Source organism: Nitrospirota bacterium, assembly GCA_016180645.1.
GTDB lineage: Bacteria > JACPQY01 > JACPQY01 > JACPQY01 > JACPQY01 > JACPAV01.
The window spans coordinates 57,672-115,342 of the sequence record JACPAV010000002.1 but is presented as its reverse complement, the minus strand read 5'-3'; the positions used below and the strand labels follow the sequence as shown (position 1 = coordinate 115,342).

The 57,671-nt window shown below is 61.5% G+C and carries 44 protein-coding genes (2 of these 44 cut by a window edge); 23 read left to right on the top strand and 21 right to left on the bottom strand.

Annotated features, from left to right (window positions below):
* A protein-coding gene (locus tag HYT87_00490; GenBank protein MBI2058225.1) for a PIG-L family deacetylase crosses the window boundary here: on the bottom strand, positions 1 to 335 show its 5' portion. It extends 277 nt beyond the left edge of the window; 335 of the gene's 612 nt are visible here — the first part of the coding sequence; it begins with the start codon at positions 333 to 335; its stop codon lies beyond the left edge, outside the window.
* A 355-nt stretch (positions 336 to 690) separates the two neighbouring features.
* Between HYT87_00490 and HYT87_00485 the strand changes: the two genes are divergently transcribed.
* From HYT87_00485 to HYT87_00470, 4 genes are all read left to right on the top strand, one after another.
* Positions 691 to 1,446, top strand: a complete 756-nt coding sequence (locus HYT87_00485; protein MBI2058224.1) for an electron transfer flavoprotein subunit beta/FixA family protein — start codon at positions 691 to 693, stop codon at positions 1,444 to 1,446.
* A 2-nt stretch (positions 1,447 to 1,448) separates the two neighbouring features.
* Positions 1,449 to 2,432, top strand: a complete 984-nt coding sequence (locus tag HYT87_00480) for an electron transfer flavoprotein subunit alpha/FixB family protein (protein MBI2058223.1) — start codon at positions 1,449 to 1,451, stop codon at positions 2,430 to 2,432.
* A gap of 100 nt (positions 2,433 to 2,532) precedes the next feature.
* Positions 2,533 to 3,780, top strand: a complete 1,248-nt coding sequence (locus HYT87_00475; GenBank protein MBI2058222.1) for a redoxin domain-containing protein — start codon at positions 2,533 to 2,535, stop codon at positions 3,778 to 3,780.
* Positions 3,777 to 4,397 (top strand): DUF3943 domain-containing protein, encoded by a 621-nt coding sequence (locus HYT87_00470; protein ID MBI2058221.1) that lies wholly within the window; start codon positions 3,777 to 3,779, stop codon positions 4,395 to 4,397. The genes HYT87_00475 and HYT87_00470 overlap by 4 nt, the downstream gene beginning before the upstream one ends.
* 12 nt (positions 4,398 to 4,409) lie before the next feature.
* Here HYT87_00470 and HYT87_00465 read toward each other — a convergent pair whose 3' ends face one another.
* The 11 genes from HYT87_00465 to HYT87_00415 form a co-directional block, all read right to left on the bottom strand.
* Positions 4,410 to 5,300: a hypothetical protein gene (locus HYT87_00465; protein ID MBI2058220.1), complete on the bottom strand. Its 891-nt coding sequence runs from the start codon at positions 5,298 to 5,300 to the stop codon at positions 4,410 to 4,412.
* 31 nt (positions 5,301 to 5,331) lie between these two features.
* Positions 5,332 to 7,014 carry an energy-dependent translational throttle protein EttA gene (gene ettA / locus HYT87_00460; protein ID MBI2058219.1) on the bottom strand — a complete coding sequence of 561 codons (1,683 nt, stop codon included), beginning with the start codon at positions 7,012 to 7,014 and terminating at the stop codon, positions 5,332 to 5,334.
* A 34-nt stretch (positions 7,015 to 7,048) separates the two neighbouring features.
* Positions 7,049 to 7,909 (bottom strand): UTP--glucose-1-phosphate uridylyltransferase, encoded by an 861-nt coding sequence (locus tag HYT87_00455; GenBank protein MBI2058218.1) that lies wholly within the window; start codon positions 7,907 to 7,909, stop codon positions 7,049 to 7,051.
* 162 nt (positions 7,910 to 8,071) lie between these two features.
* Complete coding sequence (gene glpK, locus HYT87_00450; GenBank protein MBI2058217.1) at positions 8,072 to 9,550, bottom strand: glycerol kinase GlpK; 1,479 nt, start codon at positions 9,548 to 9,550, stop codon at positions 8,072 to 8,074.
* 15 nt (positions 9,551 to 9,565) lie between these two features.
* A complete protein-coding gene (gene pgsA, locus HYT87_00445) occupies positions 9,566 to 10,135 on the bottom strand; it encodes a CDP-diacylglycerol--glycerol-3-phosphate 3-phosphatidyltransferase (GenBank protein ID MBI2058216.1) in 570 nt (189 codons plus the stop codon).
* Between the two features lie 144 nt (positions 10,136 to 10,279).
* Positions 10,280 to 10,735: a S24/S26 family peptidase gene (locus HYT87_00440; GenBank protein MBI2058215.1), complete on the bottom strand. Its 456-nt coding sequence runs from the start codon at positions 10,733 to 10,735 to the stop codon at positions 10,280 to 10,282.
* Positions 10,732 to 10,914 (bottom strand): hypothetical protein, encoded by a 183-nt coding sequence (locus HYT87_00435; GenBank protein ID MBI2058214.1) that lies wholly within the window; start codon positions 10,912 to 10,914, stop codon positions 10,732 to 10,734. The genes HYT87_00440 and HYT87_00435 overlap by 4 nt, the downstream gene beginning before the upstream one ends.
* Before the next feature lie 13 nt (positions 10,915 to 10,927).
* On the bottom strand, positions 10,928 to 13,444 hold the full coding sequence (locus HYT87_00430) for a VCBS repeat-containing protein (protein MBI2058213.1): 2,517 nt from the start codon (positions 13,442 to 13,444) through the stop codon (positions 10,928 to 10,930).
* Between the two features lie 176 nt (positions 13,445 to 13,620).
* Complete coding sequence (locus tag HYT87_00425; GenBank protein ID MBI2058212.1) at positions 13,621 to 14,853, bottom strand: hypothetical protein; 1,233 nt, start codon at positions 14,851 to 14,853, stop codon at positions 13,621 to 13,623.
* The gene (locus tag HYT87_00420; GenBank protein MBI2058211.1) at positions 14,854 to 15,675 is read right to left on the bottom strand and encodes an AAA family ATPase; all 822 of its coding nucleotides are present in this window, start codon (positions 15,673 to 15,675) and stop codon (positions 14,854 to 14,856) included.
* 129 nt (positions 15,676 to 15,804) lie between these two features.
* Positions 15,805 to 16,083 (bottom strand): PqqD family protein, encoded by a 279-nt coding sequence (locus HYT87_00415; protein MBI2058210.1) that lies wholly within the window; start codon positions 16,081 to 16,083, stop codon positions 15,805 to 15,807.
* A gap of 119 nt (positions 16,084 to 16,202) precedes the next feature.
* Here HYT87_00415 and HYT87_00410 point away from each other — a divergent pair, with 119 nt between their 5' ends.
* Positions 16,203 to 16,970, top strand: a complete 768-nt coding sequence (locus tag HYT87_00410) for a ComF family protein (protein ID MBI2058209.1) — start codon at positions 16,203 to 16,205, stop codon at positions 16,968 to 16,970.
* Between the two features lie 17 nt (positions 16,971 to 16,987).
* Positions 16,988 to 19,597: a signal peptide peptidase SppA gene (gene sppA / locus HYT87_00405; GenBank protein ID MBI2058208.1), complete on the top strand. Its 2,610-nt coding sequence runs from the start codon at positions 16,988 to 16,990 to the stop codon at positions 19,595 to 19,597.
* Between the two features lie 155 nt (positions 19,598 to 19,752).
* Here the strand turns inward: sppA and HYT87_00400 are convergent, their stop codons facing one another.
* From HYT87_00400 to HYT87_00390, 3 genes are all read right to left on the bottom strand, one after another.
* Complete coding sequence (locus tag HYT87_00400; protein MBI2058207.1) at positions 19,753 to 20,589, bottom strand: hypothetical protein; 837 nt, start codon at positions 20,587 to 20,589, stop codon at positions 19,753 to 19,755.
* 13 nt (positions 20,590 to 20,602) lie between these two features.
* Positions 20,603 to 22,021, bottom strand: coding sequence for a tRNA uridine-5-carboxymethylaminomethyl(34) synthesis GTPase MnmE (gene mnmE, locus HYT87_00395; protein ID MBI2058206.1), 1,419 nt, complete (start codon positions 22,019 to 22,021; stop codon positions 20,603 to 20,605).
* Between the two features lie 93 nt (positions 22,022 to 22,114).
* Entirely contained in the window at positions 22,115 to 25,162 is a 3,048-nt protein-coding gene (locus HYT87_00390) for a hypothetical protein (GenBank protein MBI2058205.1), read from the bottom strand.
* 178 nt (positions 25,163 to 25,340) lie between these two features.
* On the opposite strand from HYT87_00390, the gene HYT87_00385 reads away from it, so the two are divergent.
* The 4 genes from HYT87_00385 (at position 25,341) to HYT87_00370 (ending at position 29,888) form a co-directional block, all read left to right on the top strand.
* Positions 25,341 to 27,827, top strand: coding sequence for a hypothetical protein (locus HYT87_00385; GenBank protein ID MBI2058204.1), 2,487 nt, complete (start codon positions 25,341 to 25,343; stop codon positions 27,825 to 27,827).
* 61 nt (positions 27,828 to 27,888) lie between these two features.
* Complete coding sequence (locus HYT87_00380) at positions 27,889 to 28,545, top strand: response regulator transcription factor (protein MBI2058203.1); 657 nt, start codon at positions 27,889 to 27,891, stop codon at positions 28,543 to 28,545.
* A 90-nt stretch (positions 28,546 to 28,635) separates the two neighbouring features.
* Positions 28,636 to 29,421: a peptidoglycan-associated lipoprotein Pal gene (pal, locus tag HYT87_00375; GenBank protein ID MBI2058202.1), complete on the top strand. Its 786-nt coding sequence runs from the start codon at positions 28,636 to 28,638 to the stop codon at positions 29,419 to 29,421.
* Positions 29,422 to 29,435: 14 nt separating this feature from the next.
* Positions 29,436 to 29,888: a hypothetical protein gene (locus HYT87_00370; protein ID MBI2058201.1), complete on the top strand. Its 453-nt coding sequence runs from the start codon at positions 29,436 to 29,438 to the stop codon at positions 29,886 to 29,888.
* A gap of 124 nt (positions 29,889 to 30,012) precedes the next feature.
* Here HYT87_00370 and HYT87_00365 read toward each other — a convergent pair whose 3' ends face one another.
* On the bottom strand, positions 30,013 to 36,855 hold the full coding sequence (locus HYT87_00365) for a hypothetical protein (protein ID MBI2058200.1): 6,843 nt from the start codon (positions 36,853 to 36,855) through the stop codon (positions 30,013 to 30,015).
* Between HYT87_00365 and HYT87_00360 the strand changes: the two genes are divergently transcribed.
* Genes HYT87_00360 through HYT87_00345 form a run of 4 tightly spaced genes read left to right on the top strand, consistent with a single transcriptional unit; the run spans position 36,854 to position 39,668 of the window.
* Positions 36,854 to 37,594, top strand: coding sequence for a nucleotidyltransferase domain-containing protein (locus HYT87_00360; protein ID MBI2058199.1), 741 nt, complete (start codon positions 36,854 to 36,856; stop codon positions 37,592 to 37,594). The genes HYT87_00365 and HYT87_00360 overlap by 2 nt on opposite strands.
* Positions 37,591 to 38,385, top strand: coding sequence for a TPM domain-containing protein (locus HYT87_00355; protein ID MBI2058198.1), 795 nt, complete (start codon positions 37,591 to 37,593; stop codon positions 38,383 to 38,385). Before HYT87_00360 ends, HYT87_00355 begins: the two co-directional genes overlap by 4 nt.
* A gap of 54 nt (positions 38,386 to 38,439) precedes the next feature.
* On the top strand, positions 38,440 to 39,018 hold the full coding sequence (locus HYT87_00350) for a LemA family protein (protein MBI2058197.1): 579 nt from the start codon (positions 38,440 to 38,442) through the stop codon (positions 39,016 to 39,018).
* A gap of 2 nt (positions 39,019 to 39,020) precedes the next feature.
* Positions 39,021 to 39,668: a type II secretion system protein GspG gene (locus tag HYT87_00345; protein ID MBI2058196.1), complete on the top strand. Its 648-nt coding sequence runs from the start codon at positions 39,021 to 39,023 to the stop codon at positions 39,666 to 39,668.
* 189 nt (positions 39,669 to 39,857) lie between these two features.
* Here the strand turns inward: HYT87_00345 and HYT87_00340 are convergent, their stop codons facing one another.
* Entirely contained in the window at positions 39,858 to 40,775 is a 918-nt protein-coding gene (locus HYT87_00340) for a GGDEF domain-containing response regulator (protein MBI2058195.1), read from the bottom strand.
* Positions 40,776 to 40,955: 180 nt separating this feature from the next.
* Here HYT87_00340 and HYT87_00335 point away from each other — a divergent pair, with 180 nt between their 5' ends.
* The 7 genes from HYT87_00335 to otsB all read left to right on the top strand — a co-directional run bounded on the left by HYT87_00335 (position 40,956) and on the right by otsB (position 47,578).
* Positions 40,956 to 41,684 carry a Crp/Fnr family transcriptional regulator gene (locus tag HYT87_00335; GenBank protein MBI2058194.1) on the top strand — a complete coding sequence of 243 codons (729 nt, stop codon included), beginning with the start codon at positions 40,956 to 40,958 and terminating at the stop codon, positions 41,682 to 41,684.
* A gap of 77 nt (positions 41,685 to 41,761) precedes the next feature.
* The gene (locus tag HYT87_00330; GenBank protein ID MBI2058193.1) at positions 41,762 to 42,064 is read left to right on the top strand and encodes a helix-turn-helix transcriptional regulator; all 303 of its coding nucleotides are present in this window, start codon (positions 41,762 to 41,764) and stop codon (positions 42,062 to 42,064) included.
* Between the two features lie 18 nt (positions 42,065 to 42,082).
* Positions 42,083 to 42,901 (top strand): OmpA family protein, encoded by an 819-nt coding sequence (locus HYT87_00325; protein ID MBI2058192.1) that lies wholly within the window; start codon positions 42,083 to 42,085, stop codon positions 42,899 to 42,901.
* Positions 42,902 to 42,905: 4 nt separating this feature from the next.
* Positions 42,906 to 43,949 (top strand): mechanosensitive ion channel family protein, encoded by a 1,044-nt coding sequence (locus HYT87_00320; protein ID MBI2058191.1) that lies wholly within the window; start codon positions 42,906 to 42,908, stop codon positions 43,947 to 43,949.
* Positions 43,950 to 43,996: 47 nt separating this feature from the next.
* Positions 43,997 to 45,265, top strand: coding sequence for a chloride channel protein (locus tag HYT87_00315; protein ID MBI2058190.1), 1,269 nt, complete (start codon positions 43,997 to 43,999; stop codon positions 45,263 to 45,265).
* 78 nt (positions 45,266 to 45,343) lie between these two features.
* Positions 45,344 to 46,753, top strand: a complete 1,410-nt coding sequence (locus HYT87_00310; protein ID MBI2058189.1) for a trehalose-6-phosphate synthase — start codon at positions 45,344 to 45,346, stop codon at positions 46,751 to 46,753.
* 3 nt (positions 46,754 to 46,756) lie between these two features.
* Complete coding sequence (gene otsB, locus HYT87_00305; protein ID MBI2058188.1) at positions 46,757 to 47,578, top strand: trehalose-phosphatase; 822 nt, start codon at positions 46,757 to 46,759, stop codon at positions 47,576 to 47,578.
* Here otsB and HYT87_00300 read toward each other — a convergent pair.
* Positions 47,546 to 49,687 (bottom strand): hypothetical protein, encoded by a 2,142-nt coding sequence (locus tag HYT87_00300; protein MBI2058187.1) that lies wholly within the window; start codon positions 49,685 to 49,687, stop codon positions 47,546 to 47,548. The genes otsB and HYT87_00300 overlap by 33 nt on opposite strands.
* Positions 49,688 to 49,724: 37 nt before the next feature.
* Complete coding sequence (locus HYT87_00295) at positions 49,725 to 51,722, bottom strand: tRNA uridine-5-carboxymethylaminomethyl(34) synthesis enzyme MnmG (protein MBI2058186.1); 1,998 nt, start codon at positions 51,720 to 51,722, stop codon at positions 49,725 to 49,727.
* A 139-nt stretch (positions 51,723 to 51,861) separates the two neighbouring features.
* Here HYT87_00295 and HYT87_00290 point away from each other — a divergent pair, with 139 nt between their 5' ends.
* Both HYT87_00290 and HYT87_00285 read left to right on the top strand, forming a co-directional pair.
* On the top strand, positions 51,862 to 53,646 hold the full coding sequence (locus tag HYT87_00290) for a hypothetical protein (GenBank protein ID MBI2058185.1): 1,785 nt from the start codon (positions 51,862 to 51,864) through the stop codon (positions 53,644 to 53,646).
* Between the two features lie 9 nt (positions 53,647 to 53,655).
* A complete protein-coding gene (locus HYT87_00285; GenBank protein MBI2058184.1) occupies positions 53,656 to 55,830 on the top strand; it encodes a hypothetical protein in 2,175 nt (724 codons plus the stop codon).
* Between the two features lie 112 nt (positions 55,831 to 55,942).
* Here the strand turns inward: HYT87_00285 and HYT87_00280 are convergent, their stop codons facing one another.
* Both HYT87_00280 and HYT87_00275 read right to left on the bottom strand, forming a co-directional pair.
* The gene (locus tag HYT87_00280; protein ID MBI2058183.1) at positions 55,943 to 57,004 is read right to left on the bottom strand and encodes a MoxR family ATPase; all 1,062 of its coding nucleotides are present in this window, start codon (positions 57,002 to 57,004) and stop codon (positions 55,943 to 55,945) included.
* 46 nt (positions 57,005 to 57,050) lie between these two features.
* On the bottom strand, positions 57,051 to 57,671 hold the end of the coding sequence (locus HYT87_00275; protein MBI2058182.1) for a tetratricopeptide repeat protein. Its footprint extends 1,080 nt past the window's final position; the window shows 621 of its 1,701 coding nt (coding positions 1,081-1,701); the start codon falls outside the window, past its right edge — the gene reads right to left on this strand; its stop codon occupies positions 57,051 to 57,053.

Genomic DNA, 57,671 nt, shown 5'->3' with positions numbered 1-57,671 from the left:
AGGTTTCGGTGATCTTGATGCGTATCGTTCGGATGGTTGGTGAAGACCCAATCGGGTTTCACCTCCCGGATGACGTTCTCGATCGTGCCGATGGCCTCGCGGCTGTTCGTGACCTCCGTGTCGTGAAAATCACCCCAGAAGACTTCTTTCGCGCCGATGATGCGGGCGGCTTCCATCTGCTCCTTCTTGCGGATATCCGCGTTGCCGCCCTTCTCTCCGGCCGTCATGATCATGAGGTAGACTTCGGCCTCCTGCTGCTTCCGGAACTTGATGAGGGCGCCGGCGCAGCCGAACTCGATGTCGTCCGGGTGTGCTCCGATGGCGAGGAGCTTCATCGGGCATGCCCCGCAGCGTGGGGGAGGATCTTGTGTCCCAAGGTTCTTGAACAGCCCATCCTCCGATGGAGTCTAGGGAGGTGTGAAAAAAAGTTCAAGCTCCAACTCGGGACCGACCGAGACCCGCCCTTGCAAGCTGCCGGGGGTTTTGGTAAAAGTCGGCCCGGCACCAAGGGAATGCACCAAGGGAATGCGTCATGGTGCCACGAAAGAAGAGCAGGCGGGCAGGGCCTGCGAGCAAGGTGGCAACGGCATCGCGCCGGGACGAAACCGCACGCTCGATGAGGGGGGTCTCGTAGAGCGGTGGAAGCCGGTTCGTACCAGGCGGCGAGTATGCTGAAAGGGTAGGTGCAATGTGAAGATACTCACAACGGTGAAGCGGGTCCCGGACCCCGAAACCAAGATCAAGGTCAAGCCGGACGGTTCGGGGATCGTCACGGAGAACGTCAAGTTCGTCATCAATCCATTCGACGAGATCGCCATCGAGGAATCCATCCGGATCAAGGAAAAGGTGTCGGGTTCGGAAATCGTTCTCGTCAGCGTCGGCCCGAAGGTCTCCACGGAGCAGATCCGCACGGGGCTCGCCATGGGGGCCGACCGCGGCATCCTGGTGGTGGAGGAATCGCCTCTCGATCCGGATAGTGTGGCCCAGATCCTCCAGAAGGTCGTTCAGAATGAGAAGCCGGACCTGATCGTCATGGGCAAGCAGGCGATTGACGACGACTCCAATCAGGTGGCGCAATCGCTGGCCGAGTACCTTGGCTATCCTCAGGCGTGTTTCGCGTCAAAGGTCGAGGTCGCGGCGGATGCGAAGTCGGCCACGGTCACGCGCGAGGTGGATGGCGGCTTGGAGGTCAAGGTGATCCAGCTCCCGGCCGTGATCACCGCGGACCTGCGACTGAATCAGCCGAGGTACGCTTCGCTTCCCGGTATCATGAAGGCGCGCAGCAAGCCGATCCAGGAGTTGAACATTTCAGGGTTGGGGATTTCCCTCGCCCCGAAAGTCAAGGTCCTCAAGATGGAAGCCCCTCCGAAACGGAAGGGGGGCGTGAAGCTGGAATCGGTGGATCAGCTCATCGACAAACTCAAGAACGAAGCGAGGGTGATTTAACCATGTCGTGCGTACTAGCCGTTGTAGGTCAGCAGGATGGAAAACTGAAGAAATCGACGCTCTCTGCGTTGGGGGCCGCTCAGATCCTGGCCAAGGAACTGGGCGTGCCGGCGGTGGGCGTGGTCATGGGCTCGAATATCTCGGGTGCCGCGGATGAGCTGGCCGGGTTCGGACCCTCCAAGGTTGTGGCTGTAGATGGCCCCTCATTGAAGGACTATCTTGGAGAGGCGTATGCCTCGGCGCTGGGCGAACTGGTCAAGAAGACCGGCGCTAAGGCGCTGATCGCGCCGGCCGATTCGTTTGGGAAGGATTGCCTGCCGCGAGTGGCGACGAAGCTAAAGGCCCCTCTGGCTACGGAAGTGATGGAAGTGGTGTCCGGCCAGTCGGGGAAGGTGTTCAAGCGACCGATGTACGCTGGAAATGTGATCGCTACCGTTCAGCTCGAGGGTCAACCCGTCCTCCTGACGGTTCGAACCACAGCCTTTGCCGCGCCGGGAAAAGCCGGATCGAAGGCCCCCGTGGAGAAGTCGGATCCGGGTTCCCCCGCGTCGAACGGGGCATCGTTCAAAGAGTTCCAGGCGATCAAGAGTGAGCGCCCCGAACTCGTGGATGCCGGTGTCGTGGTCTCCGGCGGACGGGGGCTCAAGACTCCGGAAGATTTCAAGAAGCTGATGGAACCGTTGGCCGACGTCCTCGGCGCCGCGATAGGTGCGACGCGCGCAGTGGTGGATGCAGGCTGGGTGCCGAACGATTGGCAGGTCGGCCAGACGGGCAAGACCGTGGCTCCAACGCTTTACATCGCGTTCGGCATTTCCGGAGCGATCCAGCATGTGGCCGGAATGAAGGACTCGAAGGTCATCGTGGCGGTCAATCGGGACGGCGATGCGCCGATCTTCGAGGTGGCCGACTACGGCATCGTCGGAGATGCCTTCAAGGTGATTCCGGAGCTGACGGAGAAGTTCAAGAGCCTGAAGGCGCAGCAGTAGGGAACAGCCATCGAGATAGCAGGTCGAGCGGGGCCGGGTGGCCCCGCTCCATTTTGAGGCGGCTTTTGGCTCAGCAGAGCCGATTTGATACCATTCTCTGATGGGTGTCAGTATGGTCGACGCGGGCTCGGCAGTTCTCATGGGCTTTCTGTCGTTTGTCTCCCCATGTTTCCTCCCGATCTTGCCGGGCTTTCTTTCATTCATCGCGGGCATGTCGGTGCTGGAGATCCATTCAGAGGGAGGCGAGGATCGTCGCGCCCTTGCGAATCTGGTCTTCAGGGTCGCGGTATTTGTCGTGGGGTTCTCCGCCATCTTTACGATCATGGGGGCCTCGGCGACGGCCGTCGGCCAGGCGCTGCGGAGCCACCAGGATCTCCTCCGGATCGTTGCCGGCGGGGTGCTGGGCCTGCTGGGCCTCCAGATGACCGGCCTGATCAAGATCCCCTTCCTCCTCACCGAACGCAAGTTTCAAGTGGGTCGGAAGCGGTCGGGGCTCGTTTGGATTTTGTTTGCGGGCGGCCTTTTTGGAATCGCGTGGTCGCCCTGCATCGGCCCCCTACTTGCCGGAGTGTTGGCCCTCGCTTCCCAGAAGGAAACCGTTCGCCAGGGGGTGATCTTGCTCCTTCTTTTCAGCGCCGGATTGGGTGTTCCTCTGCTCTTGTCGGCCGTCTTCTTCCGAAGGTTCCTGGGATTCTTCAGGAAGGCCAAGGGGTACCTGCGCGCCGTCGAGATCGGCTCGGGAATCTTGCTCCTGCTTTTTGGGGCTCTCCTCGTAACCAACCAGTTCGGACGGATTTCCTCGAAGCTGGAATTCCTGAATTCGGTGGTGGAGCGGTTCAACCCGGGGCTGGCCGCCGGGCCGGAGGGGGCGGACGGGACAGCGGCTGTGAGAAAAGAGAAGTTTGACTTGTCCCAAACATTTTACACCTTGGAGGGCCAAGCGGTGCGGGCGAGCGATTTGGCCGGACGGCTGACGTTGTTCAATTTCTTCGCCACGTGGTGTGGACCCTGCCGGTTGGAAACTCCGGAGCTTGTGAAGTTGTACGAGAAGTACCGGGAGAGAGGGTTCTCCGTGGTGGCGATTGCCGAAGACAGCGAGATGGAGGAAATCGAGAATTTCATCGAGGAGTTTGACATCAGCTATCCCGTAGTGGTCGACAAGGAAGGCAAGGTGGGAGACAAGCTCGGCCTGATCGGTCTTCCCGCGAGCTATCTTGTGGACGAGAAGGGAACGATCCTCAGATTGTGGCCAGGGCAGGTTCGTGAGAATGACCTTGAGCGTGCGATTGAGAAGGCGCTTCCAAGGGGTGAACCCCCGCCCGCCGGATTGATTCCCACCTCTCAGTGAGACATTGGTTTCCAGCCCTCCTATCGTTCACCCTCACGCTTGAAGCCGCGCCCGTAGCGTCGGCCGAGCCGGCCGATCCCATATCGGTAGAACCCCTCGTGGGGGAGGGAGGGAGGCGCACGGGGCGGGCGGTTGCCGAGCTCTCGGCCCTCATTGGAACAGGTACGGTGATTCACTATTCGAAACGCGAGAACAACCGAAGCAAGTTTGTCTACCCGCCCACTTGGGATGGCCTGAAGGGAAAGATCAGGGGAGGGTGGGAATTCGACACGAATACCTTCGTCGTGAATTCGTTGGGACACGTTTACGACGGGGTCCTGTACTACCAGATCGGCCGATCCAATGGTTTCGGGCCGCTCGGTTCGTTGGGCTTCTCGTTTGGCGGGAGTCTCCTTTGGGAGTACGTGGGAGAGTTCACCGACCGAGTGAGCGCGAATGACATGATCGTGACGGGTGTGGCCGGCGCGGTGCTCGGAGAAGGGTTCCACCAAACCAGTCTACTGGTCGAACGCAGCGGCCTGCCCCAGCCGGTCAAGCTTCCTCTGTCGATCCTGTTTGATCCGATCCGCAAGCTCAACGAATGGTGGGACGCCAAGCCCCGCCCGATAGACCGGTGACCCGAGAGGAAATCAGAATGAAGTGCCGAATGTGACGCCGAGCAGGTGAATATTCTGGGAAGGGGTCAACAGATTTCGCGAGGTGGCGCTTACAGAGAAGGGAAAGAGCTTCACGCCCAGATTGAGTTTCGGTTCATAAAGAAATCTCCCGCCGATTCGGCTGGATTCCAGCCCGGCCTCCAACGTCCATGGTGTGTAGGGCAGGGCGATCAGACGAAATAGGGCGCTCGGCCCGGTCCGGCTGTCTTTTCCCGACAGCGTCTTGCTGCCATTGTAGAACCCGGCGCCGACCAGGACCTCGACGAACCGGTGGGGTGATAGGGAAGCGAACGGATGTGCTCCCAGAAGGAGCAGCTCGCTTTGGGATCCCGGCCCCCGATCTGCCAAGCTGAACGATTCCGCCTCGATTCCGAACCCTCCGATCTTTCTGACTGCGGCGGAGACACCCACGCCCGAGATCCTTGAGGAAGAAAGGGCCTCGGCCCTCAGGTCTCTCCGCCAAGGATGGCGATAGGTCTTGTTGAACTTGAACACACCGGAGGATGATACTTTCTTCGAGGAGGGTTCTTCCCGGCCACCATGGCTTTCTTCCTCGGATTCCTTGGAATCGGTGACCTCCTCCAAGACTTTGCCTACAAGCTCAACCCAGCCTCCTGCATCGGAACCTTGGCCCGAGGTTCCAGGCTCCTTCTCCTTGGGGGCGGCAGGAAAGCTTCGGGGAGGCGGGTCCCTTCTCCCCGGTTTGACTCCGTATTCCGCCCCTATCTTCTCAAGCGGTGACTCCGAGGAGTCGGGCGCTTTTCTTTCGTCCGCGTTCTCTGAAATGCCGTACGAGGGTGCGTCCAGAAGCAGAAAAAGAGAAGTGAAGGCAGCGATCAACCCACGGCCGGTGGAAGGCCCCATGGCTGAATGCTACGCCCTCGGGAGGAGAGCGTCAACGCGTGAGCTTCTTGTACTTGATGCGGTGAGGGCGGTCGGCGGCGGGACCGAGGCGCTTGTGGAGATCTTCCATGTACTCGGTGTAGTTTCCGTCGAAGAAGACGACGCTGCTTTCGCCTTCGAAGGCCAGAATATGAGTGGACACTCGGTCCAGGAACCATCGGTCGTGGCTGATGACGAGGACGCAACCGGCGAAATTGGCGATCGCGTCTTCGAGGGCGCGGAGCGTGTTTACGTCCAGATCGTTCGCCGGTTCGTCGAGGAGCAGCACATTCGCCCCGCTCTTGAGCATTTTGGCCATGTGTACGCGATTGCGCTCGCCGCCGGAGAGGTCTCCCACGCGCTTCTGCTGGTCCTGTCCCGAGAAATTGAACCGGGCGACGTAGGCCCGCGAGTTGACGGTGCGCTTGCCGAGCTCGACCGCATCGTATCCTCCGGAGATCTCCTCCCAGACTGTTTTCTCGGCCACCAGCGCGTCCCGATCCTGGTCCACGTAGCCCAGTTTCACGGTTTCGCCGAGTGAGAACTGGCCGGAATCGGGTTTCTCCCTGCCCACGATCATCTTGAACAGTGTCGTCTTCCCAGCCCCATTGGCGCCGATGATGCCGACCACGCTTCCGGGCTGAAGTTTGAAGCTCAGGTTCTCAAGGAGGACGCGGTCCGCGAAGGCCTTTGACACCTGCCGGGCTTCTATGACGTGGTTTCCGAGGCGGGGGCCCGCGGGAATGTAGATTTCCAGATCTTCCTGCCGTCCCTCCTGCTCCTCGCTGAGGAGTTTTTCATAAGCTGAGATGCGCGCTTTGCTCTTGGCGTGCCGCGCCCTGGGTGCCATGCGAATCCATTCCAGTTCTCGTTCGAGGGTCTTTTGGCGTTGAGCCTCCGTCCTCTCCTGGAGAGCCAGCCGGCGTTGTTTCTGTTCGAGCCAGGAGGAGTAGTTGCCCTTCCAGGGGATCCCTTCACCGCGGTCCAGTTCGAGAATCCATTCGGCGACGTTATCGAGGAAATACCGGTCATGGGTGACGGCGACGACCGTGCCCTTGTATTGTCGGAGATGTTGCTCCAGCCACTGGACCGATTCGGCATCGAGGTGGTTCGTCGGCTCGTCCAGTAGAAGGATGTCGGGTTCCTGAAGGAGCAGCCGGCAGAGGGCGACGCGCCGCCGCTCGCCGCCGGAGAGTTGAGCCACGTTCACGTCCGGGGGGGGGCATCGCAGAGCATCCATGGCAAGGTCCAGCTTGCTGTCGAGCTCCCATCCGCCGGCGGCATCGATTTTCTCCTGAAGGGCGCCTTGCTTTTCAAGAAGCTTTTCCATCTCCTCCGGAGAGATGTCTTCTCCGAGCTTTGCGCTGACGGCTTCGTAGTCGCGGAGCAACTTGGTGGTATCGGCGACGCCTTCTTCGACGGCCCCACGGACGGACTTCGACTTGTCCAGTTTGGGTTCCTGTTCGAGGAGGCCGACGGAGTATCCTCTCGACAGGGCCACCTCACCGGTGTGCTCCGTGTCCACCCCGGCCATGATTCGGAGGAGGGTGCTCTTGCCCGAGCCGTTCAGGCCGAGGACGCCGATCTTCGCGCCGTAATAGAAGCCGAGCGAGATGTCTTTGAGGACGGGTTTCTTGAGAAAGACCCTCCCGACCTCGCGCATCGAGAAAATGACCTGTCCGCTGGCTTCCGGCATAGGCGGCTTGTATACCCTTTTTCGAGGGGCGGGGCTACTTTGAGGTGTTCAGGAGGCGTCGGACGGAGGCTTTGAGATCTTTGCGTTTGAGGGCGAAGTGGAGGATGGCTTCGACGACGCCGGCGCGGCTGCCCATGTCGAGCCGCCGACCGCTGAAGATGTGGCCGTAAAAGGGGCCTGTACGGGCGAGAAATCGGAGCCCGTCCGTGAGCTGGATCTCGCCACCCCAGCCGGGGCGTGTCTTCCGTAGGGCGTCGAAAATCGCTGGGGTAAGGATGTACCGGCCGATGACGGCCAGCCGCGATGGGGCATTCTTGGGTCCGGGTTTCTCGACCAAATCCTCCACGCGAATGAGCCTATTCGAAACGAGACGCCCGCGAACGATCCCATAGGATGCCGTTTTCAACGGATCCACCCGATCGAGGACCACGAGAGGCGCATGGACTTTCTTCCAGCGGCGGATCATCTGTTTCAGGCATGGGGGGGTAGAGTCGAAAATGTCGTCCGGCAGGAGAACCGCGAACGGCTCCCGTCCAATGAACCTTTCAGCGCAAAGGACGGCGTGGCCCAACCCCAGCGGTTCACGTTGAACGATCTTTGTGATCTTCACCATGCGGGAGATCTGCTCCAGTTCTCGTGCAAGGTCCGGCTTGCCCTTGTTTCGAAGCCACTTTTCCAGATGGGGAGAGGGGCGGAAGTAGTCGATGAGCGCCTCCTTCCCTGGGGAAACCACAAGAGCGATTTCGCGGATGCCGGAGTCCACGGCCTCCTGGATCACATACTGAATGGAGGGCCGATCGATGATGGGCAGGAGTTCTTTCGGGACGGCCTTGGTCACGGGGAGGAGACGGGTGCCGACGCCGGCGGCGGGGATGACAGCTTTGCGGATTTGCACGAATCCTCACCCCATCCCTTCGCGCTCGGCGAGAGGGAGGTGGGTAAGCGTGTAGGGGAGCAGCTTTAGCTGCTTCCATGAAGAGGGAGCATCTGAAGATGCTCCCCTACATGTTTGGGGGTGTTGGGATAGGCCCAAAGGATGGGAAAGGGGAGCGAGCGCTTATATCTTGGCGATGGCGTCGCGCCAACGTTTGAGGTGGACGACGCGCTCTTCGGGCTTCATCTTCGGCCGGAAGCGTCTTTCTTCCTTCCAGGCGTCCTTTACCGCTCCGATGCTCTTCCAAAAGTTCACGGCCAAGCCGGCGAGCAGGGCGGCGCCCAGCGCCGTCGTTTCGATCACCTTCGGCCGGATCACCTCTACCTCGAGGAGATCGGCCTGAAATTGGAGGAGAAGATCATTTCGGGCGGCGCCGCCGTCCACCTTGAGGGACGTGACGCGCACCCCGGAGTCTTCCTCCGTGGTCTTCATGATGTCGCACACCTGGAAGGCCATGGCCTCCAGAGTGGCGCGCGCGATGTGGCCGCGCGTCGTGCCGCGCGTCAGTCCGACCAGCGCGCCGCGGGCGCTTGACTTCCAATAGGGCGCGCCGAGTCCAACGAAGGCAGGGATGAACACCACACCGCCGCTGTCCTTCACGCTTTGCGCGAGAGGAGTGATTTCCTCGGATTTCTTGATGAAGCCCAGGCCGTCCCGCAGCCATTGCACGGCTGCGCCGGAAACGAAAACGCTTCCTTCGAGAGCGTAGGAGACGTCCATTCCCCGTTGCCACGCCACGGAGGAGAGAAGCCGGTGACGGGAAATCACGGGTTGAAGTCCGGTGTTCATCAACAGGAAAGCCCCGGTTCCGTAAGTGCACTTGGCCTCGCCCTGGTTTACGCACATCTGGCCGAAGAGCGCAGCCTGCTGATCGCCCACGAGCGCTCCGATCGGGATACCGTCCGGAAGGTAGGAAAGACCTTTTGTTGTTCCGTACACATCGGATGTGGGCCGGATGTCCGGAAGGATGTGCGAGGGAATGTTGAACAGCCCGAGCAGTTCGGGTTCCCAGCGCAACGTTCGCAGGTTCATGAGGCTGGTTCGGGAAGCGTTGCTCGGGTCGGTTGCGTGCACCTTGCCTCCGCTCAACTTCCAGAGGAGGAAGCTGTCGATCGTTCCCGCGAGCCACTGGCCGTCTGCGATCTTGTTTCGAACGACCTTCACGTTTTCGATCAGCCACTGGATCTTGGTGGCGGAGAAGTAGGGATCGATGACCAGCCCGGTGCGCTGTTGAATGAGGGGCTCCTTGCCGAGGGACTTCAGGCGCTCGCATCGTTCGGAGGTTCTTCGGCATTGCCAGACGATGGCATTGTGGGGCGTTCGACCGTCCTTTCGATCCCAGAACAGGCATGTCTCGCGCTGATTGGTGATGCCGATGGCCGCGATGTCCTTGCCTTTGGCTTTTGCATCGGCCAAGGCCTTTTGGACGGCCTGTCCAACCGAGGCCCAGATATCGGAAGGATTGTGCTCCACCCAACCCGGTTGGGGGTAGATCTGGCGGATTTCCTTGTAACCCCGTCCGTACACTTGGAGATCTTTGCCGATCAGGAGGACGGTGGTACCGGTGGTGCCCTGATCAATGGCCAGAACGTACTTGGACATAGTGCTCCTTTCGCTTCAGCGCGTTTCCCCCAGCGCGCTGCGCAGATATTTTCGGAAGTAGTCGAAACCCGACCAGACGGTGTAGACGAGCGCAATCCACATGAAGACCATACCCACGTCGTGCGCCCGAAGCCCGAAATAGGGCCGATCGAGAATCAGCAGGCCCGTAGCAATGTTCTGAAAAAGTGTTTTTCGCTTTCCGGTGCTTGAAGCCGCGATAACCACGCCTTGGGTGGTGGCCACACCGCGAAGAGTCGTCACGGCAAGTTCCCGTCCCACGATAACCATGGCCATCCAGGGATTCAGTCGGTCCTCCACGGACACCAGAAGGATAAGGCACGTCATGATGAGCAGCTTGTCCGCGAGCGGGTCGACGAGCTTCCCCATGGGGCTGACCTGTCCCAGACGACGCGCCAGCCATCCATCCAGGAGATCGGAGAACGAGGCGATGGTGAAGAGCAGGGCGCCCAGAAAGCAGGTGGAGGTGGTGTCGAGCCACGTCAGATAGAGGATCGCCGGGATGGACAGGATCCTGCAGAACGTGACGACGTTCGGCCAATTCAGAATCTTAGCACCATGTTGCATTGGCATTGGAGTCGATCAGGAGCGAGTGATGCTCCGGCAACAAGGTACATACGCCCCGCCTTTATTGAGTATCACGGGTTGAGAGCGGGGCTACCGTGCGGCGCGTAAGTCAGGGATCTCTTGCAGGACATATTCAACGCCGCACTAGGCTTGGGCAAGACGCTTGATTGTGCGCAGGATGGGAAACAGGCGGGGTCGAAGTGGAAAGAGGGCCGCCCACACGCGACCGATGGCCGGGTGGAGCGCCAGGTGGACCGTTCGACCGTTTCTCGTTACGCGTTTCACCCGGCCCAGGACCCGCTTCCACGCCGCCGGAGGATCGGCTCTCTTGAGGCGGTCGCCGGCCGTTCGAATCCCGTCCGTCCCGGCGTCAATGACGCGATGAACCCGAAGGATTCGCGCATCTTCCACCAGGGCCACGTCTCCCTTTTCGAGAACCGAATCGGGCTCGACTTCCACGATGTCTCCATCGTGGATCCAAGGCTCCATGCTGCCGCCCCGGACGCGGAACGACACGGGCCTCCCCGCCTTCAAAGTGGACACCAGATGGTCCCGGGCCAGCTCGTCGTGGAGGGCCGAGCGCGTGGCACCCGTATTCATGAATCCGATTTCTTCGGCAGGAGAGACGCGGCGATCGAGTAGAGGAAGCAGAGCCCGGCCAAGGCGGCGAATGACTTGGGCCCAACACCGTGGATATGCGCCTCCCCCACCCTCAGGATTCCGCCGGCGAGGGTGCTCACGATTCCGAGGTAAAGAACGAAAGGGCTCAGTCTCTGCATCCGGGCTCTCCTCTCACTGCTTCTGAAGGGCGTTGATCTGGGTCACCAAGTTCAAGGGAAGCAAGACGCTTCCCGCCAACTGAGTGTACGCGGCCACCCATTGGTTGATCGTGTAGATGGCGTGTCGGGGCACGTAGATGATGTCGCGGTTTTGAATCGGAATATTCTGGGTGCTGTCTCCCTTCTTGACCAATCGTTCAAGGTTGACGGTGAGAATTTCAGGTCGCTCCAGGCCGGGCCTGAGGATTCCCACGCCGCTGATTTTGGCTTGGAGGGAGTAGCCCCCTGCATCCGCGATCACATCCAGAATGGTGGCCCCGTCGCGAAGAGGAAAGGCGCCGGGTTGCAGGACTTCGCCGAATACGTAGATGCGGTTGACCGACTGCTGCAGGGAGGGGACGAAGACGACCTCTCCGGGCGACACGTAGATGTTCTGGGATTGGTCGCCTTCGAAGAGAACCCGGAACATGTTGATGTACTGCGTCTGCCCCTGCGGATTGGCGATGGAGACGTTTTTCAGATCCGCATCGATGTTCGGCCCCCCGGCGGCGGCGATTACCTCCACGATGCGGGTGGGCTTGGAGAGCGGCACGACGCGTGATCCCGCGGCAGCAGTCGTTCCTCCGATGGCGCCGATCACGAGAACCCGCTGGCTGTTGAACTCTTTGACGACGACATCGACCAGCGGCTCCTTGTAGTATCGCTTCAATTCGTTTTCGAGGGCGGCGATGGCGTCCTTCACACTATTGCCTGCGATCATGACATCCCGAAGAAAAAGGAAGGAGATGGTTCCATCGGACCGGACATTCACGACATAGGCTTCGGGTTTGCCTCTCTGCCAAAGTGTGATCGCCAGAACGTCCCCCGGCCCGATGACATACGGCCTTTCTTCGACAAACCGCGGTGGCGGCGGGATCTCGGTTCCGGCGGCTGCCTGAGACGCCGACTGTGGCAGCTCGGCTTCGGGCAGCTTGATGACCACTTCCACAGCTCGATTGGCCTCTGGGACGGGGGAGAGGGGAGCGGTTTCGCCCAGCGCGCTGAAGGTGATGAGGCTCTTGTTCACCCCCAGCTCGGACAGATAATCTCCAACGGACTCGGCGCGGATCCGCGAGAGTTTCTCCAAGTTCTCAATCGCGGGTGGGAGTTGCGCGTCCGGCTCGGCGTGGCCCACCAATTCGACCGTGGCGCCCGGATGTTTCTTGATGAAGGCCACGACGTATTCGAGCGCGGATTTGGCCTGGGCCGAAAGGGCGATTTGGGAATGGTCGAAGTAGATGACGATGGTCGTCTCGAGGGGCGCCCGGCGATAATTGCCGGTTTCCGACGTCGAATCCAATTCCAGAGGGGTCGTGCCCACCGGGAGTATTCCGGTTTTCGCGCTACCGAAAAGCTTTCCGGCGTTCCCCGTGGACCAGAGGCGGATACCTTCGCCGTAGGAAGCGGCGACGATCTCAGGTGTTCCATCGCCGTTGAGATCGCCGACCCGGAAGCCGTAATAATCACCTCGAATGGGAAGCCCGACATCCTGAATCTGCCACGATCCATCCTGTTGCCACCATTGCATGCCGGCTCCGGTGTGCGAGGCCCCCACCAAGTCCAGCTGGCCGTTGCCATTGAGGTCGCCGACCCAGATCTTCCAGAAATTGCCCCGTTTGAAGATCGGCTTGGGTTTCTCCCAGCCGTCCTCCCCTTTGTTGCGGATCACGGAGACGCCCCTGTTGGGATACAGCGCCACGAGGAGATCCTTAAGTCCGTCCTTGTCCACGTCGGCCACCCCAACACTCCAGATGCCTTGCTTCATTTGGGGGGACATGGGGTAGGCCCACCAGCCCCCTCGACCGTCTCCTCGCCAGATTCGCACGGAGCTTGTGGGGCCCCAGAAGGCGGCGACGATGTCCGGCTTGTTGTCTCCATCGAAGTCGGTGACGATGACATCTCGGCACTGGCCTTCCGAGCGAGGGCCCGTGTCCGTATCGAACTTGCCCTTGCCGGTATTCAACCACACCTGGATCCCGGCGATTTGGTCGCGATATTGGAAGTTGCATCCCACAAGGTCCACCGCGCCGTCGCCATTCAGGTCCGTCATTCGAAGGGTGGAATACGAACCGCCTTGGGCCAGCATCCCGGCGGAATACCAGGTTCCGTCCCGACCGTTGAGGAGGACCTCGATCCCTCGGCCGCTGGGGGAGGCGACGATGTCGTTCCAACCATCGCTATTCACATCGCCGATCTCAATCGTGTCCACGAGCAGATTCTTCCGAATCAGCATGGAGAGGTCCAGGCGGGATCCCTCCGCCGAGCTCAGCCAAACGTTGATGCCTCCCACCTTGGAGTTGCCTCCGATGACGTCCAGATACCCATCGTTGTTGACGTCGCCGACGGCCACATCGCGGAAGAAACCGTTCGTCTCGAAAATGCCCCGCACGAGGGACCATCCGGGGGCGTCTTTTTTGATCAGCGGTTGTTTCGCGCACGCCGCAAAAAGGAGCGCGGCGAGCATCATGCGCAATCGGGGATATTCAGTCATTTCCCACCTCCTTGCATGGACGAAGAGTGCATCCTTGCTGAAACATCAGGGCGCCGTCCCACTCCGCTTCGCTTCGGGGACGGCGAGATGAATCAACATGAGATCCTGGCGCCGCCCCACTCCGCTTCGCTTCGGGGACGGCGAGATGAATCAACATGAGATCCTGGCGCCGCCCCCTACGCAATGCTCCGGGGACGGCGAGATGAATCGACATCAGATCCTGGCGCCGCGGTAGCGGCGGGTTTGGCGGCCGGCAGGGGTTCTCCCGGCTTGAACGATTTGACGACGTAGAGCAACGGGGATTTCTTGAGATCGATTCCGGCGTCACCGCGCTTGGTTCCTCCGATGTGAATGACGGGTCTGAGCGGATTGTCGCGGTTCACCCGGATGACGTGGCCGAACTCTCCGGTGTTGAGTTGGACGAGGGTTCCCGGTGGGAAGGGCGTGATCCGCTGCAGGAACCGCTTGAGAATCTTGGGATCGAACAACTTCCTTCCCTCGGCCAGCAGGATTTTCACCATGTCATAGGGCGTGTGCGCATCGCGCCAACTGCGGGGATGTGTAAGGCTTTCGACCATATCGCACAGACCGATGATCTTGGCGAACGGATGGATTTGCGCCGACGTGAGGCGGTTGGGATACCCGCTTCCATCTTCCCGCTCGTGAATTTGAAGGACCACGAGATCCAGAAAATGGAAGCGCCCCTTGACGGGTTTCAAGAGCTTGAAGCTGGCGATGGGATGTTCATGCAGTCTGGACAGGTCCTCTTCGGTCAGGGTTTCAGTTTTGGACCAGAGATCCTTGCACGTAATCAACATGCCCACATCCGCCAGAATTGCGCTCAGGGCGATTTCGAGCATCTGGGCGGCGGAGGCAAAACCCAGGCTAGAGGCCAGAACTGCCGAGAGGAGACTCACGTCAATCGAGTGATACAGCAGGGGGTCGGCCTCGTAGTCCCCCTTGGAGACGGAGAAGACCCTGTATACATAGAAGTCCTCGTGATCTTGGAGGTGAGCCATAATTTCCGTGAGCGGAGCGATGATGCCATCCATGTCCACGATTGCGCCCTTCTCCTCCACTTCCTGGAAGAATCGGTGGAGCTGCTTGCGGAGAGACTGGTACTGCTTGGCGACCGTAATCTGCGCGATCTTCATCTCCGCCGCCTCGTCCCCCTTGGCTTTTTCGTCTTTTTCGGGTTTCGCCTCCGCCACCTCCTCGAAGGGGAGGACCTTGGAGTCCCGTCGGGGGGGGGGAGCATGACGAAGGTCGGCGGGGGGGGCCGGCTTGGGCGGCATCTCCTTCATCTGCGCGAAGGGATCTTCGAAAAACTCGCTGAAGCGAAGGCCCTCGCCGGGAGCGGAGGGCCGTTCTTCCAAGTCGGCGTCCAAGGGGATGTCCTTCGAGACCATCTACTTCCTGAACCCCTGGTCGAATGCGATCTTGTCCACCACCTCGGGGGCCACGCTTTTCGCCTTCACCCCCGCGGCGACCAGCAACGAGAGGTCGCACAGCGTATTGATGACGCGCGGGAGACCCTGGGAGTACTGGAAGATCAGGTCATAACAAGGCTTGTCCAGAATTTCTTCCTTGCCACCGGCCTTCTCAATGCGGTGGAGGACGTAGCGAAGCGTTTCGCCGTGACTGAGCGGCGTGAGATGGTAGTTAATGGCGACGCGCTGCTGGAAATTGGGCATGCTCTCGAGCTTTTTGAGAACCTGGGGCTGTCCGACGAGAATCTGCGTGACGAGGTTCCGGCCGTTCGAGACCAAGTTGGAGAGCAGCCGAATCTCTTCGAAGACGCCTTCGTCCTCCACGAGCTGAATCTCATCGATGAAGACGACGGATCCCGCGCCGTTGCGGACTTGGCGCAGGAGGATATCCCGCAGTTGCTCGATGATGGCCACCTGGCTGACGTTTCCGCCGGCCGCCACCGGGACCGCCGCCCCGAATTGATTGACGACCTCCTTGTAGAATTCCCATCGTCTGAAGAGGGGTGCCTCAAAATTGATGATCTGGTACCCGTAGCGGGCGATCAGGGCGCACACGTAGCTGATAATCGTGGTCTTGCCGCTCCCCACCTCGCCGGAAAGGACTCCGATGCCTTTGTTGTTCTTGATGGCATACATGATCCGGATGAGGGCTTCTTGATGCACGCTGGACCGGAAGAACAGTTTCGGGTCCACCACGTTCTCAAAGGGGTAGAACTTGAAACCCCAGTAGTCTTTGTACATGGGGCCTAGCCCTGCTCCCGATTGCGGCGAGGATCCGCCGCCTGTCGTCGACCCATCTGCGCCCTCAATCGTCCTTTCCGCATCGCTCCAAGGGCGAGGAAAGGAATCGATACGCACACGATTGCCTCGTCACTCCACCAGCACCAATCCTTTCGACATCAACTCCGCGACGAAGCCATCGACATCCTTCCTCGCCGCAGCGGGGGTGACTTCGTACGCCTCGACAAGTGAGTCCACGAGATCATTCCTTGTCGGTTTCTTTTCCAGCATCTTCCAGAGCGCGGTGCCTACGTGGTTGAGTGTGTGCATCACACCATCTTTCGGAGTGATGACAACCGCCTCGCCGTCGATGATTCTGAACGCAATCTCTGGATGATAGGAGATTTTTCCGAGCTTAGAGCCCTTCACATTTTCTAAGTTTACTTCCTTTTGTTCAACGTGTCAACAAAAAAGGCTGTGTGCCGTCACATCGGACGGCGGGCAGAGAGCCGTTTGCCAGCCATTCCTCCATTTGGTAACACTGCGGCATGGAACTTGGGGTTGTGGTCCCCCGCGCCGGAGTCTGGGGAGGCGTCGATCGATCGGTGCGGAGCCTGATTGCCCTGTTTTTCCCACCGCGTTGCGGTGTCTGCGTGATGCTGCTCGAAGCGGACTCCGGCGGCGGGATCTGTCCGACCTGCACCGCGGCCATGCGGCACGTGCCGGAGCCAAGGTGTATCCAGTGCGGGCAGCCTTTTCCGGACAGCGCATCGGCCGAACATCGGTGCATGAGATGCCTGAAGGATCCACCGCACTTTGACCGGGTCCGATCTGTTTTCGTCTACGAAGAACCGGTGCAGTCCGCCATACTTGATTTCAAGTTCCACGGCAGGAGCGGGCTGCGATTCTTCTTTTCCGAGACGCTGTTGACGGAGAGCGACATTCTCTCGGAGGCTCCGCGCCGCCTCGACGCGATCGTGCCGGTTCCCCTGCATCGATTCAAGCTGATCGAGCGGGGGTACAACCAGACGGCCCTCCTGGCCGAAGAACTTTCCCGAGCCGTTGGAGTCCGGGTGGAGCGAACCGGGTTGAGAAAGGTCCGACGAACCCCGCCGCAATCCTCCCTCCCTCGCGAAGAACGGGAGCGCAGCCTGCGCGGGGCCTTCCAAGCGGAGCGTGGTCGTTTCGACGGTCGGCGGATATTGATGGTGGACGACGTGATGACGACGGGCGCCACGCTCTCGGAGTGCGCGAGGACGTTGAAGGCTGCCGGGGCGGCTCGCGTGGAGGCCGTCACCGTGGCGAGGGCGCTGTAGGTTGTGAGGAGTGATGGGTGAAGAGTGAAGTGAAACCCCGGCGAGAATTGCGGATCCTGATTTTTCTCATCACACTTCACTGTTCACTCATCACGGTGCCCGTGCGGGCAGCTCCGCTGGATCCCCGGAGTGAGGGCGCGATGTTTTTCCCCGCGTCGGTGGCCTATCCGGAGGCGTCGAATCTCCTCGAAATGAACCCGGCGGGCCTGGGCGTGGGGCCGGGATGGAATACATCCTTCTTCTATAATCGGCCACCCGCGGAGGGCGGAGGGAATCGGTTCGGTCTCCTGATGCACAGCGGTCCCCTGGGAGTTTCCGCGCAGAGGATGGACAGATCGACGGCGGATCTGCCTGGCGGTGGAACTGAAGTTTCTCAGCCGGAGGAGGGGGGGGCGCCCGAAACCGGATCCTCGGGGGACTTGCCCAACTCATTGATCAAAGGTTCAATCGGTCTTGGCTTCGGAGCCAATCGGTTTCACTATGGCTTGTCGTTCCATGCCGTGGACGGCGGGACCGGCCATGGCCTTGATCGATTGGGGTTGGTGGACTTGGGTGTCCTCTACCGCGCGCCTCGTGTGTCCGTCGGCCTCGCGCTTTATAACCTCGGCAGTCAGAACGGCCGGGGGTTGGTCCCGATCGATCGCGCCGATTCAAACTTCAGGCTTGCCAACACGAAAGACGAGTACCCGAAACAACCGATCGAGGTCAGCCCTAGGATCGGCGTGGGGGTCCGGCCCTTCAAGAGCCTCACCACGGTGACGGCGGATTGGCAACAGATGTTCACCGGCGTGAAGGGTGCACGGTCGTCGATCGGGGTCCTCGACCTCGGCTGGGACCAGGTTCTCAAGCCCGGAGTGCATCTCCAATCCGGATTCCGAACGGACGACGGTCTTGAACGCAAGACCATGTTGTTGGGTTTTCTTCTGAAGACCCGTCATGCGCGTGTCGGCTACCAGGCGATGGCGACGGCCGCCTCGGGTCCGGGAGGTTCCGAGACGGCGATCACTCCCGCGTTGGCGATGCTCCATCTGCACGGCGCGGCCCATGAGGATTCCCTCTTTGAGAAGAATGCGGTGGCGGAGATTCTCGTCCCCTCCGAACTGCCCGACCAGCGCGCGGTCTCGTTTCTCTTCGATGAACGGGACCATTTTCTCGAGTTCGCGGCGCGGATCAGGCGCTTGGCGGAGAATGAGGAAGTCCACACTGTACTTCTCCGAATTCGCTCCCTCAACGTGGACCTGGGGCGGCTACAGGAAATCCGCTCGCTCATGGGAGCGCTGAGGAAGAAAGGGAAGACCGTCGTGGCGTATCTCGAAGCGTTCGCCTTGAAGGAGTACTACCTGGCGACGGCGGCGGACCGAATCCTCCTCTATCCCCACGGGCACTTGGAGCTACTGGGATTGAAAATCGAAGGGATGTTTTTCAAGGGCACGTTGGACTGGCTGGGCGTGGTGCCCCAGTTCGTGCGCGCGGGCGAATACAAAGGGGCGCCGGAACAGTTCACCGAAAAGGAGTTTTCACCCAAGCATAGGGAGAACCTCGACTCCATGCTGGGGGACCTGTTCGACCAGATGGTGGAGGGAATTGCCGAGGGGCGAAGGCTGTCCCGCGAAAAAGTCGCAGCGTTGGTGGACCGGGGTTTTCTGAGCGCGCAGGAGGCCGTGGACGAAGGTCTTGTCGACGGGACGTCCACATGGGAGGAGGCCCAGCAGCAGGTGCGGCAGGGTGTCGGAAGCCGATCGCGCGTTTGGGATGAAGCCCGGGTGAAGGCGGAGTACGAATCGGGCGAAAGTTGGGCCGCCCCGGAAACCATCGCCGTGGTTTATGTCTCAGGAGTCTTGGCCCGAGGCGAAGGAGGGAGATTCCCGTTCTTCACATCGGCGGCGACCTTCGCGGATTCGATGGTGGCGGTGCTCCGGAGATTGGAAGGCGCGAGGAGCGTGCGGGCGGTGGTGCTCCGCGTGAACAGTCCCGGAGGGGATGTTTTCGCCTCCGATCAGATCTGGGCGGCGGTTCGGCGGCTTTCGCAGAAAAAGCCGGTGGTCGTCTCCATGGGGAGCGTTGGTGCGTCCGGTGCGTACTATTTGTCGATGGGCGCCCGGCCGGTCCTCGCGGACGGCGCGACGATCACCGGATCCATCGGAGTGTTCTACGGGAAGTTCGTGCTCAAGGGATTGTATGAGAAATTGGGCATCACAAAGCAGATTCTCAAGCGGGGGCGTCATGCCGATGTCGAGTCGGATGTGACGCTTCTCACGCCGGAGCAGGTGAAGGAGGTTCAGAAGGGCGTGGATGCGTGGTACGGGGTATTTCTGGACAAAGTTCGGGAGGGCCGCGGCCTCGAAGCCGGGGCGCTGGAAGGTTTGGCCGGGGGCCGGGTGTGGACGGGGCGGCAGGCCCGCGAGCGCGGGCTCGTGGACCGGGAGGGGGGACTGCTCGAAAGCCTGGATCTGGCGCGTGAAAAGGCCGGAATCCCGGAGGATGCGGATCTTCGCGTGGTGGAGTGGCCGCGTCCGAAGGCGTTGCGCAGCTTCCTCAAGACTCTGGTGGCCGCTCCGGCCTCTCTATTGAATCTTGACTTTGAGGCAGGGCCGTTTTTCTTCCTAGGACCGGTAGGGCTGGAATAGCTTTCAGCCATCAGCAATCAGCTTTCAGCCTGGGCGTGTAGGGGAGCAGAAGGGAGGACCTAAAGGTCCTCCCCTACGGAGCATTCGGCGGCAACCCGTAGGGGAGCAGCTTTAGCTGCTCCCAAGCTGATTGCTGAAGGCAGAGTGCTGACCGCTCAGTTCAGGATGATCGAACCCTTCTCGTCGTATGCCTTGATTTCGATTTGCAGGTTTTTCACCCGCGGCTCGGGCGGGTAGGAGAGCTTGAGATCTTCCCGGTAGCCCACGAGGGCGGTCAGGAAGGATTCTGCCTTGATCGTGTCCTCGGAAACAACCTGCCGGTCTTCCGTCATGGCCCGGAGGGTCACCTTGGGAAAGCATTTCTGGCTGTCCCCGGATTTTTCGATGGTGAGCGTGACGGTTCCTTCCGGGGTGGCCTGATGCTGGGCGATCCGGAAGTACTTTTGTGCCGTGACGTAGTACACGACTTCCGAGCTTGGAGGCGCGGGCTTGGGCGCGGGCGGCGGGATATCGGGTTTGGCCGCGGCCGAGCCTTTGCTCCTTAGGAAGACGACCATGTCGTAAGGCCCTCCCCAGGGCATGGAGTCGATGGCCATGGCGCCCTTGGTGCGGGCCATGAGTCGACCGGCATCGTCTTTCGAATCGGGCTTGAAGTACAGGAGCGTCCGATCCGACAGGCTGGAGGACTTGATCTCTTCAATTTGGAGGCCTTGGATCGATTTCAAGGAAGCCAGGACTGCCTCACGTTCCCGGGGGTCGGCTTCGAAATCGACCACGAGGGCGCGCCGGGGAGCGGCCGGCTCGGGGCTGGATTCCGCGGCAGGCCCTGAGCCATCGCGGGTACTCTTCCTCGACCAGGCGCAGGAGGAAGTGAACAGTGAACAGTGAACAGTGAACAGTAGGATGCACGTGAGCCCGTGAGCCCGTGAGCCTGTGAGACCGAAAGACCTGGAACGCGCCATCGCATGATCGTGCGATCCCGTCCGGTTCACGGGTTCACGCTCCTCACTTGCCCACGCAGAAATCGGAGAATACACGGTCCAGAAGATCTTCGGTGGAGATCGTGCCGGTGATTTCGTCGAGGTGTGCCACCGCTTCGCGCAGGTCGATGGCGAGGAGGTCCGGCGCGGTTTCGCCGAGAGGCCGGTTCCGGCATTCCTGGATGGAGGCACGGGCCATCTCCAGGGACTGGACATGCCGGGGTCGCAGAAGGAGCATCTCGGAGTTGGACTGAATTCCGGAGGCCAGCTTCTCCCCCAAGGCCCTCCGCAGGTTTCCGACACCTTCGCCGGTGAGTGCGGAAACGCGGACGACGTCTGTGGACGGCGAGGGGAGCCATGAGAGATCGACGGTGCTGCCCAGATCCGACTTATTCAATACGAAAATGCTTCGGGCGAGCGAGCCGTTGGCCTGGTTCATCCATTGGGCGAATTCCTCGACGGAACGAACGCCTCTTGGCGCACTGGCGTCCAGCACCCAGACGATGAGGTCGGCCTGATCGAAGAGGTCTTTCGTCCTGGCGATCCCTTGGGATTCGATCTCGTCGTGAGAGGTGAGAGGCGAGAGGTGGGAGGTGGGGCGGAGGCCGGCGGTGTCGTGGAGTTCGACGGGGAAGCCGTCCATCTCAATCCATTCTCGCACCACATCACGGGTGGTCCCGGGAGTCGGATGGACGATGGAGACGTCGCGACCCGTGAGGCGGTTCATGAGGCTGGATTTCCCCACGTTGGGTTCTCCGGCCAGGAGGGCGATGGATCCCTCCCTGAGTCGTCGCGCCTTTCCGTGGAGCGCGAGGAGTCCAGTAATCATCGATTCGCACTTCTTCAGTCGAGTTTCGATATCGACCCGTGCGTGTTCCTGCACGTCCGGTTCCTCGGCGAAATCGATCACGGCTTCGGTATATCCGAGCGCGGCGATGATCTCTTCCCTCAAGTTGGCGACCTCGCGGGAGAGATCCCCCTGTTTCACGCGTCGCGCCGCCCGCAGGGCTGCTTCGCTGGACGCCCCGATGATATCGGCCACGGCCTCAGACTGCGCCAGATCGATCTTGCCGTTCAAGAAGGCCCGACGGGTGAATTCACCGGGTGAGGCGGATCGGGCACCGAGTCGGCAGAGGAGACCGACGGCCTTTTCGAGAATGAGGGGATTTCCGTGGAGAGACATTTCCACGACGTCTTCCCCCGTGTAGGAGTTGGGGGCGGGGAACCAGGTTAGAATGCCCTCGTCGACGGTTTCACCCGTGTCATGATCGACGAGGCGGCCGAAGTGGGCGTGGCGGGGCTGTAGGGGCGAGGCATGCCTCGCCCCAACGGGATCGAAGGATCTTGCTGCGATATCCAATGCCTCCGGTCCGCTGAGACGCACGATGCCGAGGGCGCCGATTCCGGGGGGAGTTGAGATGGCCACGATCGTGTCGTTTCGCACGGGCCGAAGCTTAGTACAGACAGGGGTGAAAAAAAACCCCCCGATCCGACCGAAGCCGAATCGAGGGATTTGTGATTCTCTCAGAGGCAGCGTCTAGGCGCGGCGCCGGGCGGAGGCCTTCGCGAAGTCGCCGGGATTCAGTTGGATCACATCGCCGACGGCCATCCCGGAATCACCCGGTGCCTTGATCGTGAGGGTGCCGGTGCCGTCTTTCTTGATATTGACCTCAAGCTCCAGGCTTCCCTGGGTCACCGTGCCTCTGGTATTGCCTTGGGGGTCGACCGAGAGCTTGTAGGTGGCGGAATCGGAACCACTGGCCGATTTCCAGGTGCCTTCAAGTTCTGAGGTCTTGTCCGCTTTCTTCGTCTCCTTGAAGCTGTAGGTGCTGCCGTCCGTGTCTTTGCCGCTGCCTTCGTTCAGAACGGTGCAGCTCTTGGCTCCCGGAGGCGGATTGCGTTTCTCCTTGCAGGTCTTGTCCTCTTTCGGGTCGGAGCAGGCGCAGGCGCTGGTGAACGTGCCTTTGTCCTTCTCCACACCGCCTTTGGTGAGGTTGGAGTACGAGACCTCCGCGGCGGGGCGCTTCTTGCCCTCGATGGTGACCTCGGTGGCCTTCAGGGCGGAGGAGTTGCCTTCGAGGATGTCGCCTGGGGCGACGGTGACGGTGCACTTGTCGAGGTCGACCTCTCCCTTTGAATACTGCTTGGAGGAGTAGGAGCTCTCCTTCTTTGCGGGTTGGTCAGAGTAGGACTCCTCCTCGACGGCGCCGTTGGCATACTTGTCCGCGCCTTTGACGGAGCCTTCGCCCTTCTCCTCGTCCCACGAGTAGACCGAGCATTCCTTGTCCTCAAGGCCCTTCGCGTCCTTGTGAGATTCGGAGGAGCTGCCGGACCCTTTGGTGATCTCCCGGAACTTCACTTTCTTGATCAGCTCCCAGGACTGGGTTTGCTTTTCGCTGCTGGAGCTGCCGTCCGCATACTTGAGGGATTCCACCCAGGTATCGGACCCATTCTTGCCGGTAGAGTCTTGGGTGTACGAAATGGTTTCGACGCTCTCCGTCAGCCCGCTGGGATCGTTCGCGGGGAACTTGATCGTCTCGGATTGCTTTCCGCCGACCGTGTCGCAGGACGCCGCTGAGGCCGGATCGTCCGCGCACGGTTTTTCCGGATCCCATTCCTCGAGAATGTCGGTTCCGTCCGCGTACAAGGTGTGCTCGTCCGTGCCGAGCACGAGGTCTTCGCCGTCCCCTTTCCACGCGGTGCAGAAATCATTCGTATCGGAAAGCGTAGAGACCGCGCAGTAGGCGTCGATCAAGCCGTCCACGTAGCTCATGATGGCATCATCCGGTACGGTGTCGATGGCCGAGAGGGCCGTGCAGGCCTTGGAGACGACGCTCTTGAGAGTCGCCAGATCGGGATCGTAGCAGACGGCCAGGATTCGGCCCATGACCTCATCCACGGCCTGCTCGAACAGGAAGTCCATCGTGCCAACGACCTTAATGTCGATGCCGGCGTCGTCTTCCTTCACGAAGTCGCCTGTGGCTGTTGGATCGGTGTACTCGGTATCGAGGGAGTATGTCCCCGCGCCCGCGCCGTCCTTCTTGAAGATGAATTCTTCCGATTCCCCGCCTGCGTAGGTGGTCTTGGTGCTGTGGCTCTGAACCTTGAGGAAGTCATCGTGTTCATCGTCGGACGTGTCGACTTCGGGTTGGCAATTGCAGGAGGAACTGGCCATGAGCGGATCGCAGACGTCGCCGTAGACGCCGGTGCCTCCGTCGCCCAAGGGATCGCAGGCCTCGGCTTCGTAGCATCCTTCCGGAAGCACGGATGACTCTCCCGCCGAACAATCGGAGGAGCAGCTTTTCGAGGATTCGTCGATTTCGCAGACGTCGTCGCCGCAGGTCGTATTGTCGCAGTCGCTGGGGCAGTTCACGTCGTCCTCGATCTCGTCGCAGTACTGATCACCGCAGGTTAGGTACGTTGCATCGGAGGTGTCGATACCGAGGTCCGTCGTGAGGTCCCCAAGGGATCCGGTGTCGATGGTTCCACCGGAACAGGCGGCCGTCAAACTGTCCGTTGTTGGGCCGATGATGGTGTCATCGCAGCCGGCGCCGCTGAGACAGAAAACATAGTCATCTGCGGCGTCGCATGCACAGGTAAGAGGATCGGTCGATGTGGCACAGGCCGTTGCGGCATCCGAGTAGCTGCCCGCGCAGGTTGTGACTCCGTTGATGCACGCTTCGGACTGCCGGCGCAGTGCCGCCGCTTTCCGGGCGCCCCGGACGGGCGCTTCGCCGTAGCACACCACCCCGCCGCCCGTATCGAATCCTTGGACGGTGAACATGGGCTGGCATTCCGGTGTCGTGCCCGAGTAGACGGCCGCAACATCGTCGTCGTCCGCCACGCAGGTCAGGCTGTCCGGATTGGTCTCATAATTCCGATTGAGCTCGCAATCCGCGCCCTTGCCGGCCACGCCGTACACGGTTGTCGTTTCCTCGGTCAGGTCGGTGTCGGTGTACTTATAGGTTTCCTTCACCGTATTGGCCGCGTCGTCGTGAACGCAGGAGGTTTGTTCGGAATAGAGGATCGTGCCGCTGTCGTCCGTTTCGTTATACTTGTAGTCGAAAATGGTGGCATGCCGCTTGGGGGCTCCCCAGACGGTTGCCAATCGGGGCGCGGCGTTCTTGGCCCGGGCGATCGCGCCTCGGACTCCGCCTCTCACGCCGCCTCGCACGCCGCCCTGTTCCGCGCCGCGGACGCCGCCGCGCACGCCGGAGGCTTCAGCACCCCGGACACCGCCCGCTTGTGCGCCGGCATCGCCGAGGTTCGTGGTCACTTTGCTGACGTTGGAAACGGACTTCGCCGCGTCTGCGCCGCCCGTTCCGGCCACTTTGGCCTGCGGGCTGTCTGCGTTCAGTTCGCATTTGCCTTCGGCATTGCGGATCTGCCCGGCTGTGCAGGCTTCCGCGCCGGCCGCAACCGACAGGCATGTGCCGCCGACGCTCAGTTCCTGTCCCGCAGGGCATTTCCCGCCGACGGGGGTTCCGCCGACCTTGGCGGTTTCTTCCTTCTTCGCACAGGCCGCGATAAGCAGCGCCGTGGCGAGGGTCACGAACAATTTTCCGAACATTTTCTTGTGATCCATGTGGATCCTCCTTTGGCATGAAAGGGCTGCGTTTTGGGTAGAGGCATAGCTTTCCCGTAGAGGGATTCTCTTGATCGAAATCATTGCGAAATTCTCAGCCTCCGACAAAACTGGGCGATTCTGAAGAACCCCCCCGTATTTGTCAAGTGGGAGGTCGGTCGATAACATCCAACCCGCGATGTCAGAGAGCTTGTTCCAGGATCCTCCGTCCGGCAAGAAAGGCATGACCGCCGGTCTGCGGTTCGCCGCCTGGACCGCCATTTTCGCCTTGTCGGCCATCCTCGGGCTGACCCTTCACCGGACGTCCTACACGCTCGGGGCCTCATTCACGCTTGTCGAGGCGCCGGGAAGGAGGGCTGCCTTCTGGGTTCTCGATTCCGTGGAGTCGCGCTCGCCGGCGCAGTTGGCAGGTCTGCGCAGCGGCGACACCCTCAAGGAAGTGGATGGCAGATCGGCAGGCGAGCTCTCGTTCCCGTTCGGCGGCCAATTGGTGCATTTCCTGTCCGGCTCCGAGCTTGACCGCTGGTTGGATGAACAGGCGGCCACGTACCGCCAGGCGCGGCAAAAAGGGACGGTTGAGGTGAGAATCGACCGTATGGGTGAGACCCTTACGATGCAGGTTTCTCCCCGCCATCTGGAGTGGGGCGAGATCCTGCACCCCGGCTATTTCGCGCGAATTTTTCTTGCCGCGGTTTTTTTTGTGGTGGGGCTGCTTGTTCTCCGGCGTGAACCGGCGCAGGAGGAGCGACGCGCGTTCCAAGGGTTCATGGGATCGGCCGCGATCCTCACGATGACGTGGTGGCCGACGTTCGCGGATGATGTTCTGCCCGAGCCGAGATTGTTCCACCTTGTTTTCGGGGTGGGCAATCTGGCCGCGGCGGGGACCATCGCCTGGATGGTCCACTTCTTCAGCGTTTTTCCTCGACGAAGGTTTTACGCCGAACGGTTTCCCCACTTCCATCTCGGACTGAAGGCGTTGGCTGTGCTTTCGGCGCTCTCCATCGGGATGGGCACGGCGCCCCTGCCCATGTGGGGGTTGTGGACGCTGGGTCTTCCGGCGGCGGGTCTTCTCCTTGCGGACGGTTATCTTCGCGCCCGCCTTGCGGTCAACCGGAGCCGGATGCAGTGGATCTTTGTCGGGATCATTGCGTCCCTGACCCTGGGCTTATTCCTGTACGTGCCCCTCTCCCTGCTGGATCGTTCGCAGTACCTTCACAACGGATTGATCCTCGCGTGTGTGGTTCCGATTCCCGTGGCCATGGCCCTGGCCGTGGAATCGTGGAGGCTGGCCGACGTGAGCCGGTTCCTTGAATCGGCCGTCGCTTTTTCAGTCGCCCTGCTGCTTGTTGCGGGCATGTACGTGGCCCTGTTCTTCGTACTCTCCCACATTCCGGTCGTGCTTTATAGGAAGTCCGTCCTCGCTTCGGGGTTGGTTTCGAGCGGTGTGGTGGTGGCCCTCCTGTTCACGCAGCGGGAACAGTTGCGGTCGGCGGTGAGGCGGCTGCTGCGCGGGGCGGGCCAGAACCTCGGTGAGGCGGTTGAGCAGGCACGGCTGAGGCTTTTTTCGGCCAAGCATTCCGGAGACGTCTTGCACATCATCGGGGAGGCACTGGAGGAATTGTTCCAGCCCGCCTGGTTGGCGCTCAGTTGGAAAGGCGTGGCCGGCCCGCCGGAGATTACCCTTCGGGCGTCCGACGTGGAACAGGATTCCGTTGAGGGGTTTATCACCGGCAACCGGGGGATCTTTGAAAAGACGCTTGGCGCGGGCGGGCGCCCCGTCCTGTTGGCGGAGATCGCCGGGCTTCGCCGTGTACCCGACCGGAAGTTCCTCGATGGAGTGTTGGCGCCGATCCTGGATGGCCGGGGCTACCCCACGGGGATGGTCTGTCTCGGACCCAGGCCCGAGAGGCGGCTATACGATCAGGAATGCATGTCTTATCTCGGGCTCCTCGTCACGAAGGCGGGACTCCTGCTCGAACTCTTCGCGGCGAGGGAGCGATACGAGCAAGGCCTGCTGTTGGAGCAGCAGGAGCGGGAACGGATGGGGCGGGAGATCCACGACAACGTCGGGGCGGAACTGACCAATGTGATCCTTCTTTCGCAGACGCTGAGGAAGGGCCAAGGGGAGGATGGCGCGGTGGAATCCGGCCGGTTGCTTGAACAGCTTGAGACGCGGGCGCGGTCGGCCTTGCAGGAGGTTCGAACCGCCGCATGGGCACTCCGGGCATCCGAGAAGGAGGAGGATTTCCTCGGCCGGCTCAGGAGGTATGCCACGGACGTAGTCGGGCCACTCGGCTCGAGCATGGAATTCAGTATTGAAAGGCCCTCGTTGCCCGGCGACTTCATGATCCCGCCGGAACAGCAATTGCACTTCTTCCGGATGTTTCAGGAGATTCTTTCGAATGTCGTCCGCCATTCGAAGGCATCAAGGGTGTCCATCCAGTGGAGACATGACGCTGGAGGCATTCTCATGGCTGTCGAGGACAACGGGAAGGGATTCAATCCGCAGGGGGCCGGTGGGGAGTCCACGGGACTGGTCAACCTTCGACGAAGGGCGCAGATTCTCGGCGCCGGTTGCGAGATTCGGTCCGGGATCGGGACGGGTGTGCGGATCGAAATCTTTCTGCCCCATTCGCCTGGATTGGCTCCGGCGGTGCGAACTTGAGGACATGCCTCCCATGGATGCGGGATTGCCTCTTCCGATCCCTTGACGATACGCTTCCTCCATGACGGATCCGGATTCCTTGTGCCGGGTATTGATTGTGGAGGACCAGAAGGTTGCCCGCGATTCGCTCGCCCGGATGATCGGCCGGCACTCTTGCTACTCGGTGGTGGGTGCGGCCGGTACGGCGGAGGACGCGATGCCCATGGTGTCCCAACTCAAACCGAATGTGGTTCTGCTGGACCTTGGACTGCCCGGAATGAGCGGCATCGAGGCGATCCGCAAGTTCAGAGACCAATCCCCCCAGGTGGAGATTCTCATCCTCACCATTTTCGACACGGACGACGCGGTGTTCCAATCCATCAAGGCAGGCGCCTCGGGGTATTTGTTGAAGGATTCAACGCCGGAGGAGATCCTGGAGGCGCTGGACCTCCTCGTTTCTCAGAAAGGGGCCCCGATGTCGCCCACGATCGCCCGGCGTGTTCTTCAGGAACTCCAGAAAGACCGTGGGACCAGAGAGGCGACCGAGGGACTGACCGTGCGCGAGAGGGAGATTCTCGATCTTCTGGCCAAAGGCTATGCCTACAAGGAAGTGGCTGAAGGACTCGGCATCGCCTTCGGCACGGTCCAGACCCACATCAAGAATATCTACCAGAAGTTGCAAGTGACGACGAAAATCGAGGCCGTTACCAAGGTTTTCGGGCTCGCCCATCGGCAGTAGCCGATCCCCCCGCGATCCAGGGTTTTTCGCTCGAATACCGCAAACATGGGATTGTCAGCCTGCCGTGGCGATGTGTAGTCTGATTTCGCAATGGGAACCCGGTGGACATTTCTTGCCGTTCCAAGCAGGAGCGCCGGTCTCGCTACCCTCCTTCTCCTCAACGGCCTGCTCGTGGAGACCACCCTTTCGGGTTGCGCGGCGAAGGCGCCGACGCAGGAACTGGCGGATGCCCAGTCGGCTCTGAGAGCGGCCCGCGAGGCCGGCGCCGATACTTCCTCCCCGGAGTATCGGGCAGCGGAGGACCTTCTCGCTGAAGCTCTCAAGAATCTGAGGGACAAGAAATATCCGGAATCCAGAACCCTTGCGGCCGATGCGAAGCGGAAGGCGGAAGATCTCCTCGCGAAACTGATGGCCACGAGGTGGAGGTCGGACGCGACCCCTTCGGGCGAGGGAGATCTTGCGCTGGATCCGGGCTCCCTCGGTGATGCCGGTGAGATTCTTGGACCCGGAAATTCATACGTGCCCGACGAACGTCTGGCGCTCAAACGAATTTACTTCCGATTTGACGAGTACAGCTTGACCGATGAGGCCGTCGAGGTCGCGCGGAAGAACGCCGAGTGGTTGTCGAGACATCCCGATCTGACCATCCTGATCGAAGGGCATTGCGATGAGCGCGGAACGAATGAGTACAACCTGGCCCTGGGGGAGAGGAGGGCTGAACGCACGAGAGACTACTTGGTGGCCTTGGGGATCGCGCCAGCCAGGCTGCGGATCGTTTCCTATGGGGAAGAGATCCCCCTTGATGAGGGCCACACCGAGGAGGCGTGGGCCAGGAACCGTAGGGTCCAGTTTGTGCGATGGACCGATCAACTTTGACAGGAGGATTGTAGATGACGAAGGTGTCAGGCAACCGTCCGATGGACCGGCTGTGCCGCGCAGCAGTCTTTGTTCTTGTGGCGGCCATGGCCGCCGCTTGCGCGAAACGGCAGACCACCGCTTCGGACGGGGGAACGAACGGCTCCGCCTCACCGCGAATGGGTGTGGCCGAACTCGAAACCCTGATGATGCGGGCGGATGACTCCATAGCCGAAGCGTCGAAAAAAGGGGCCGAGCAATACGCGCCCGCCTTGCTGAAAGAGGCGAGAGAATCCCGGCGGCAATGCGCCGCGTTCAAGGAGATGGAGGACTTCCGGAATGCTCAATCGCGGTGCGAACAGGCCGTCGCGATCGCGAAGGATGCAACGGAGAGATCCCTTCGAGCCGAACCGGCTCAGAGCCCGAAGAAACAGCCGGATCCCCCCAAGAAGGCGCAGGAATCGAAGCCCAAGCCGAAGAAGAAGTAGCGGCAACCCGAGGGGACGGTGGGGCACGGAGGCCCGGCCGGCCCTGCAAAATTCATGTGGCCCTTCGTAAAGGGTAGGCGCCCCGTGCTCAGTGATGGGCCGGGGCGCCGTCAATTCCAGCTCGCTACGATCGAGACGAATCCCTATTCGCTGCCGACTTCTTGCCGTTTCGGGGTTTCGAGGTACGCCGCCTCCTGACCCGACAAATCAGGTAGACGGCGACCAACCCCCCCAGGCTCGTGGCCAGCCGCGACGTGGCATCGGGAGTTGGCCGGCCGATCGTCGCGCAGGCGCACCCGCCTTGGGGGTCTCGCATGGAGGGAGACGGCTCACTCGCCGGGATCAGAAGGTCCATGGCGGGATCGCCGAAGAGGACGAACATCTGGGGCACGAATTGGAGCGGGCCTGCCGGGTAGGCGGCCGCGACCTCCAGGAACGCTTTTTGGATCGCGGCTCCAATGGGGTTGATGCGGTCTTGCAGGATTGCCTTGTACAAGGCCTGACTTACGGCAGCCTGCACGGGTGGGGCCGACTGACCCGTGGGGGCAAAGAACGCCACGGCTCCCTTTCCCGGGGCACGAACGAACTCTTCAGCCATCGATTCGAATTCCGCCTCCGGCGGGAAGACGAAGTACCCGTTAATGCAAGTCAGGGCCGTGATGAAGGGGTATCGTCCGGAATTCTCGATGCGCGACAGCGAGGAGGTTCCGAGCAGCTTTTCCGCGGCCCACGCTTGGACCGAGCCATGGCCGACATAATTCACGACGGACGCGCCCTCGTTCAGCTCGGATTCAAGCGCCCCGGAGAGGCCGGCGGCCGAAGGAAAAAGCGCGAGATAGGCCCGGGTCAGGAACAGGCTGGATGGCGCGAGAGCGAAGACATCCTCGGAGATGCCTTCGAATTCCGGCTGAATATTGTCCGCGACCAGGAGGACGTTTCGGCGCCAGTCCGCTTCGGGCGAGTCGTCTGCGTAGTGCAGGATTTTGTCCACCATGGCGCGAAGCTCGTCGGGCGTCCGCGCGGGCAGGCGTCCAATCGCCATGTCGGGGAAGAGGTCCATCGTGGTTCCCGTCGCCTCCGTCTCGTTCGGTCCCCGCGGACCGTCGAAGGAAACGAACCAGCCGTCGGACGGGATCGCACCGCCCTCATTGGAGTAGAAGAAGTACGTCGGGATCCGGCCGGCCGGCCTCGGCGAATCCGGAGATTCGACGAAGCCCTTGGGGTCGTAGGACGCATCACCCACGAGGAGGACGTAGGTCGGTCGCGGGGCCTCCCAGGCCGTTAAGGCGTAGCGAAGGAATGACTTGACGGCGTAGGGTGTCTCGAGGCCGGCGCCGAATTCATCGTAGATCCGGTCGAGGGTGACGACTTTCACGGCCAGCCCGCGGCCTTCGTGATGGGATCTGAGCGGTTCAAGGGCCGCCGAGAAGTCGTCGCACGGCTCACCTTGTTCCCCGCAGGATGCCGCGGGAAGGATCATGATGTAGTCCGCGCGATTCCGTGGGTCGGACAATTCCGTGGGCGCGGGTACGTCCACCGAAGCGGGTTCGACCAAGGTCAGGCTTGGAGCCCCCGTCTCGAGGTACGTCAACTCAAGGGAGTCGAGCAGAAGTTGGTCGAAGGGCATCCCTTCCGGCAGCAACGGCGCGAGTGTGACGGTGTTGATTCCCGGGTGGAGAAGCGAGGAGGCGAACGTGAGATTTATCGTGTGGATTCCCGCGCCTCCCCAGGCGGCCTCTCCCAGGCTATCCCCATTTGCGGAGAAGCCCACCCGGTGATCGAGGCGGGGACCGAGGTCGATCAAGCCGGCAAACCGGATTCGCAGTCTAGCCTCTCCCATTCCGCGGTCGATCTCGCCCAGATGGACTTCCACGTCCTTCGTGTCCCCGTCGCGCAGGATCGGAGCGAAGTACCAGCGTTCCATGTCGTTCGGCCCCGGCACCTCGGCAAAATAGATCTCATTCCGCTCCACCCGAATGGTTTTCATCCGAGGTTCGGCGGGCGCCTGCAATTCCTCCGAAAGATCGGTTCTGAGTCCCGGTTCGGAACTCGGGGTCAGCCAGTAGGTCTCATACGGGGAATACTTCCTTGGTCGCGGAGAGGCGGGGAGGAGGATCGTGTCGTCCTTATCGAACCGTCCATCCGCCTCTCCAGCGACCTGTAGAGGGACTTCCCTTAATCGCACACCGAAACTTGTGGACCGGCCGGGCGAGAAAGCCCGCCACAACGCCGGATTGAAGGCCGATGGGTCCAGGCCTCCTTCAAGGATCGTTTCGAAGCCGAGGCGGACGACTCCGGTTTCCGCCGCGGCGACTTTGATCCCATGGCCCGGGATTGTGGAGGGGAAAGCCCGCCGAACGCCTCGATGGTTGCTTGCAAAGCGAGATCCGTTGAGGGCAACCCAATCCAGGAGGCGGTTCACGAGCCCGGAGGAGTCGGAGGGCGCTCCACCGAGGCCGGGAGGCGCCGGCCGCATTCTGCGACGAGCCGGGAGGCCGGAGGGAAAATCGATTCGCGCCTGCAATCGGTCGTGGAATTTCCCGTCGTAGAACGGGTCACCCGTTATTCTGGCGAGGTGCTCTTCGCGATAAACCCAGCCGTCGCCCGTTTTCCATGTGATCGCCGGCGCTTCGCGGTCGGATGGTCGATCACCCCGCTCTGCCCCTGCGGGCGGTTCAGAATGGATGGAGAATTGTCCCTGGCTCGGAACGACCAGGATGGCGCTCTTTTTCTTCCACGCGCTGGAAGAGGGCGTGAAGAGCTCCAAGTCAACCCCTGTTGCGTCCTCCTTCAGCACCCTCCAGCCGGGGGGGGGGAATCCGGTGGAGAGACGCGGGTCCGGCGGAGGCACCCTTCCCCGATCTCTCAGCCGGCCCGGATCGGTCAACCAGACGCCTGCCTCGACCGCATTGGGCATTGTTCCGTTCAGGTACTCCACGAGGTTCGAGAGGCCGTCGGCATCGGCGTCGCCATCGCCGTCAGCCACGTTCGGGTCCAGGCACTTGGGGTCGTGATCCCGTGATCCCGTGATTCCGTGATCCGGCAGGTCATTCTGGTTCACGGGTTCACGATTGACGGGGTCACGCGTGCACCACGCCCGTTCCCAATCGTCGGTCATACCATCGCCGTCGGTGTCGAGGCCGACGTGGGCGATCACTGGGCCGTGCAGGGTTCGGCGGCCGGTGAATTCGACATTCTCAAGCCAGTATGAAAGGGTGCACGCCTCTTTTCGTAGGGGAGCATCTTTAGATGCTCCCTCTGGGCGGGTCTGAAGACCCGCCCCTACGCAGATCGAAAGATCGGAGTCTACGACGACATATTTCTTGCCGCGGGCGCTCGTTCCCAATCCCCGGATCATCTTCGCATTGACTTGCGTCCTGCGTCCGGCGTCCTGCGACTCGCTGCGATAGAGATTGAATCCCGCATTGGACCGTTCCGCGGCTGTGTCCCATTCGAGGGCAACGCGGTCCGCGAGGCCGATGGCCCGGAATGAGATCAGCTTCACCAAGGTTGGGTCCTTGCGGGTCCACACGAAGGCCGCCGCTTGAGAGTCGAAATCGGAGGGGCTGGTTTCGACCAGGGTGGTGGCCGGCTCCGCCCACGTCCCGCCGTTCCAAAGCACCATGCGAATGTCGCCCGGAGCGGCGAGGCCGGATTCGGGACCGATCCCCAAAAGCAAGATCTGGCTCCCGTTCGGGCTGGGATGGAGAGACAGGTGGTACACGTCATCCGGCCACGAATTGGCGGCGAGGGTCGTATTGGAATCGATGCTGGACACGCTGAACGTATCGGTGGGACGGTCGTACGTGAAATACTCCACGTTGGGCGAGTTGGCCTCCGTGTAGACGAACACGGCCTTTCCCGTGCTGAGTTCCCAGGCCACATCAAAGGGCCGGGATCCGAGCGCCACCCCGGACTCGATTCCCACTTCCGGAGAAGGTCCGTTTCCCTGCCAGGCCGTCCCGTTCCAAATATCCACGCAAAGGTCAGAGGGTGCCGCGCCATACATCACGGCCACGGCCAAATCATTCGAAGTCGGGTCTGCCGCCATCTGGACCCGCTGGACGGTGCCGCCCCCCACGGTGTTGTTGCACGGGGCGGCCGCAGTTTCGCCTCCCCATCCCGTGCTGAATACGAACTCCCTCCAGGCGATGTCCGTGCCGTTGTCATACACCATGACTCCGCCGCTGTTGGGGCCCCCGGAGAGCCTCTCCCAGGCGAAATCAAAACACTCGCGGATGGCGCCGCTGCACGACGTCGTATCCACGAGCGCCACGCAGTTGTCCCACGAACTGCCGTTCCAGTGCGCCGCGTAGAGGGCTTCCGCGGCCCCTTCCGCCGATTCGAACATCAGGATCATTTCCTCCGATTGGGATTTCGGGCGCAATTTCATCCAACGAATATCTCCGGAAGCCGGAGTCCCCCCGCAGGTCAGCACTTGAGGGCTGGCTCCGCAACCGGAGGCTGAGCCGGCGGCGGTATAGTCCACGTCGGTCGTGGACCAGCTTGTTCCGTCCCAAATCGAATACGTGAAACATTGGTCCGTGGCATTGTTTTCGTGCACAACCATCGCGTCACCGGTGTTCGGCTCGTAACCGAGGTCGAAGGCCCGGGCCGCGTCGGCATTGGCGGTGGGCACGATGCTGGCGATGCCGGGTGTCCAATTGTTCCATGTGGTTCCATCCCATCGCTGCACGAGGAGAGAACCGTCCAGATGCTGTGTGCCGGCGAGAACCTCACCCGAGTTGCGACCGGCCGGCTGGAGAGCCCCCCCATCGGTGTCCTGCTGGAGGGACTTTGCAACGATGAACTGAATGTTGGAGGCGTTACCGGCGTTGGCAAGGTTTCCGGCGCCGCCGAAGTCCTGTGTGCCCGTGCTCCAAAGTCGCCGGATGGGCTGTCCATCCGCCGTATTGTCATCGTAAAGGACCATGCCTCCGGCGGTACCGGCGGTCGGAGTGATCTCCGGATACTGGGAGTACGTGTTGAAGGTGCTTCCATCCGTGCGGGCCATCCGGAAGCAGTACGTTTGGCCGGGTCCCGCATTGTAGTTCTCCACGACGAAATCCCACTCCCCGATGGCGCCCGCGGAAATTGTGGCGTTGAGGGCGGAGATGGCGGCGTCCTCCTCGTAGGTTTCCAGAATGGTGGCCGCGGGAGACTCCGTCAGGAGGTTGGCGGTAATCGCCGCGCCGTCGGCCGGCGAGTTGCCGTATCCACGCCACGCCACGGCGACGGCGGAAGGTGAGCCGACATCGGTCCATCCGGAAGCGGAGGCGCACGTTGAAGAAGTCTCACCGTATTGTAGCTTGTACGTCCCACTGGTCAGATTGTCTCCGATGGCCTTCACGCCGATGCGAATGCGAACGACGCCTTCCCAGTCGGTTCCCGTTCGTGCCGTGTCCCGAGCGTCGCAGGTCGAGGGTTGAACGGCGTCGGTGTTGTCGCACACTTTGTAACCGATTTGTTCCAGACGCGGGAGCGGCGCGCTCCAGGCGAACATGGCCGTTTCGAAATTGTCGTCGGACGGCGACGTTTCGAGGGGGGAGTTCACCGGGACGCTCCACGAAGAGCCGTTCCAGAGTCGCGCCTCCAATTGATTGCCGCCTGTGGGCAGGCTGGTTCCCAGGAGCATGATCTCATCCGAGTTGGGATTGGGCGTGAGCTGCACCATTTCGACGTCGTCCGGCCATGCCGAGCCTGTGTTGGCGGTATTGGTCGCGATGCTCGTGACGCTCCAGCCGGATCCACGGATGTAGGTGAAATACTCCGGGTTGAGCCCGTTTGCGTCCACGTAGACGAAAAGGGCGGTGGCGTTCGATTTCCCCCACGCGACGTCAACGGTGCGGCTGGGGAGAGTGGTGGAGGGTCGCTCCATGGCGGCGTCTTCGGTCGGATTGCCTGCCTCCCACGCGGTGCCGTCCCAGACAAACGCGTTGCAGTCGGCCCCGGCATCCCTCTGAATGTAGGCGATGGTGTCCGAGCTCGGGTCGGAAGCCATCTGGATTTCGTCCACCGCCGCACCGCCATTGAACGGGGAATTCGTCGTTGGGCCGGCCCAGGTGGACGCGACATACGTCCAGTGTTCCAGAGTAGTCCCGGTTCCGTACGCGGCGAGACCGTCTCCGGAAGAACCTTCATAGGCGAAGCCGAACGGCTTGCCCGGCGCGTTCGTGATACCGGCATTGGTGAGTTCCTGAACGCTTCCCCATCCCGTTCCGTTCCACTCGGCCGCCCGGACCACACCGCCATTGCTCATGGCGATCAGCATGATGGTGTCGAACCCCGGGCGAGGAACGAGTTGGACCCAGCGCGTGATGGTCGCACCCGCCCAGAGCGTGAGCCCGCCAACATTATCGGTGAAAGTCGTTCCGTCCCAGGTGGCAAAGGAAACCGTCGTATTGGTCGTGGAGGTGTTCTCGTAGATGATCAGCGCATCGCTGCTCGAATCCTCATAGGCAATGTCCAAAGCGCGGTAGTTGTCGTTCGTGCCGCCGGAGAGACACGTGGTGCACGTTCGTCGCGTCGTCCACGTGGAGGACGTGCCATTGAATTCCTGGAGAATCAGCGTTCCGTCCGACGACAGCGTCCCGAGCATTTTCTCGTTGCGCAGCGGAGCGTCCCGCAGGACGACCCACTGGAGATTGGTGGCCGTGGAGTTCGCGCTGTTCGCCGCCGTCGCTCCAAAGGTGGAGCTGGAACCTGTGTAGGCTTTCCTCTGGGGCACGGCGCTCCCGCTCTGGCCGTACAACGCGGCTCCATCGAGGGCCCATGCAGAACCACCTCCGAGGGACACGATGGCCTCGATCCACCCGACGGCCGCGGCGGCTGCCGTGGCCCATCGACGCCGGGACGGAGAGTGACGGACGATGCACTCCTCCACGTCATGAAGGTGCTTCCTTTCCGCCGTTCCGTCTTTGCGCTGGCGCAAGTTGTGGCCTGGTTGCGTTTGGTATAGGTCCATCATGGTGATCGGGCGACTTCCTTCCAAATTGGAGCAAGGGCTGAACGGCTTCGTCCTCCAAGTTCGGAGCTTGCTGGAGAAGGACCTGAAGAGCATCGTCCTCTACGGCAGCGCCGCGCGAGGAGAGTTCGATACGAAACGATCGCTTCTGGACACACTGATTGTCTTGGATCAGGTGGAATACCGGCAGTTGGGACGGCTGGCCCCCCACGTTTCGAAATGGAGGCGACACAGGATAGCTACGCCGCTCGTTATGAGTCCCGAATACATTGAAACCTCCCTGGATGTCTACCCGATTGAGATTCTCGAGATGCAAGCCCATCGGAGGGTTCTGTACGGCATGGATGTGTTGGCGGAGGTGAAGCCATCGAAGGCCGCCGTCCGTGCCCAGTGCGAGCGGGAGGCCCGGGGAAAACTTCTGCACCTGCGGCAAATTCTGCTCGAAACGGCCCTGAGGCCCCGGAAGCTTCGGCAAGCCATGATCCTGTCCGTCCCCTCCTTCCTCCGTATCGCCCGATACCTTCTCTTTCTCCGGGGAACCGGCGCGCCGCCTCAAGGACGCGAACTGATGGCTGCGTTGCAGGAGTCGGAGCATTTGGGGTTCACCGCCATTGAAAAGGTCAGGGCCATGCGTGGCGGCGAGTACGATCCGGAACGCGGGGATATTCCGATGTTGTTCGAGGCCTATCTCGCGGAGGTGATGACGCTCGTCAAGCACCTGGATCGCCTGGTGGTGGAGTGAGCGGAAGACGGAAAAGAGCGCCGTTGCCCGCGTTCGGGTTGTCCGTCGGGATTCTCCTTTCAGCCCTGTGCGTCACCTCCGGTCCATCCCGGGCGGATGTCGTGCCGTTCAAGAACTATGTGAGCGATTACACGGGCGTCGTGCCCGAGTCGGTCCGACGGCAACTCGATTCCCTGTTGCAGGGCCTCGAGCAGAAGACGGGAGCCCAAGTGGCCGTCGTCGTCATCGATTCCACAGACGGCGTCCCGGCCGCGGATTATGCCGTCGAGTTCGGGCAGAAGTGGGGCGTGGGGAAAAAGGGGAAAGACAATGGGATCGTTTTCCTGGCGGCGCTGAAGGACCGTGAGATGTTCATTGCCACGGGATACGGCGTGGAGGAGATTCTTCCGGACGGCAAAGTGGGCCGCATACGCGATCAGGAGATCCTGCCGTATTTTCGACGGGGCGACTTCGCGGCCGGGATCGTAAACGGGACCCTTCTACTGGCCGGGGAGATCGCCGGGGCCAGGGGTATCTCGCTCGAGAGTCTTGCGTCGACGCGGGATCTCCAGTCTCAAAGACGGCCACGACGGAGAGGATTCGGCCTCATGGGGGGGCTGCCGCTTCTCCTTTTCGTCTTGTTGCCCCTACTGCTTGGCCGGGGGCGATTCGGTCTCCTCCCATTTTTCATGATGGGATCCCTGACGCGCGGTGGATTCGGTGGAGGATTCGGGAGCGGCGGATTTGGGGGCGGATTCGGAGGGGGTCTTGGAGGAGGCTTCGGAGGCGGAGGAGCCGGTGGACGCTGGTAATAAGATCGATGGGTGGTTTCTCATTCGAGAGGTTACAGTAGGAAGGAGGAAGTGATGAAAAAAGGGTGGATTGTCGCGGGGATCACATTGGGGCTCCTGGCCGTCATGGGCATCGGGAGTTGCAGTTATGTCATATCGACTCGCAATCGGTTCGTCACCATGGAAGAGGGCGTGAAGGGCCAGTGGGCGCAGGTCGAGAACGTGCTTCAACGGCGAAGCGATCTGATCCCCAATCTGGTCAATACCGTGAAGGGATACGCCACGCACGAGAAAGAGATCTTTACCGGCATTGCCGAGTCGCGCGCCAAGCTGGGCGGCGCGGGAACCATCGACCGGAAAATCAAGGCCGCGAACGAGATGTCTTCCTTTCTGTCGCGTCTCCTCGTCGTGGTTGAGCGTTACCCTGACCTCAAGGCGAACCAGAACTTCATGGCCTTACAGGACGAATTGGCGGGAACCGAGAACCGAATCGCCGTCGAGCGCAAGCGATACAACGACGGCGTCAGAGAGTATAACGCCGGCCTTCGCCGCTTCCCGGGGAACGTGATCGCCTCTTCCATCGGGCTGGGTCCATACCCGTATTACGAAGTTCCGGAGGCGAAGAAGGAAGTCCCCGAAGTCAAATTCCAGTAGCCGTGAAAGATCCTACTCTTGCCGCGATTCTCTCGGCCCTCATTCCAGGTCTCGGCCAACTCTACTGTCGCCGATGGGGAAGAGGCCTTTCGTTCATGGCCGGCGCCCTGCTCTCCGCGCTTCTTTTCCCACCCTTGGGAACTCTCATCTCGTTAGGGGTGTGGATCTGGAGTGCGGTGGACGCTTACCGGATCGCCAAACATACCGAGATAGGCTTCGCACCTCCCGGTGGACGGGTAATCGACGCCTCTCGGTTCAAGCTCCCACACGTGGACCTCCGCGCGGTGCTGCCCTATGTCGCCATCCCGGCGGGCATCGCCCTGTTCGTCGCCGTAACGGCGGGCGCTTTTCTCGTTCAGAGAGGATTCAAATCCCAGCCGGGGTCCGACAAGAACCCGGAAGGGGTGGTCGAAATGATCCGCAACTACCATCAGGAAAAGGGTGCCTATCCGAAATCCATCGAGGCGCTCATCAACCCGTCGGACCCGATGGAAATGAAGAAGATACTCGATTCGTGGGGTCGGCCGTTTCTTTATCAGGCGTGGGCGGATGGATTCCGGCTGTCCAGCGCGGGGAAGGACGGGCAGCCCGGGACCGAGGATGATATTGCCTATCGTCCCGGCGGCGAAAAGGGCCGCATGGCGCGCTGATCCCCGTAACCCGCACCGGTAGCGGACCTCATTCTGCCCTGCCCCCGCCGGCCTTGATCACGATCCAGCCCCGGACCGTCTGATCCGACGTGCAGTCGGCCCGCGCTTCCCCAACCCTACCCGACGGGGTGCGGTGAAGTCCTCTGACCGGGGCGGCCCTGGCAGAATGCCGGCCGCTGGGTGTGGATTCTACGGCACCAAGGACGATGTCCAGTCCGCCACCCAGTGGCTGCTCTTGGACTTCTTCGCCTTGGAGCGCCACTCGCATGCGTGGGTCAAAAGATCCTGGGGGTCCGGCTCCTTGTTCCGGTTCGTAACAAGACCCAAGTGAATCGTGACAAACGGAGAGCTGATAAGTTCCCCGGCGCGACCGCGCAGAATCCGTCTGGGTACACCCAGCAACACATTACCGATCGTCTGGGTGAAGGATGAGATGATAGCTTCCGCGATCTTCTCCGCGCGACCGGGGTCGGCCAGAAACACGAAATCGTCCCCACCGATGTGCCCTACGAATCCAGAGGGGCCATCGTAGTCTTGAAGGCAATTGGACAGGACGGAGGCCGTTTGGCAGATCACGGCATCTCCACAGGGAATCCCAAAGGAATCGTTGACGGCCTTGAAGTGTTTGAGATCCGAGGCGGCAACAACGAAGGGGTGACCTCCCCGCAACCGTTTTTGAATCTCGCGCAGGATGGCCACATTTCCCGGCAGCTTCGTCAGAGGGTTCAGGTCGGCCAGCATCCGATTGCGCCGGATGCGTCCCCGTATCCGCTGTGACATCTCTTCGGGTGGACAGACGCCCCCAACAAAGCCATCCGCGCCCTCGGACAGAGCCCTCTGGATGAGGTGCCCATCGGTACTCGGGCCGAGAATGATGATCGGCATTGGATCAATCCGGAGATCCCGACGGATCATGCGGAGTGTTTTCAGGCCGTCCTCGGGACTCCCCAAGTGCAGGAGCATTGCGTCAAAGGAGCGCTCGTAAAGAAGACGCAATGCGTCGGCCCCGTCCATTGCCCTGGACACCTGGATCCCCGACTCAAGGAATACTCGGTTCGACGAGGGAGAAATGTTTTCACTTTGCCCAACGATCAGAACATGCTTCATGGAGACCTCCCTTCGGAATTGCCCTCGCCGTGAAGGCTAGTCCGGACGTCCTGGCATGTCTTTGCGCCCGATCAAGTTACCGTGGGTCATCCGAAAACGGGTTCCGGCAAAACAGCGAACCCCGTAAAACCCCGCCTCCCTCTTGCAACCCGATTCCGGGCAGGTAGGATGAACGGGCACATGGGCGCACGTGTCACGGAAAAGGTCAAGTCGGGGTTCATTCCGAGAGTCGGTCTTTTCCGGGGTGTCGGCGAGACCGCGATGGAAGCCGTCATCCGCCCGGCCAAGCAGCGCAGAATTGCGCGGGGCGTCTTCTACTTCCACCAAGGAGACCCCGCCCGGAGATTGCTGATTCTCCGGGAAGGAAAAGTGAAATTCTGCCAGGCGAATTCGGCGGGTCGCCAGGTGACACTCAAAATCATCGGTCCGGGTCAGGTCCTGGGTTCGATGGCCATCCTGGGGGACGAGACCTATCCGTTTTCCGCCCAGGCCCTCACGGCTACAACCGCATGGGAATGGGACAGTGCCCAGGTGATCCGGCTCATGAATCGCTTTCCTCCCATCGCGATGAACGCGCTTCGGATCGTACTCGGTCGACTCGAGGAAATGCAGAAGAAGTACCGTTACATGGCCACCGAGCGGGTGGAATTGCGCCTGGCGCGCGTGCTCGCCAGGCTCGCGGAGGAGCACGGCAAGCCCGTGCAAGCCGGCATTGTCATCAACCTGCCGCTCACTCGCCAGGAGTTGGCCGAGATGGCGGGAACCACTCTTTTCACGGTCAGCCGGATTCTGAATCAATGGAAGGGAAAGGGCTTCGTCCGAATCGGACGTGGACGTGTGATGCTCGCCGCGCCGCACCAACCCAAAGATTTCGTCGATCGATTTCTCCCGGGCCTCCCGGTCTCCTGACCGCCACGGGTCCGGAGCTTTTTCATTCTTTGCGTTTCCGCAAAGTCGCATGACGCCGCTTCGCGCAGACTGGAGTCATGGGAACGCCGAGCACCACGGTTTTGACGCGCCGGGAAGTGGCCAACCGCATCGGAGGAATACTCCGGGATAGACGGATCGCGCAGGGCTACTCGAAGAAAGCCGTCGCCGAAGCGGTCGGGGTATCCGTCAGATATGTTGGGTTGGTCGAAACCGGCCAACGCGTGCCAGGGCCGTCGATGCTGGCCCAATGGTGTACGCTCCTCGGGTCCGACGTGGGGTCGACGTTCTCCATCATGACCATGGCCATGTCCCTGTATTGGCAGACCGGCGGAGAAGATTCGAATTCCGATGAATCTTGATCGGGTGGGGGGGATGCGATGAGGGAGCGGAAACAGGACCATCCGATGGAGAAGATCCTCCCCTATCTGTTCATGATCGCGGCTTTTGTGCTCCTCTTCCTGCTCTCCTCGTGCGGCCCGAAATCCCCCCTCCAGGAAATGGCGGATGCCCAGGCCGCCCTGAAGTCGGCGAGGGAGAGGGGCGCCGAGACCTCGCACGGGGAGGAATACGGAAAAGCGGAAGCCCTCCTCGATCAGGCCCTACAAAAAATGCGAGACAAGAAATATGAGGAAGCGCGTTCCCTGGCTATCGAGGCGAAATCCTGGCTGGACCGTATTCCCCCGGTGTCCCCTCGACCGGAAACGCAGAATGAGGTTGAGAAAAGCCCGGCCCCGGAACCGGACTTCGAGACGGTCCTACTGACCTCCAATAACCTTGGAAAACCCGATTCCGAGCTTGCCCTCCCACGGGTCTACTTTGATTTCAACGACTTTGCCTTGCGCGATGATGCACGGGACAGCCTGAAGCGGGCCGCGGCTTGGATGCTCAATCACCCGGCTGTCTCATTGGATGTTCAGGGCCACTGCGACGAGCGCGGAACAAACGAATACAATCTGGCGCTGGGTGAACGAAGGGCGGTGGCCGTTCGCCAATACTGGGAAGCCCTCGGCATCGATCCGAACCGGCTGCGGGTGATCAGCTTCGGCGAGGAACTCCCCCTGAAGGAGGGTGAGGGCGAGGATGTCTGGCGGTGGAATCGACGGGTGCAATTCGTTCTGAGCTCCATCGAATCTCCAGCCGCAGATCTTGACCCGGCGAGGCATCCAGGCGGCGGCGCCGTCAACCCATTCCCCTGACATCATGAAATGGGTTCACGCCTTGGCGGAATCCGCCCCGTTCCGAGCGGTGGGGATGTTCGCCGCCCTTGTTCTGGCCGGCGCGGTCCTCTTTCGCGTAGGACTGGCGCGGCTCTCCCTGTGGGCCGGACGGTCCCGGTGGAGATGGGATGATGTGCTCGTAGAGGCCGTCAAAGGCCCCGGGTGGGTTTGGGTTGGGATTGCGGCGGCCTATGTGGCGGTGAGGGTGGCGGACTTGCCGCCGGTAGCTGTCTCCACAACCGACAAGATCCTCATTCCCATCTTCATTGTGACTCTCGTGGTGGCCGGCGTCAGGATCGTAACCGGCCTGATCCGGGAATACGCCTCCAAAATACCCAATTTCCCCAAGACGTCGCTCCTCACGTATGTCGCGAACGGCTTTGTGATCGGGGTGGGCGCCCTGATGATTCTGAATCATCTCGGGATTTCCATCACGCCGATGTTGACCGCCTTGGGCGTCGGCGGCCTGGCCGTGGCGCTGGCTCTTCAGGATACGTTGACCAATTTCTTCGCGGGGTTCTATCTGACGTTGGCTCGCAAGCTCCGGCCCGGGGATTTTGTTCGAGTCGACACGGGGGACGAGGGCTACGTCGAAGACATCGGATGGCGCGAGACGACGATCCGGACGCTGCCCGGAAACATTGTCGTGGTCCCCAACGGGAAACTTTCGCAGGCCGTCGTGACGAACTACGCCCTGCCCCAGCCCGACCTCGCGGTCCTCGTTCAGGTGGGCGTGGCCTACGGCTCCGACCTGGACAAGGTCGAGCGGGTGACGTGCGAGGCTGGACGGGAAATCATGCGGGGCGTGGAGGGCGGGGTTGCAACCTTCGACCCCTTCATTCGTTTCCACACGTTCGGCGATTTCAGTGTGAATTTCACCGTGATTCTCCGCGGGAAGGACTTTGTGTCGCAGCATGTCATCAAACACGAATTCATCAAGCGGCTCCACAAACGCTATCGCCAGGAGGGGATCGAGATTCCTTTCCCGGTGCGGACGGTGCTGATGTCTCCGCGAGGAGCGGACTGAGACGGCTTGCTCCCGCATCCTGGCCTGCCTAGAATGTCTGACTTCACATGACGAAGAAAATCCTTGAAGAGGTCACCCTGATGGGGAGCCTGGCCAAGTGGATGGCGTACGCATCCGTGGTGGGAGGCGTCGTCGGCCTGAGCACGAGCGGTTTCCTCTACCTGCTGACGTGGGCCACCGGGAGAGCGTCGGCCCATCCGGCCTATTTCGTCGTTCTCCCGGGCAGCTTGCTTGCGGCCGCCTATCTTACTCGCCGACTGGCCCCGGACGCCGAAGGCCACGGCACCGAGAAGGTGATCGAAGCCGTACATCTTCGATCCGGCCGGATCGATTGGCGCGTGGCACCCGTGAAAGCTGTCACCTCCGTGCTCACGATGGCCACCGGAGGCTCCGTGGGCAAGGAAGGCCCGTGCGCGCAGATTGGGGCGGGATTGGCTTCTGCAATCTCGTCTCTTCTGCGCGCCAAGGATGTGGACCGGCGAAAGATCGTGATTTGCGGAATCAGCGCCGGCTTTGCTTCGGTTTTCGGCACCCCGATCGCGGGAGCCCTCTTTGGCGTCGAGGTATTGTTCCTGGGGCAGATCGTCTATGACACCCTGTTCCCCGCGTTTGTGTCCGGCCTCACCGGTTACTACGTGACCCGCCTGCTCGGCGCAGCGTACTTCCACCATGAGATCGCCGCTCTCAGGCCCATGACGGAGGGGATGCTCCTCAAAACGGTCATTTTCGGTCTGTTCTGCGGACTCATTTCCGTCTTCCTGATCGAAATGGTGAGAATGGTTCATCGAGGGTTTCGTCAACTCCCGGGTGGGTGGCCGGTTCGGGCCTGTTTCGGAGGGGTCTTGCTCGTTCTGGTGGGTTGGCTGGTGTCGCCCGCGTACCTGGGCCTGGGCTTGCAAACGCTGCAAAGCATGCTGGAAGGCCAAACGGTCCCCGCCACGGCCTTTTTCTGGAAGAGTCTGTCCACGGCGATTACGCTGGCCGGCGGCGGCAGCGGCGGAGTGATTACGCCGATATTCTTCGTCGGAGCCTCCGCGGGACATCTGTTCGACGCGATGACGGCTTCCGGCGATGCGGCTGTATATGCCGCCATGGGATTCTGCGCCGTTCTGGCCGGCTGCGCCAACACTCCCATCGCGGCTTCCGTTCTGGCCGTCGAAATGTTCGGGCCACGTGTCGCCCCGTTCGCCGCCCTCGCCTCGGTCGTCAGCTTTGTGGTCTCCGGCCACCGGAGCGTGTATCCTAGCCAGGTGATTGCGGTTCAGAAGAGTCCGTCGGTGCCCGCGGACGTGGGGCATCCGGTAGGGAGGCCATGAGCCTCGAGGAGAAACTTTGTCCATGGCACGGCGCCGGGTCGATCCTGTGCTTGAAATGCCGCGGCCGTTGGGAGAGGAATGCGGGCGTCCCCGGAGAATTCTAGAGTCATCGTTGTCTCGAGCCGGGCGCCGTACAGCATCCGAGGGACCCCGACCGAGCTGAAAGCAGAAAGAGCTGTCGGTGGGCTGGTCGCCGGGCTGGATCCGGTGATGCAGGCGAGAGGCGGACTGTGGGTGGCTTGGGGCGACACGGGGAGTGAACGCCGCAGAATCCGTCGTGTGGAAGTTCCCATCGACAAGCCCCGCTATTCACTCAAGCTCGTTCATCTCACGGAACGAGAAGTTAGCGATTTCTACTCGGGGCTGTCGAACAATGGTTTGTGGCCCCTCGCGCACTATTTCGTCGGGCGCTGCCGCTTCAGCGCGGACGAGTGGGAAACGTTTGTGAAAGTGAACCAGAAGATCGCCCGGGCGGTATCGGACGAGGTTCGGCCCGGGGATCTCGTCTGGGTTCACGATTACCAGCTTGCGCTCGTACCCCGGCTGATCCGCGAGCGGAGGAAGCGCGCGAAGATCCTTTTCTTCTGGCACGTCCCTTTTCCGGCGCGGGAAGTCTTCACCGTTTTTCCCTGGCGCAAGGAGCTCCTGGCCGGGCTGCTCGAAAGCAACGTCATCGGGTTCCACACCGACGGCTACGCCCGCAATTTCCTCCAGTGTGTCAACAAAGTTCTGGAACTGAAGGTCCTTCGCAAGAAGGGGATCGTAAGGATGGCGAATCACCGCGTGCGCGTCAGGTCTTTCCCGATGGGCGTGGATGTGGGTGAGCTTCAGCGGCTGGCTGCGTCGAAAGAGGTGAAACAGAACGTGCGCGATTTGAGGCGTTACTTCCGTGCGCGCCATCTGGCCCTGGCGGTGGATCGATTGGACTACACGAAAGGCGTGTTGGAGCGGCTTGAAGCGGTCGAATTGTTCCTGGAACAATATCCGGCCTATCATGAGAAGTTCGTGTTCCTCCAGATCATGGTGCCGAGCCGGACCCGAGTCGAGGAGTACCGGAAAATGAAGGAGGAGATCGATCGTTCGATCGGCCGGATCAACGGGCGCTTTTCGCGCGGCGGCTGGGTGCCGATCCATTATTTCTATCGAATGATGGCGCTGCCCTCTCTTGTGGCCTACTACGGCGCGGCGGACGTTGCCCTCGTCACTCCGTTGAGGGACGGCATGAACCTCGTGGCCAAGGAGTACGTGGCGTGCCACCCGGATGAACGGGGTGTGCTGATCCTGAGCGAATTCGCGGGCGCCGCCGAGGCGATGTCGGATGCCATCATCGTGAATCCGTACAATCCGCAGGAGGTGGCCCGTGGCCTCGCCTGGGCCCTGGCCCTGCCCCTGCGCGAGCAGCGCAAACGGATGAGGAAACTCCGGGAGCACGTGCTGGAGCAGGATTTGAAGCACTGGGCGGAGTCCTGCCTTTCCTCTATCTCCTGATTCATGGCGCACCTGAAACGGGTGGCCGCGCTGGTGCGGCGGGCGAGAGACTTCAGCGGCGGGCTCATTCTCCTTCTGGATTATGACGGGACGCTGGTGGAACTTCAGGATCGGCCTGCGAAGGCCAGGCCGTCGGAAAGGCTTGTTTGCCTTCTTCGCGCCCTGGTGGAAACGCCGGGGATCCGATTGGTGATGGTCAGCGGACGAAGCGCGAGCCAACTCTCCAAGATGCTGCCCATCCGCGGGCTGACCTACTTCGGCGCCTACGGGGCGCAGATCAAACGCCCCGGCCGAAAACCCGCCTGGCACCCGAGGATTCGATCGTTGCGTCCCGCGATCGCCCACCTTCACGCGCTGCTTCGGAAAGACCTCCGGCGTCATCCGGAGCTCATCCTCGAAGACAAATGGGGGTGCGTGGGGATCCAGGCGCGGACGCTGCCGGCCGGCCGTCGGCGGGAAGTGCTCGATATGGCCCGGCGGCGGATGAAGATCGTGGATCAGGCCCGTTCGCTCCACCTGACCGAGAACGCCTACGGGCTGGAGATTGGCGCGCGGGGTATCGACAAGGGGTGGGCGGTTTCCGAGGCCCTGCTGGGCCGGAATGGACTGGAGCGAAATCCGCTGGTGGTCTACATCGGGGACGACCGGAGTGACGAGCCGGCGTTCAAGGCCCTCCGGCGCGAAGGAATTACCATCCGAGTGGGCAGGCCGAGAGCCACCGCCGCGCGGTACCGGCTGGCCAATCCCGACCGCGTCCTTCGGTTCTTGGAAGGGATGGTTGCCGCAGGTCGGTCAGTGCGAGCGAAGGATCACGCGCGGGCCTGAGCGAAGCGTCCATCTCGAATCATCGGGCGCCAGCAGGAGATCTCCGACCGTGCGGCCCACGCGGAGGTTCTTGATTTCCAGCCGACGGACGCCCGCCGGGAGAACGGGGTTCCGGAGTTCGACCCTTCCGGCGGGGGCGTTTGCGAAGAGGCCGAGCGAAGAGCGGAGCAGGAGAAACAGGGCGGCGGCGGACCACGCCTGCGGGGCACAGGCCAAAGGATAGGGAACCGGCGCAGGATGTTCGGCCCTGCTGAAACCGGCGAAGAGTTCCGGCCAGCGGCGGCTGGGGAGGCGTGCGAATGCCCCTCCGAGTGAGTGAAGGAGCGAGGCGGCATCGGAGGTCATTCCGTACCGGGCCAAACCGAAGGCGATGACGGCATTGTCATGCGGCCAGACCGTGCCTCGATGATAGTGCAGGGGGTGATAGGCCGGATCGAGCGAGGAAAGCGTTCGAATCCCCCATCCTGAGTGCATGTCGTTTGCGAACAGACGGTTCCGAATCCGGCGGGCGACGGCGGCGGTCACGGCGCCGGAGAAGAGCAGGTGGCCCGCGTTGGAGGTGACGGACCGGATCGGGCGGCGGTGTCCGTCGAGCGCGAGGGCAAAGCTGCGTCGCGAGGGGACCCAGAACTGTTTTTCGATTCTGGACTTGAGCACGCGCGCTCGTTGTGAGCAGAGGGCGGCTTGCGGGTGATCCTTGATCGCCTCGAAAACTTGCGATGATCGTTCGAGGGCGTCCGCCCAATAGCCCTGAATTTCCACCAGGCGGAGGGGCGGGTGGGGCGGGTTGCCCCGGTCATCCATCAGGCTGTCCCGGCTATCCTTCCAGCCCTTGTGAATGAGACCGCGTCCCGGAACGGCGTCATATTCGATCCAACTGTCGCCATCCGCGTCCCCGTAGGCTTCGGCCCACCGCAGCGCAGCCGAAAGGGAAGGCGCCATTTCACGAACGAATCCCACGTCGCCGCTCCACAGAAAGTACTCGTGTAGCAGAGTGGCGAACAGGAGGGTAACGTCGCTGCTGCCGTAATAGGGGGAATGGGGCACGCGACCGGTGCGCGCGCGTTCCCCCACACGAAGTTCGTGGAGGATTTTTCCGGGTTCTTCTTCCCGATAGACGTTTCGGACACGGCCCTGCCACCGGGCAAGGAATCGAAGCGTTTGCTCGGCGACCTGCGGCCGAAAGGGCAGGAGGGAGAACGCCGTGATGATCATGTCGCGCCCGAACGGGGCGTGAAAGAACGGGACTCCGGCGGAAGGAACGGAGTGGCGTCCGATGGGAAGTTCCAAACATCGAAGGTCGTCCCAGGCGTGGCGGATGCGGCGGTCGAATGCGGGATCGTCAGAGAGGATGGCGGCTCCCGCGGCGAGCCAGCGCGTTCTGGAGCGTTCCTGGCGGCGTATCAAGGGGGTGAGACTCAAACGGGCCGGACGGGTGGCAGGCTTGGAGCGGCGGGTGCTCGGAGAAGCGGCCGCCCAGGGTTGCACCTCGGGAATGATGCCGATGGAGAACTGAAGAGAAGCCCGGGGAGGAAGAGTGATGCGAACGCGAAACCCTTCCGGCGAGAGGCGCCCGGCCGAAAGGCTCGACTGAATGAGACAGGAGTAGCGGCGGCGGTCCCGACCCCGGTAAACAAACTCCATCGACCGCGCGCTCCGCCTCGCGACGATGGCACGGTGGATCACCGGTTTCAGACCGGGGTGACGGATCTCGGAAACGTCCGCGAAGTCCAATCCCCAGCGGAACGTGATGTCGAGCGGGTATCTCCGCGGCGTGAAACTTCGGATGTCCAGCGCATCGATGAAACCGTGAGGATCGAGAAGTTGCGTTCTCGTGATGAAGACGAAATGCCGTGGATGCTGGAAGAGCCCCGCGGTTTCAACATCGGTCAACGTGAGGCCGAAGCGGCGGCGGTCGACCGCGTCCTCATCGGTGGTCAGCAGATTGGGGACTTCTCCGTTGATGCGCAGGTCCAGCGAGCGAACACATCTCGTGTCGTACCAGAAAAGCCCTTTCGGCTCGGTCAGGGAATCGGACGCATCGCCGTAACGGTCGGATACGAACATGAGGGGTCCGAAAACCAGGATCGACTTGTCCTCGAATCTCATACTATCGAGGTTAAACCTCTATAGTAGAAGAATCACGCTATAGAGGCTTGGCCTCGATAGGGAAACGTTTGAGGTGGACCATGAGGACCGCAACCGCGGCGGGGGTGACACCCGGTATGCGCGAGGCCTGGGCGAGCGTGCGGGGCCGGACCCGGTCGAGTTTTTCGACCATTTCGCGCGAAAGCCCATTCAGTCCGCGGAAGCCGAATGCCTCGGGGATGGGATGGGATTCCCACGCGCGGGCCTGTTCATTAAGCTGGGATTCACGGCGAAGGTAGCCGTCGTATTTCGTCCGGAGTTCGATTTCAAGGTGGGAGGCGGGAGGTGAGAGGTGGGAGGCGGGAGAAAACTCAGAGAAGAAGGCCAACAGCCGATCCAGAGTCACTTCGGGGCGGCGGAGGAGTTCTTCGAGTGTGGTCACTTTGTCGATGGGCGGCCACCCTTGGGAGCGAAGGCGGTTGTTGACATCGGCCGACGGTGTAACCCGCGTTTCGCGCAAGGCGGCCAGGCCGAATTCGATTCCCCGGACCTTCTCCTGATAGCCGGCGAATTCCTCGTTCGAAACGAGTCCGAGCCGATGGCCGGTTTCGCGGAGACGGAGGTCGGCGTTGGATTCTCTGAGGGCCAGACGGTTCTCGGCGCGGGAGGTGAACATCCTATAAGGTTCGTTCGTTCCCTTGGTGACGAGATCGTCCACGAGCACGCCGATGTACGACTGGTCCCGACGAGGTACCCACGATTGGAGCGCCTGCGCCTTGAGCGCGGCATTGATGCCGGCGACGAGGCCGAGCGCTCCCGCCTCTTCATATCCCGTGGTGCCGTTGATCTGGCCCGCCAGGAACAGCCCTTCCGTGAGTTTGCCCTGGAGTGTCGGCCAGAGCTGGGTGGGATCGACGTAGTCGTATTCGATGGCGTAGCCGGGACGGGCCAGTCTCGCCTCTTCGAGTCCGGGGATCGTGTGGACGAACTCCCGCTGCACCTCTTCCGGCAAACTCGTGGATATGCCGTTCGGATAGATCAAGGGGATTTCAGATTTGAGATTTGAGATTTGAGATGAAGACGAACCGGGAATTTCGGATTTCAGATTTGAAATTCCGGATTGGGATTCGGCGGGGAAGAATGTGTCGTAGCCCTCGGGCTCGAGAAAGATCTGGTGACGGGTCCGATCGGGAAACTTGTGGATTTTGTCTTCGATGGAGGGGCAGTATCGGGGGCCGAGCCCCTGGATGATGCCGCGATACAACGGCGACACGTCCAGATTGCGCCGGATGATGTCGTGCGTGCCGCCGTGAGTGGAGGTGATCCAGCACGGCACTTGAGGCTGCTCAATGCGCTCGGTGGCGAGTGAAAACGGCGGCGGTGGTTCGTCACCCGCCTGAACCTCCAGCCGGGAAAAATCGATCGTCCGGGCGTCGATCCTCGGGGGGGTGCCCGTCTTGAATCGGCCGAGGCGATAGCCCGCCCGTGCGAGAGCGGCCGAGAGACCCATTGAAGGGGGCTCGTTCCATCGCCCCGCCGACCAGTTTTTCATGCCGACGTGAATGAGTCCCGAAAGGAAAGTACCGGTCGTGACGACGACGGCTTTTGCCTCGTACTCGGCGCCGTTGGAGCAGCGGATTCCGCATATCGTGGCCCGTGGCTCGTGGCTCGTGGCTCGCAAGAGGAAACCTTCGGCGGAAGTCTCGACCACGGTCAGCCCGGGCTGGGATTCGATCGTCCGGCGCATGAAGAGGTGATAGAGACCGCGGTCGCACTGCGCGCGGGTGCCGCGAACGGCGGGGCCTTTGCTCATGTTGAGCCGCCGGAACTGAATCCCGGCCTTGTCCGTGTTCCGGCCCATCTCGCCGCCCAACGCGTCGATTTCCTTCACGAGGTGGCCTTTTCCGATTCCGCCGATGGACGGGTTGCAGCTCATCCGGGCGATGGCCTCCCGCGAGAGCGTTACCAGCAGCGTGGAGCAGTCCATTCGCGCCGCCGCAAGCGCGGCTTCGCACCCGGCGTGCCCGGCCCCAACAACGATCACATCGTAAGCCATCGAAGGGCGGATTCTACATGTCTAACAGAATGCGTAGGGGAGGGTCTTCAGACCCTCCCGACAAGAGGGAGCATCTGAAGATGCTCCCCTACGAATCGGCATTCTGTCAGAGGCTCTTGGTAGCGATGAGGAAAAAGCGATGAGGTACAAGTGGATCGCGTGTCTCTGTGTCTTCCTGGCTCATGGCTCATGGCTTTCCGCTTGGGCTGGCACCGCCGAGCCCATTTTTCCGCTCGACCAAGTCAAACCCGGCATGAAGGGGGTGGGCAAAACCGTTTTCAAAGGCACCGCCATCGAGGAATTCCAAGTCGAAGTGATCGATGTTCTTCGAAACTACGCTCCCAAACGCAGTTTGATTCTGGCCGAGGTGAGCGGCAAGGCGGTGGATGAAGCGGGGGTCATCGCCGGCATGAGCGGCAGTCCGGTCTACATCGAGGGCAAGCTCGTCGGCGCGCTCGCGTATCGGTTCGGGGCGTTTCCCCGGAGGCCCATCGCCGGCATCACACCGATCCAGGACATGCTGGACCTGTTTGAAGGTATGGCCGAGCCGGGCGCCGCCGAGCCCACTGCGACTCCCGGGCTAATTCGGCCGCTGCCTCCCCAGGAAATCCAGGAGCGGAACGCACCCGCGGCGACGGCCACGGGAAAAGGGGTCTTTGATCCGGGAGGCGTGATTCCCATCGAAACGCCCTTGGCGATGAGCGGCTTTCACCCCGAAATTCTCCGGTTGTTCCGTGGTGATTTCGAGAGGCTCGGCTTCTACCCGGTGCTCGCCGGATCCGGGTCGGACGGCGCGGGGGGGGGGAATCTTGAACCCGGTTCCTCCATCTCGGCCCGGCTCGTCTCCGGCGACATCAGCATGAGCGCGTCGGGTACGCTGACCTTCATCGACAAAGATCGAATTCTCGCCTTCGGCCATCCGTTCATGTGGGGTGGCGACGTCAATTTTCCCTTGGCCCCCTCGCGGGTGCTCACCGTCGTGCCCGGCCAGGCCCTTTCGTACAAGATTACGTCCGACGGTGAAACGGTCGGGGCGTGGACGCGGGACCAGTCGACCGGCATCGTCGGCCTCCTGCGGCGATCCGCGCCGACGGTGAAAGTGCGGGTCACCGTCAACGGCGGCCAGACCTACCATTTCGACGTCGTGGAGCACATCGTGCTGACCCCGGCGCTATTGCAGATGACGGTGGGGAACCTCATCATGCTCAGCACCGGGATGTCGAGCCCCGTCACGATCGACGCCCGCGGCGCGATTCGGATCGAGGGGGAAGAAGCGGTGCCGGTGGAAATCTTCCGGTCGGGCGACTTCGCGCTTACCGATGTCGTCGGCGATGTCTCCCAAACCATCGGCTGGCTTCTCCGCAACCCCTACAAGCCCCTCCGCGTGCAGGGAATCGAGCTGAACGTGCAGGCGAACAAGGGGGATCAGTCGGCCGTGCTGGACCGAATCCGCATGCCTCGTTCTGACGTGCGAGCGGGGGAAAAGCTTCCACTGGAAATCGTCCTTCGCGCGGGAAGGAAGGGGCGAAGCGAATTGACCCATCCGTTCACCCTGCCCGCCGACATCGAACCGGGCGACTACACGCTTCGGGTGACCGATGCCCTGGCCGCCGAACGCTCCGATTGGACCGGGATCGGCGAGGCCGGATCCACCCTCCCGTCCATTCTAATCCAGCTCAGAAAGACCTACGATGCCCGCCAGATCTACGTTCGCCTCGAGCGGGCTTCCTCCGGGGTGCGCACCGGCGGACGCCGCCTGGAGAATCTTCCACCCTCGGTATATGAACTCCTTCAATCCGATCGCGATCGGACCGAGGCGCCCATCGTGACCGGATCCGTGATCAAGCAAGAGTCGGTGAAAACGGCCTTCTACGTTCGCGGTGAGAAAGAGCTCCTCCTTCACGTGCAGTCCTCCCTGAAATGAGGTGACGGTTTGAACAAGCTTTCGGTATTTTCCGTTTTGTTTGTCTTTCTGGGTCGGTCGGCCTTCGCCGCGGAGCCGCAAAAATGGGTCCTCGAAAGTTTCCAGGACTTCCTGGGCGGCGAGGTCGAATCGGTCGAGATCACGGAAGACGGTGAACTTCGCCTTGGGCGGGACGTGCGCCGGATCGCCGAATTGAAAATGCCTCAGGTGTGGGCCGCCGCGGCCGATCCGAAATCTCAGACGGTCTACCTTTCGGGAGGCGATCAAGGTGAGGTTTGGAGGGTTGGTGCGGACGGCTCCTCCTCGTTGATTTTCAAGGCGCCCGATCCCTTCGTCTATGCGGTGGCGTTGACGTCAGGGGAGCTTTGGGCGGGATCGAGCCCGGATGGAAAGGTGTATCGCGTTCCGCTCGGAAAAGGGGAGAAGGCGGAGGGCACAGTCGTCTTTGATCCTGCGGAATCGTATGTGTGGGCGATGCGACCCGCCCCCGATGGAGGTGTGTGGATCGGCACGGGCTCGCCGGCGAAGCTCTACCGGGTGACCTCCAAGGGGGATTCCCAGCTCGTGTTCGAGGGGAAGGAGGACCACGTCTCCACGCTCGTCCCGCAGGCCGACGGATCCCTGATCGTCGGCTGCTCCGGGCCGGGTCGGATCTACCGTGTTCCGGCCAAGGGAAAGCGTTCCGTTATCCTCGATTCGGATCGCGAAGAAGTTCGCGCCCTGGCCCAGGACTCCAAAGGCTCACTCTATGCGGCGCTGGTAGGCCTCCGGTCGGGTGCCGCCGGAGGTTCGAAATCAGTTTCGTCCGGGTCGGCGACGAATGCGTCCGATGCGGAGGACATCCTGGGTGAACCGAGTCCCACCGAGACCCGCCGATGGAACGCGGGATCGAAAAGCACGCCCAAAAAACACCAAGTGGTCCGGATCGACCCCGATGGTTTCGTGTTTCCGATCTGGGATGGCGACGACCTGCCCTTTGCGCTCTCCGCCGCCGGTTCCGAGGTCGTCCTGGGCCTTGGGGGAGGGAAGGCGAGGCTCCTCGGCATGTCGGGTCCCGAATTCTCCAAGAGTTTGATCTTCCAAGGGCAGGAGGAGGAAGTCGTGGCCATCCTCCCTCTCGATTCCCAAGGCTGGTCCGTGATTACCAGTCATGGTTCAGCCGTGTACCGAGTCGGGGGTGAGCCCGCGTCCAAGGGGGCGTACTTTTCGGAGGCCTTCGATGCGCAACGCGTATCGTATTGGGGCAAGGTCGAATGGCGCAGCCGTCCCCATCGGGTGGAAAAGGGACTGAGATTTTCGGTTCGCGGGGGAAACACGGAGCGCCCGGGGGAGGATTGGTCCGATTGGACCTTGTTGAAGAACGGCCAGACGTCGCTGGCTCCCGCCCGATTCTTCCAATGGAAAGTCGAATTCGAGAAATCGAAGGAGCCGGTCTCCCTCCTGCAAGTTCGCGCCAATTACCTGACCAAAAACGCCGCTCCGCAAATTCAGGGCCTCTCCGTGAAGGAAGTCCAGCCGACGAGATCCGTGCGGGCTCAAATCGGGGGGGGGGCGGCCTCGCCGGGCGCCGGTGGGTCCCCCGCCCAGGGATTTACGCCGGGGCTCCAGCCGGGCATGCCGCCCCAACCGGAAGCGGCCAAAATCAGTTTTCTCGATCTTTCCTGGAAGGCCTCGGATCCGGACGGCGATAACCTGACCTACGATCTCCTGATGCGGGGTCAGGAGGAATCAGCCTGGAAGGAAATCCAGAAAGATTGGACCCGCCCCACCTACCGGTGGGACATTTCCGTTGTCCCGGACGGCGTGTACTTCGTGAAGATCATAGCCGGCGACCGCGCGAGCAATCCGCGGGATCAGGCCCTCACCGGAGAAGTGGTGTCGTCTCCGATCGAAATCGATAACACGCCCCCGGAAATCCGGTCGCTCAAGCACGCCGTGGGCGCCAATGGCGTGCGCATCGAATTCGAAACGGTGGACCGGACCACGGCCGTGGATGCCGCCGAGGTGGCGCTGGATTCGCAGGAGTGGGAGCTGGTCTATCCGGTCGATCGAATCGCGGACTCGAACGCGGAGAAGTTCGACGTAACGCTTCCCGTGCCCGGTCAGGGCGAACACACGCTGGTCATCAAGGTCAAGGACCGGAAAGAAAACACCCTCACGGAAAAGATCGTCTTCAGCAATTAGGCAAGCATTCAACCATCAGTAGGAAAGTGTTCAGCTTCGTAGAGGAGGACCTTCAGGTCCTCCCTCATCGGGAGCAGCCAAGGCTGCTCCCCTACTGAAAGCTGACAACGGCCTAGCTCTTCACCTCATCCAGAATTCTCTGGATGAGCGTCTCGCTTCGAACCCCTTCGGCTTCCGCCTTGAAGTTCAAAATGATGCGGTGCTTGAGCACCGGCATGGCGAGTGCTCGCACGTCCTCGATCGCCGCATACGGGCGGCCATCGAGGAGTGCCCGTGCCTTGGCGCCCACGATGAGGTACTGACTGGCGCGGGGACTGGCGCCCCAACTGACCCATTCGTTCACATAGCTGAGAGACCGCATCTCGTGCTTCCCATTCCCCCGGTTGATCTTGCCGTCCGGCCGTGTGTGAGCCACCAGCCGCACGGCATATTCCACCGTGTGATCCGGCACCGGCACCCGCCGGACCAGGTTCTGGAGATCCAGGACTTCGGGCAGGCTGATCACTTTCTGCAGCTCCGGCGCACTCTGACCGGTTGTGGCTTTCACGATTTCCATCTCGGTTTCCGTGGAGGGATAGAGCACGTCGATGTGGAGCATGAAGCGGTCGAGCTGGGCTTCAGGCAGAGGGTACGTGCCTTCCTGCTCGATGGGATTCTGGGTGGCGAACACCAGGAACGGCTGTTCGATGGGATACGTTTCTCCACCGGCCGTGACTTTGAACTCCTGCATGGCTTGAAGGAGCGCGGCCTGGGTTTTGGGGGGGGTGCGGTTGATCTCGTCCGCGAGCAGAATGTTCGTGAAGATGGGGCCGCGGATGAAGCGGAATACCCGTTTTCCCACCGTCACGTCCTCCTCCAGGACCTCCGTGCCGGTGATGTCGGAGGGCATGAGGTCCGGCGTGAATTGAATGCGCTGAAACCGGAGATCCATGACTTGGGCGAGCGTATTGACCATGAGCGTTTTCGCCAGACCGGGCACGCCGACGAACAAGGAATGACCGCGTGAGAAAACCGCCGTGAGCAGGAGATCCATCACTTCCCGCTGGCCGAGAATGACTTTTTCCACCTCCGCCAGAATTCGGTCTTTCTTCTGCCGGAGCCGGCCTACCAATTCCTCGGAATCGGCGGCCGATGGACTCGACGCCTCCGGGCGGACTGAACCTTCAGCGGGCATGGCGGACTGGGACATGCGGCTCACCTATCACATTTGCCCGGTCTTCTCAACGCTTGGCCGGCCTCGAGGAACCACGATCCGCGGCGGGCGCGCGATCCGCAGCGGATAAGATACGAAGCTTCTCAGATGCGCGTTGTGCCTCGTCCTTCCGGCCCGTCTTGGCGAACAGATCCGCCAACCGCTGCCACGCCACCGTATGGAACGGGTTGATCCGGGTGACTTCGACGTAGCTCGTCACCGCCTTCTCGATGTCGTTCCCGGCCAGATGGGCTTCGCCCAGTGCGTAGTAGGTCGTCGAGAAGTCGGGATACAACTCGCGGCATTCCTCCAGCGTCCGAATGGCGTCCCCCGGCTGACCGGCGAGAAGCTGGGATTGCCCCAGCTTGTTCAGAATGATGGCCGAGTAGGATTCCTTTTCGCGCGCCTTTTGATATTCGATCACGGCAGCGGGGAACTGGCTCCGGCTCTTGAGCAGATCGCCCAAACGGGTGAACTCCCGTGCCTGCTTGTGCTCCACCTCCCGCCATTCGAGATCCTCGTCCGTCCCCGTCGATCCGTCCCTCTTGAGTGTGAGACTGGGCGCTTCCATCCCGGGGATCGCCTTGAGTCCACGCTGCAAGAGCGATTCCTTCACGGCCAGCTCAAAGGAAGTTAGATCGAGGCCCAC

What these genes read in the sequence shown, in the direction of transcription:
- HYT87_00360 (MBI2058199.1), top strand. Translation starts at nt 36,854, where the DNA reads ATGGTGATCGGGCGACTTCCTTCCAAATTGGAGCAAGGGCTGAACGGC.
- HYT87_00350 (MBI2058197.1), top strand. Translation starts at nt 38,440, where the DNA reads ATGAAAAAAGGGTGGATTGTCGCGGGGATCACATTGGGGCTCCTGGCC.
- HYT87_00330 (MBI2058193.1), top strand. Translation starts at nt 41,762, where the DNA reads ATGGGAACGCCGAGCACCACGGTTTTGACGCGCCGGGAAGTGGCCAAC.
- HYT87_00290 (MBI2058185.1), top strand. Translation starts at nt 51,862, where the DNA reads ATGAGGTACAAGTGGATCGCGTGTCTCTGTGTCTTCCTGGCTCATGGC.
- otsB (MBI2058188.1), top strand. Translation starts at nt 46,757, where the DNA reads ATGGCGCACCTGAAACGGGTGGCCGCGCTGGTGCGGCGGGCGAGAGAC.
- glpK (MBI2058217.1), bottom strand. Translation starts at nt 9,550, where the DNA reads ATGTCCAAGTACGTTCTGGCCATTGATCAGGGCACCACCGGTACCACC.
- HYT87_00295 (MBI2058186.1), bottom strand. Translation starts at nt 51,722, where the DNA reads ATGGCTTACGATGTGATCGTTGTTGGGGCCGGGCACGCCGGGTGCGAA.
- HYT87_00310 (MBI2058189.1), top strand. Translation starts at nt 45,344, where the DNA reads ATGCGGGCGTCCCCGGAGAATTCTAGAGTCATCGTTGTCTCGAGCCGG.
- HYT87_00380 (MBI2058203.1), top strand. Translation starts at nt 27,889, where the DNA reads ATGACGGATCCGGATTCCTTGTGCCGGGTATTGATTGTGGAGGACCAG.
- pgsA (MBI2058216.1), bottom strand. Translation starts at nt 10,135, where the DNA reads ATGCAACATGGTGCTAAGATTCTGAATTGGCCGAACGTCGTCACGTTC.
- pal (MBI2058202.1), top strand. Translation starts at nt 28,636, where the DNA reads ATGGGAACCCGGTGGACATTTCTTGCCGTTCCAAGCAGGAGCGCCGGT.
- HYT87_00465 (MBI2058220.1), bottom strand. Translation starts at nt 5,300, where the DNA reads ATGGGGCCTTCCACCGGCCGTGGGTTGATCGCTGCCTTCACTTCTCTT.
- HYT87_00280 (MBI2058183.1), bottom strand. Translation starts at nt 57,004, where the DNA reads ATGCCCGCTGAAGGTTCAGTCCGCCCGGAGGCGTCGAGTCCATCGGCC.
- HYT87_00435 (MBI2058214.1), bottom strand. Translation starts at nt 10,914, where the DNA reads ATGCAGAGACTGAGCCCTTTCGTTCTTTACCTCGGAATCGTGAGCACC.
- HYT87_00410 (MBI2058209.1), top strand. Translation starts at nt 16,203, where the DNA reads ATGGAACTTGGGGTTGTGGTCCCCCGCGCCGGAGTCTGGGGAGGCGTC.
- HYT87_00440 (MBI2058215.1), bottom strand. Translation starts at nt 10,735, where the DNA reads ATGAATACGGGTGCCACGCGCTCGGCCCTCCACGACGAGCTGGCCCGG.
- HYT87_00480 (MBI2058223.1), top strand. Translation starts at nt 1,449, where the DNA reads ATGTCGTGCGTACTAGCCGTTGTAGGTCAGCAGGATGGAAAACTGAAG.
- HYT87_00425 (MBI2058212.1), bottom strand. Translation starts at nt 14,853, where the DNA reads ATGGTCTCGAAGGACATCCCCTTGGACGCCGACTTGGAAGAACGGCCC.
- HYT87_00370 (MBI2058201.1), top strand. Translation starts at nt 29,436, where the DNA reads ATGACGAAGGTGTCAGGCAACCGTCCGATGGACCGGCTGTGCCGCGCA.
- ettA (MBI2058219.1), bottom strand. Translation starts at nt 7,014, where the DNA reads ATGCCGGAAGCCAGCGGACAGGTCATTTTCTCGATGCGCGAGGTCGGG.
- HYT87_00365 (MBI2058200.1), bottom strand. Translation starts at nt 36,855, where the DNA reads ATGATGGACCTATACCAAACGCAACCAGGCCACAACTTGCGCCAGCGC.
- HYT87_00320 (MBI2058191.1), top strand. Translation starts at nt 42,906, where the DNA reads ATGAAATGGGTTCACGCCTTGGCGGAATCCGCCCCGTTCCGAGCGGTG.
- HYT87_00335 (MBI2058194.1), top strand. Translation starts at nt 40,956, where the DNA reads ATGGGCGCACGTGTCACGGAAAAGGTCAAGTCGGGGTTCATTCCGAGA.
- HYT87_00385 (MBI2058204.1), top strand. Translation starts at nt 25,341, where the DNA reads ATGTCAGAGAGCTTGTTCCAGGATCCTCCGTCCGGCAAGAAAGGCATG.
- HYT87_00390 (MBI2058205.1), bottom strand. Translation starts at nt 25,162, where the DNA reads ATGGATCACAAGAAAATGTTCGGAAAATTGTTCGTGACCCTCGCCACG.
- HYT87_00325 (MBI2058192.1), top strand. Translation starts at nt 42,083, where the DNA reads ATGAGGGAGCGGAAACAGGACCATCCGATGGAGAAGATCCTCCCCTAT.
- HYT87_00430 (MBI2058213.1), bottom strand. Translation starts at nt 13,444, where the DNA reads ATGACTGAATATCCCCGATTGCGCATGATGCTCGCCGCGCTCCTTTTT.
- HYT87_00475 (MBI2058222.1), top strand. Translation starts at nt 2,533, where the DNA reads ATGGGTGTCAGTATGGTCGACGCGGGCTCGGCAGTTCTCATGGGCTTT.
- HYT87_00340 (MBI2058195.1), bottom strand. Translation starts at nt 40,775, where the DNA reads ATGAAGCATGTTCTGATCGTTGGGCAAAGTGAAAACATTTCTCCCTCG.
- HYT87_00300 (MBI2058187.1), bottom strand. Translation starts at nt 49,687, where the DNA reads ATGAGATTCGAGGACAAGTCGATCCTGGTTTTCGGACCCCTCATGTTC.
- HYT87_00420 (MBI2058211.1), bottom strand. Translation starts at nt 15,675, where the DNA reads ATGTACAAAGACTACTGGGGTTTCAAGTTCTACCCCTTTGAGAACGTG.
- HYT87_00315 (MBI2058190.1), top strand. Translation starts at nt 43,997, where the DNA reads ATGACGAAGAAAATCCTTGAAGAGGTCACCCTGATGGGGAGCCTGGCC.